This is a genomic window from uncultured Methanobrevibacter sp., from assembly GCF_902771435.1.
Lineage (GTDB): Archaea > Methanobacteriota > Methanobacteria > Methanobacteriales > Methanobacteriaceae > Methanocatella.
This window is the reverse complement of sequence record NZ_CACXXB010000017.1, coordinates 57,672-105,408: the sequence shown is the minus strand read 5'-3', so window position 1 is coordinate 105,408 and position 47,737 is coordinate 57,672. Positions and strand designations below refer to the sequence as shown.

The 47,737-nt window shown below is 35.2% G+C and carries 40 protein-coding genes and 1 pseudogene (1 of these 41 running past the window's edge); 20 read left to right on the top strand and 21 right to left on the bottom strand.

Features of this window, described 5'->3' with window-relative positions:
- Nucleotides 1-588: 588 nt before the first annotated feature.
- Entirely contained in the window at nt 589-1,527 is a 939-nt protein-coding gene (locus QZU83_RS06200; protein ID WP_295610535.1) for a hypothetical protein, read from the bottom strand.
- 148 nt (nt 1,528-1,675) lie between these two features.
- Here QZU83_RS06200 and QZU83_RS06195 point away from each other — a divergent pair, with 148 nt between their 5' ends.
- From QZU83_RS06195 to QZU83_RS10775, 3 genes and pseudogenes are all read left to right on the top strand, one after another.
- Nucleotides 1,676-1,804, top strand: coding sequence for a DUF3800 domain-containing protein (locus QZU83_RS06195; RefSeq protein ID WP_295610533.1), 129 nt, complete (start codon nt 1,676-1,678; stop codon nt 1,802-1,804).
- 18 nt (nt 1,805-1,822) lie between these two features.
- Entirely contained in the window at nt 1,823-2,080 is a 258-nt protein-coding gene (locus tag QZU83_RS06190; RefSeq protein ID WP_295610531.1) for a hypothetical protein, read from the top strand.
- Nucleotides 2,046-2,150, top strand: a pseudogene (locus QZU83_RS10775) (hypothetical protein); the annotation flags it as partial. The gene QZU83_RS06190 and the pseudogene QZU83_RS10775, both read left to right, overlap by 35 nt.
- Nucleotides 2,151-2,443: 293 nt before the next feature.
- On the opposite strand, the gene QZU83_RS06185 reads toward QZU83_RS10775, so the two are convergent.
- From QZU83_RS06185 to QZU83_RS06170, 4 genes are all read right to left on the bottom strand, one after another.
- Nucleotides 2,444-3,409, bottom strand: coding sequence for a hypothetical protein (locus QZU83_RS06185; protein WP_295610529.1), 966 nt, complete (start codon nt 3,407-3,409; stop codon nt 2,444-2,446).
- Nucleotides 3,410-3,740: 331 nt separating this feature from the next.
- Entirely contained in the window at nt 3,741-5,189 is a 1,449-nt protein-coding gene (locus QZU83_RS06180; RefSeq protein ID WP_295610527.1) for a hypothetical protein, read from the bottom strand.
- A gap of 9 nt (nt 5,190-5,198) precedes the next feature.
- Nucleotides 5,199-8,138, bottom strand: coding sequence for a lectin like domain-containing protein (locus QZU83_RS06175; protein ID WP_295610526.1), 2,940 nt, complete (start codon nt 8,136-8,138; stop codon nt 5,199-5,201).
- A 421-nt stretch (nt 8,139-8,559) separates the two neighbouring features.
- On the bottom strand, nt 8,560-9,861 hold the full coding sequence (locus QZU83_RS06170; RefSeq protein WP_295610524.1) for a hypothetical protein: 1,302 nt from the start codon (nt 9,859-9,861) through the stop codon (nt 8,560-8,562).
- Between the two features lie 678 nt (nt 9,862-10,539).
- Here QZU83_RS06170 and QZU83_RS06165 point away from each other — a divergent pair.
- From QZU83_RS06165 to QZU83_RS06150, 4 genes are all read left to right on the top strand, one after another.
- Nucleotides 10,540-11,199: an ABC transporter ATP-binding protein gene (locus QZU83_RS06165; RefSeq protein WP_295610522.1), complete on the top strand. Its 660-nt coding sequence runs from the start codon at nt 10,540-10,542 to the stop codon at nt 11,197-11,199.
- Nucleotides 11,200-11,230: 31 nt separating this feature from the next.
- The gene (locus QZU83_RS06160) at nt 11,231-13,495 is read left to right on the top strand and encodes an ABC transporter permease (RefSeq protein WP_295610520.1); all 2,265 of its coding nucleotides are present in this window, start codon (nt 11,231-11,233) and stop codon (nt 13,493-13,495) included.
- A 263-nt stretch (nt 13,496-13,758) separates the two neighbouring features.
- Nucleotides 13,759-14,634, top strand: a complete 876-nt coding sequence (locus QZU83_RS06155) for a CPBP family intramembrane glutamic endopeptidase (RefSeq protein ID WP_295610519.1) — start codon at nt 13,759-13,761, stop codon at nt 14,632-14,634.
- 107 nt (nt 14,635-14,741) lie between these two features.
- Nucleotides 14,742-15,245 carry a hypothetical protein gene (locus tag QZU83_RS06150; RefSeq protein ID WP_295610517.1) on the top strand — a complete coding sequence of 168 codons (504 nt, stop codon included), beginning with the start codon at nt 14,742-14,744 and terminating at the stop codon, nt 15,243-15,245.
- A gap of 391 nt (nt 15,246-15,636) precedes the next feature.
- Here the strand turns inward: QZU83_RS06150 and QZU83_RS06145 are convergent, their stop codons facing one another.
- On the bottom strand, nt 15,637-16,410 hold the full coding sequence (locus QZU83_RS06145; protein WP_295610516.1) for a DUF389 domain-containing protein: 774 nt from the start codon (nt 16,408-16,410) through the stop codon (nt 15,637-15,639).
- 404 nt (nt 16,411-16,814) lie between these two features.
- On the opposite strand from QZU83_RS06145, the gene QZU83_RS06140 reads away from it, so the two are divergent.
- Entirely contained in the window at nt 16,815-17,312 is a 498-nt protein-coding gene (locus QZU83_RS06140; protein ID WP_295610514.1) for a DUF308 domain-containing protein, read from the top strand.
- A gap of 17 nt (nt 17,313-17,329) precedes the next feature.
- The gene (locus tag QZU83_RS06135) at nt 17,330-18,928 is read left to right on the top strand and encodes an AarF/ABC1/UbiB kinase family protein (protein WP_295610513.1); all 1,599 of its coding nucleotides are present in this window, start codon (nt 17,330-17,332) and stop codon (nt 18,926-18,928) included.
- 62 nt (nt 18,929-18,990) lie between these two features.
- Here QZU83_RS06135 and QZU83_RS06130 read toward each other — a convergent pair whose 3' ends face one another.
- A complete protein-coding gene (locus QZU83_RS06130) occupies nt 18,991-19,386 on the bottom strand; it encodes a nuclear transport factor 2 family protein (protein ID WP_295610511.1) in 396 nt (131 codons plus the stop codon).
- Between the two features lie 64 nt (nt 19,387-19,450).
- Here QZU83_RS06130 and QZU83_RS06125 point away from each other — a divergent pair, with 64 nt between their 5' ends.
- From QZU83_RS06125 to QZU83_RS06110, 4 genes are all read left to right on the top strand, one after another.
- On the top strand, nt 19,451-20,239 hold the full coding sequence (locus QZU83_RS06125) for an NAD+ synthase (RefSeq protein WP_366925380.1): 789 nt from the start codon (nt 19,451-19,453) through the stop codon (nt 20,237-20,239).
- Between the two features lie 10 nt (nt 20,240-20,249).
- A complete protein-coding gene (leuS, locus tag QZU83_RS06120; protein ID WP_295610509.1) occupies nt 20,250-23,105 on the top strand; it encodes a leucine--tRNA ligase in 2,856 nt (951 codons plus the stop codon).
- A gap of 263 nt (nt 23,106-23,368) precedes the next feature.
- Nucleotides 23,369-24,193 (top strand): transporter substrate-binding domain-containing protein, encoded by an 825-nt coding sequence (locus QZU83_RS06115; protein ID WP_295610507.1) that lies wholly within the window; start codon nt 23,369-23,371, stop codon nt 24,191-24,193.
- Nucleotides 24,194-24,197: 4 nt separating this feature from the next.
- Nucleotides 24,198-24,890 (top strand): type II CAAX prenyl endopeptidase Rce1 family protein, encoded by a 693-nt coding sequence (locus QZU83_RS06110; RefSeq protein WP_295610505.1) that lies wholly within the window; start codon nt 24,198-24,200, stop codon nt 24,888-24,890.
- A 43-nt stretch (nt 24,891-24,933) separates the two neighbouring features.
- Here the strand turns inward: QZU83_RS06110 and QZU83_RS06105 are convergent, their stop codons facing one another.
- Both QZU83_RS06105 and QZU83_RS06100 read right to left on the bottom strand, forming a co-directional pair.
- Nucleotides 24,934-25,665 carry a tRNA (adenine-N1)-methyltransferase gene (locus QZU83_RS06105; protein WP_295610504.1) on the bottom strand — a complete coding sequence of 244 codons (732 nt, stop codon included), beginning with the start codon at nt 25,663-25,665 and terminating at the stop codon, nt 24,934-24,936.
- Nucleotides 25,666-25,674: 9 nt separating this feature from the next.
- Nucleotides 25,675-26,634, bottom strand: a complete 960-nt coding sequence (locus tag QZU83_RS06100) for a zinc metalloprotease HtpX (RefSeq protein WP_295610502.1) — start codon at nt 26,632-26,634, stop codon at nt 25,675-25,677.
- Between the two features lie 148 nt (nt 26,635-26,782).
- Here QZU83_RS06100 and QZU83_RS06095 point away from each other — a divergent pair, with 148 nt between their 5' ends.
- Nucleotides 26,783-27,730, top strand: coding sequence for a replication factor C small subunit (locus QZU83_RS06095; protein WP_295610501.1), 948 nt, complete (start codon nt 26,783-26,785; stop codon nt 27,728-27,730).
- A gap of 9 nt (nt 27,731-27,739) precedes the next feature.
- On the top strand, nt 27,740-29,263 hold the full coding sequence (locus QZU83_RS06090; protein ID WP_295610499.1) for a replication factor C large subunit: 1,524 nt from the start codon (nt 27,740-27,742) through the stop codon (nt 29,261-29,263).
- Here QZU83_RS06090 and QZU83_RS06085 read toward each other — a convergent pair.
- The 4 genes from QZU83_RS06085 to rhuM all read right to left on the bottom strand — a co-directional run bounded on the left by QZU83_RS06085 (nt 29,260) and on the right by rhuM (nt 33,262).
- Entirely contained in the window at nt 29,260-29,943 is a 684-nt protein-coding gene (locus tag QZU83_RS06085) for an ATPase (protein WP_295610498.1), read from the bottom strand. The two genes, QZU83_RS06090 and QZU83_RS06085, sit on opposite strands and share 4 nt — an antisense overlap.
- Before the next feature lies 1 nt (nt 29,944).
- Nucleotides 29,945-30,793 (bottom strand): shikimate dehydrogenase, encoded by an 849-nt coding sequence (locus QZU83_RS06080; RefSeq protein ID WP_295610496.1) that lies wholly within the window; start codon nt 30,791-30,793, stop codon nt 29,945-29,947.
- A 110-nt stretch (nt 30,794-30,903) separates the two neighbouring features.
- On the bottom strand, nt 30,904-32,160 hold the full coding sequence (iscB, locus tag QZU83_RS06075) for an RNA-guided endonuclease IscB (RefSeq protein ID WP_295610495.1): 1,257 nt from the start codon (nt 32,158-32,160) through the stop codon (nt 30,904-30,906).
- Nucleotides 32,161-32,401: 241 nt separating this feature from the next.
- Nucleotides 32,402-33,262: a RhuM family protein gene (gene rhuM / locus QZU83_RS06070; RefSeq protein WP_295610494.1), complete on the bottom strand. Its 861-nt coding sequence runs from the start codon at nt 33,260-33,262 to the stop codon at nt 32,402-32,404.
- A 239-nt stretch (nt 33,263-33,501) separates the two neighbouring features.
- Here rhuM and hisS point away from each other — a divergent pair, with 239 nt between their 5' ends.
- From hisS to QZU83_RS06050, 4 genes are read left to right on the top strand one after another with little or no spacing between them, the layout of a single operon-like run.
- Nucleotides 33,502-34,797, top strand: coding sequence for a histidine--tRNA ligase (gene hisS, locus QZU83_RS06065; RefSeq protein ID WP_295610493.1), 1,296 nt, complete (start codon nt 33,502-33,504; stop codon nt 34,795-34,797).
- Between the two features lie 2 nt (nt 34,798-34,799).
- Complete coding sequence (hisI, locus tag QZU83_RS06060) at nt 34,800-35,207, top strand: phosphoribosyl-AMP cyclohydrolase (RefSeq protein WP_295610491.1); 408 nt, start codon at nt 34,800-34,802, stop codon at nt 35,205-35,207.
- A 2-nt stretch (nt 35,208-35,209) separates the two neighbouring features.
- Nucleotides 35,210-37,051 carry a PINc/VapC family ATPase gene (locus QZU83_RS06055; RefSeq protein ID WP_295610490.1) on the top strand — a complete coding sequence of 614 codons (1,842 nt, stop codon included), beginning with the start codon at nt 35,210-35,212 and terminating at the stop codon, nt 37,049-37,051.
- Between the two features lie 7 nt (nt 37,052-37,058).
- Entirely contained in the window at nt 37,059-37,814 is a 756-nt protein-coding gene (locus tag QZU83_RS06050; protein ID WP_295610488.1) for a sugar phosphate isomerase/epimerase, read from the top strand.
- Here QZU83_RS06050 and QZU83_RS06045 read toward each other — a convergent pair whose 3' ends face one another.
- The 7 genes from QZU83_RS06045 to QZU83_RS06015 form a co-directional block, all read right to left on the bottom strand.
- The gene (locus tag QZU83_RS06045) at nt 37,815-40,133 is read right to left on the bottom strand and encodes a DEAD/DEAH box helicase (RefSeq protein WP_295610487.1); all 2,319 of its coding nucleotides are present in this window, start codon (nt 40,131-40,133) and stop codon (nt 37,815-37,817) included.
- Between the two features lie 182 nt (nt 40,134-40,315).
- Nucleotides 40,316-41,824: a Mur ligase family protein gene (locus tag QZU83_RS06040; protein ID WP_295610485.1), complete on the bottom strand. Its 1,509-nt coding sequence runs from the start codon at nt 41,822-41,824 to the stop codon at nt 40,316-40,318.
- A complete protein-coding gene (locus QZU83_RS06035; protein WP_295610483.1) occupies nt 41,817-43,202 on the bottom strand; it encodes a Mur ligase family protein in 1,386 nt (461 codons plus the stop codon). Before QZU83_RS06035 ends, QZU83_RS06040 begins: the two co-directional genes overlap by 8 nt.
- Nucleotides 43,203-43,297: 95 nt before the next feature.
- Nucleotides 43,298-44,485 carry an aconitase X catalytic domain-containing protein gene (locus QZU83_RS06030; protein ID WP_295610482.1) on the bottom strand — a complete coding sequence of 396 codons (1,188 nt, stop codon included), beginning with the start codon at nt 44,483-44,485 and terminating at the stop codon, nt 43,298-43,300.
- Between the two features lies 1 nt (nt 44,486).
- Nucleotides 44,487-45,821 (bottom strand): DHH family phosphoesterase, encoded by a 1,335-nt coding sequence (locus QZU83_RS06025; protein WP_295610538.1) that lies wholly within the window; start codon nt 45,819-45,821, stop codon nt 44,487-44,489.
- Nucleotides 45,811-46,209, bottom strand: a complete 399-nt coding sequence (locus QZU83_RS06020) for a 30S ribosomal protein S15 (protein WP_295610481.1) — start codon at nt 46,207-46,209, stop codon at nt 45,811-45,813. The genes QZU83_RS06025 and QZU83_RS06020 overlap by 11 nt, the downstream gene beginning before the upstream one ends.
- 69 nt (nt 46,210-46,278) lie before the next feature.
- The gene (locus tag QZU83_RS06015; protein WP_295610479.1) at nt 46,279-46,830 is read right to left on the bottom strand and encodes an XTP/dITP diphosphatase; all 552 of its coding nucleotides are present in this window, start codon (nt 46,828-46,830) and stop codon (nt 46,279-46,281) included.
- A 145-nt stretch (nt 46,831-46,975) separates the two neighbouring features.
- Between QZU83_RS06015 and QZU83_RS06010 the strand changes: the two genes are divergently transcribed.
- The gene (locus tag QZU83_RS06010; RefSeq protein WP_295610478.1) at nt 46,976-47,563 is read left to right on the top strand and encodes a stage II sporulation protein M; all 588 of its coding nucleotides are present in this window, start codon (nt 46,976-46,978) and stop codon (nt 47,561-47,563) included.
- Between the two features lie 49 nt (nt 47,564-47,612).
- Here QZU83_RS06010 and QZU83_RS06005 read toward each other — a convergent pair whose 3' ends face one another.
- Nucleotides 47,613-47,737: the end of a bifunctional N(6)-L-threonylcarbamoyladenine synthase/serine/threonine protein kinase gene (locus tag QZU83_RS06005; RefSeq protein ID WP_295610476.1), read on the bottom strand. Its footprint extends 1,474 nt past the window's final position; only the last 125 of its 1,599 coding nucleotides appear in the window; its start codon lies beyond the right edge, outside the window; its stop codon occupies nt 47,613-47,615.

Genomic DNA, 47,737 nt, shown 5'->3' with positions numbered 1-47,737 from the left:
CCTTGCCATACCCATGTTATAAGCGAGCCAATTCGCCCAGGCCGACCCGATGCCGACCGAAGGGAGGCATCTGTGGGAGGCCTGGGTGAATAGAATTGGCGAGCATATACTATAAGGAGGAACCGACCCTTGCCGGTTGGTTCCGTAAGTCATCAATGAAGAAAACTAATTTTATTTAACCAGCGGCACCATTATATGCAGTCCGACCTTCAGGTCGGACTGGATGCCTTGAGCGTAAGCGAAAGGCCAATACTATAGACCTAACAAAAATAGCTTTATCGGTTCCGAGGAATAGGGGCTTGTCCCCTATTCCGAGTTTATGGATTTGAAATTAATGATTTTATCAAATTTAAGAACCGACCATTTATCGGTCGGTTCGGGGTTAAGTTTTGTAAACTTGATTATAATTGCATTGGCTTTCTTGGGTAATTAAATGGGGGCTTGCCCCCATTAATTAGGCATTAAGGGTTTCAATGCAATATTTTAGGGGAAATGAAAACACTTAAAACATTTCCCCACTAAATAAACAACGAGCAAATCAATGAATAATTCTAGCTCCGGTGGAAAAGTAAGAAAACACCATCATAGCTATATTCTAGTTCTATTGAATCCCATGTCCTTTAATATCTTATTATATTCTTCACGAGTTGTAAAAGAAGGTGAATCTTCATCTCCAGTGCTGCCAGTTGATCCTGTTTCACCAGTATCGCCGGAGTTTTCAGGATTTCTTCCTCCAGGAGTGGAACCGTCATTACTAGCTTCAATTTTAATTCTTCTCTCAGCCAGTTTTTCCATTAGCTCCATATCAACATCACCAGATAATAGTTTATCAATTATTTCTTTATCCTGAGCGTTTTCATTATAGTTAAAGTTATATTTGGCTTCGTACTCTTTTATTTTCCTTTCATTTTCAGCTTTTCTAAGCTCAGACAATTCTTTTAGGATTTCTTCTTTATTATCAATATACTCTTTATTTTCTTCAATAGCTTTTTTTATCTCATCATACTTTTTGGATTCTTCTTTTAGATTATTTATTTCATCCTGAAGCTTTCCAATTTCAGCATCCTTTCCCTGCAGCTTCTCCAACAATAAACTTGTTGCTACATTATTGTCTTTTGCAGGTGGCTGTGGTGCTGGTTCAGGATTTCCGGTTTCTCCTGTTATTTCAGAATTCAGAAGTCTTATTTTTCTTGGGTGTTTAGTAACGCCTACGTCTATTAAGCTCATAGTATCAATTCCAAATGAATCTCCTTTATCTTTTAATAAGACATCAACTTTAGGAGACAGTCCTTTTCCTTCCATATCCAGTTCATCGGGCACTTCAATGAATAGCTTACCATCTTCATATTCAATATTATTTCCAATGCCAACATAGATCTTATCATGCTCTGAAGTTAAAGGAATTCCGCCACGATAATTTTCAGCTATTAGCTTTAGATCATCTTCAGTCCATTCAACTGGTTTAGTTAGTCTGTCATCCAAATCGGAGTAGTCATAGGATCCGACTTCAAAAAGTTCATGCCTCATTATTATCACTTTTTATTATATTATTTATTATATATTTTATTACTTATTTTATATAAATATTTATATTGTATCTTAACACAAAAAAATTAATTAATGATGAAAAATAGATTATTAGTGTTATTAAAATAATTATAATCAGGTTTTAAATATGTCTTATATTTATATTGATGAAAGCGGAGATTTGGGAACCAAACAAGGCAGTTCCAAGTATTTTATCATAGCTGCCATTAAAGTTAAGGATTCAAAAAAGCTGGATAAGGCAATTAAGAAATCCTGAAGGTCATTCAAAAAGAAAATGTTAAGCTCTGCTGAAATCAAAGGCGGAAACTTACCTCCTGATTTAAAAATAAAAATCCTTAAAAAATTAGACAACATCGACTATGAGACTTTCATAATCGTTTTTGATAAGATAAACAGATATAAAATAGGTTATGAATATGACAACAAGGAAGTGTATGACATTTTAGCTTCAAAACTGGCTGAATTAATCAATATCGATAAACCCACTTTCATATTCATTGACAAATCAAAAAAACAAACAAAAAGAAATTGACAATTTCAATGAACTCTTTTTAAACAGTTTAACTAATATTCAAAAGCAACCTATCACTATAGAACATGCGGATTCAATGCACTATAAAGGTTTACAGATGGCAGATTTAATTTCATGGTCAGCATTCCAGAATTTTGAAAATGAAAATCATGAATTTCTTGATTTGATAAAAAACAAAGTAATTAAATTTGTATATGAAAATTAAAATTAGTTTAATGAATGATAGAAGAACCCGTATACCACCTAATTCGCCCCTCGTCGAGACAAGGATATACAGGCTGAACTTCAAAAGAAATTTTTACCTCCTATAAAATTCAATTTATATTATGTATCAACTTACATATAAATATTTTGCAAGAAAAATTATACTTCAACACCTGCATCAGATACTATCCTCTCACCGACAGGCTGTTCCTCCTCAAAGTTGCTTAGATAATTCTTATAGATTCCATCACCTTCAGCTGAAAGTTCCATAATGTATTTTATAACGTCATCCCTTGAATAGATGAAATAGATATCCAAACTTTCACTGATACCCATCAGCTCCAGTTGCATGTTCAACAGCTGGTTGCAGTATTTCAAAACCCATTTCTGGTCGTTGGCCACATTAACGATAAACCCTGTAATAGCTGAATCGTTAATGTATTCCGCAACATTCTGGTTTGATTTCTCATTACCTGCCTGAGACTGCGGCGTCACGAAAGTCCTTAGGATATTATTTCTAAAGATTTCAGTTTGTCTGGTATAGTCTGACTGGTAGTTGTTACCACCTAAGATTTTTGATTCAATTCCCAGAGGTACAATAGCCACATTTGAATTTGCAGTGGTTCCATAATCTGCATAAAGGTTTTCCTTGGCGGTTGAAGAAAACTCCATGATTATTGGCTGTCCGTTAGCGTCAAGTGAAGGCTTGACTTCAATGATATTGTCCTTGTTGATTCTTTCAACCTGGTTTCTTTCAAGATTGCATTTGTGATAAATGTCATCAAGGCAGTTTAAGATACTGCTTTGTGCTTCCGAGTAGATTTCATTGTACATGAAGTTAATGACCTCATCAGGTTCGTATTTAACAGTCAATGTTCCCTCCTCAACACTGACGTAGTTATCAAACTCTTCAGGTGATCCGTTGACAATGTCCTTTGGCATTTCATGTAGGTACAGCTGAACTTCATTGTCATCATTGAATTCCTTTTTCAAACCGTAGCCGTGAGCACCGATTTCAAGAGATATCGGTTTGATATATTTTCCTATGGATTTGTCCCATCTCTGCAGAGGTTTGATTAAGCCTTCACCATCGATCATTCCGCCTTGTAATATCTCCTTAGCCACTTGAGGGATGTATATTTTTCTTGCTTAAAGAATTAATGTGAGTTTCTGCTCTTTAGATAGCTTGTTTTCCTTATCAAGCAACATCACATTAATAATTATCCTAATGAGATATTTTAAGATTTACTTTACAATCATCCCCCTAACATTTAGTCTCAAACTCTTTAAATCGAAATTTGCCTCCATTATATGAATTCATCATCAAATATTTTTTTTAAGTGTAAAATCATATCCATCAATTTCAACAACTTCAATTGAAATATTAAATAGAGAATATGTTAAAAGAATATTTGAATATTTTATTCAAAAATCAATTAAACATATCCATATGAACTTATGATTTAACTTTAATTCTATAATTTAATTTATAATTCTTATTCATAGCACTAAATGAAATTGTATCCCATCCTTTTTTAAGTTTTAGAATTATAATTCCTTTTTTATTAGTTTTTATCACATAGTGTTTAGTTGAAATTTTTAAATTAATCTTAAACGATTTTAAAGGTTTTTTAGTGTTATTGTTTAAAAGAGTTATTGTTATTTTTTTGTTTTTTATTTTCTTTTTAACCAGCACTGGAATCTTTTTAATTGTTAATTTTTGTTTATAAAAATTAGATGTTCCGTTTTTAATTGCTTTAATTTTAAAATCATAATTCCCCATATTTATTTTTGGAATTTTAAATTTAGCAATACCGTTACTATTTGAAACAGCATAATATGTCTTACCCCTAAACTCGAATAATAATTTAACATTAGATAAAGGTAACTTAGAATTTGTATTTACAACTTTAACTTGCAAATAATTCTTATTATCATAATAAAAATTATTTTTAATAAGTGAAAGTTTAACAGGGATTGGGGATATTCTAATAGTTGAAATTGAAGTTACTGCATATTTTGCATAACTATATTCAACATAACCTGAAAATACATCATGACATTCTGATTTAACAATATAATTACCATTTGAGATATTATTAGGTAATTTTAAAATACACTCCCCATTTGCATCTGTTTTTAAATTAAATTCCATATTGGAAACTTTAAATACTATATTTTCATTAGCCCAAGGAAACTCTTTAGAAAACAATTTAAATTTAATAACTGGTTCTTCACCATAAAAACAACTTACATTAGATACTTTTAAAGTAGGGAGAAAATTAACTGTAGCCAAACCAATATAATAACCTTTATCATCATAAATAAAAGAGGTTGATAAAAATAATTTATCACAAGAAAATCCAATAAGTTTCCATTTATTAAGATCAACCATCATAAAATATGAATAATCATGTTTAAAAGTTGAATTGATGATTATTCCTTCAGTGCCTGTCCAAATAATCGAATCAGATTCATTATAATATCCAGTATTGTTGTAGAATACTGAATTAATTAAAGTACCATTATTTCCAACCCATTGGATAGCAGCCCCATGGTCTTCCAAATTTCCATTAATGAACTTTAAATTTTTTATTACAACATTAGTTGATTGAATGTTGAAAATTCCAGATAATCCTCTAGCATCCAATGTAGCATTATTAATTCCTTCAATTATTACACTTTTATTAACATTAATCTGACTGCCATTTCCATAATAATTTCCATTAAGGATGATTGTATCATTATCGTCTGCTTCATTAATAAGTGATTGAATGTCCTTAAAAGAATTATTATTCGCAAATGATTCATTGAAATCAGTGACATTTTCATCAGCACAAACAAAAGATAAATTAATATATATAAGAATAATTACTGAAACTATTAACATTTTTCTTATTAACATAATAACTACCTATTTTTTAATGGTTATTGAACTTGTACCAGAAATAGCATAATTTTTATTTCCAGAATTAATTACAACTTTATGTGTTCCAACGCTTAATGAATTAGTCTTAAATGACGCCACACCATTACTCCCCGTTTTAATTGTAAATGATTTATAGGAAGATCCAGTATATATTTTAAGAACGATTTGAACTCCTGATAATAATTTATTAGTGTTTTTATGTTTTAATGTAACTTTAAAATAACTATTCGATTTAAGTTTATTTGAAACTTTTGGAGCAGAAAGTATTGTTGATGCTTTTGAGACTTTAACAGTAGTTTTAACTTTTTTATATGCAACATATTTATCTTGAGAAGCAACATATGCATTATAACTACCAATACCAATTTTAGAAACACTAAATTTAGCAACACCATTTGAATCAGATTTTACATTATATGTTTTAGATTTTTTATTATTATAAACTTTTAAACTAAACATTACATTTTTCATTGCTTTATTGTTCTTTTTGTTAGTTACTTTTACGGTTAGTTGTTTTCCAGAATTAAAAGGTGAGCTATAACTACTTAAAGAAAATTTTGCAGTGGGTTTCATTACTGTGAATTTAAGTGATTTTTTAGTTGATGAATAATTAGCATCACCATTAAATTTAATTTGAAAAGTATATTTCTTATTTGCTAAAAATATTGGTAAGTCAATTTTTCCATTTTTATCAGTTGTTTTAAGATAATCTTTACCATTGATTGTTATTGTTATTTTTTTATTTGAAAGAAGTTTATTTGAATGTTTTAAAGTTAAAATTAATGATTCCGAATAATAACATTTGGAATTCGAAGAAATTGATGTTGTTGCTTTTACAATATTAAAATCAATGGCTTTACTGCAACTATAATAATTATGATCGCCTTTAAAGTTTAGAACTGCACGACAATTAATTGGAAGTATATTACTAGGTAAATATATTCCCCCGTTATTGTCTGTTTGTATATTATAAGATGCTAAAACTTTTGAATTATTATTTCTATCAATTAATATCATTTGAATAGGAACATTTGCAATCGGGTTTCCTTTACTTTTTAAATAACCTGCAAAACATTTATCTCCATATTCTGAATTAATATCCTTACAATCAAAATATGCTACTTTCACATTGGAATTTAAGCAAGTATAAGCTTTAATACAAAAAGTATAATTATATAAACTGCGCTGATTATCTTTATAATAATAAGAATGGTGTTTAGATGGAATTAATCTATCCGCAGCAATTCGGCAATTTGAATCGAATGTGAGTTTAACTTCAAAAGCATCTCCTTGTTTAATATTTACAAGCTCATTTAATCTAATTGTATTGTACCCAAAAATAAGACTAGTAAAATATTTAGCATATTTTATGTTATCATTTACAAATATTTCAACTTTAACATTCAGATTAGTCCCTAAATTATAAAATCCGATTGATTGAATTTCATCATCGGAAGATGCAGTAAAAATATTTGAAACTGAAGAATACTTTTCTTCATCATAATTAAATACAGTATCATATTGATAAATAGATTTATAATTAGTTACATTCTCAACATTAACAAAGGCCATTGATGCAATATGATTATTAACATACAACCTCGCAAAATATAAATCATCATATGAAACATAGTAATAATAATTAAAATTACTATCTTTCACAATGAATGCTCCATTGTGCTGAGCATTAAACATGTTTTTATCACAATTATCATCCCATCCTATAATAGTGACAGAATGCGCTCCTTGAGATAAAAGCGCATTATTTGTAATTCTATCAGAAGCATAATAATAAAATTTAGATATTTTTCCATTTTCAATCAAATACTGGCGAATATATGAGTTGTTAAAATACATATTAGTTGCTACTGCACCATAGTTAATTATTGCTTCTTTTATTTTAGTATTGTCATTATAATATGATCTAGCAGAAATGAATAAAATGTCTTGAACATGTTTTAATGGATTAAAATATTCATAGGAATAATTTGTAACTCCATATTTATCACTATTTTCATCAATTGGTCCACTCCATCTAAGGAAATAAGAAGCGGCTCCAGATAAATAACCTCCTTCAAAAATTTCAGATCCATTGATTCCTCTTGAACTAATGAGATTTTTCAGATGGTTTTCTGAAAAATCAGTTAAATCAACATCAAAATTATATTCTTTATTTTCTGTTTTTAATAAATGTGATTCAAGAGAAGCAATTGATGCAAATGCCCAACAATCCCCATATATCTGTTTTTTAAATGTTGAAACTAAATTATTATCTGCTAAATTATAATAATCTGGCAAATTATTAGTTGACATGTATTTTGCAGGGGCATGTTTGATATTTTTAGAATTATTTATAATTTCTTCAATATTTATGGAATTACATTTAAATTGTTTTTCCCATGCTAACCATCCTAAAAAATCTTCATCCAAATATTTATTACCATTATATAAATAAATAATGTCCGGATAATATATTCCGGAGATATATGTTCCTTCACGCCCATTCATTACTGCTAGATATGAATCACCAGGATTTAAATTATATATTTCTCCTGAATATAGTTTGAAAGAATAATTATAATGAGCGATTAGACAATATCCATCGTTTTCAAAATCACTATTGTTCAAATCAAGTGTAAAGTTACATTCTTTAGTTAAATGTTTTATAAAAGAGCAATACATATCTGAATCATTAGATTGAATTTCTTCATAAAAGTATTTTTCTTCATCTAATTCATAGTCATCATCTTGTAAATCATCAACATCATCCGTAAATTGATCTTCATCACCATCATCACAAATCAAATCATAATCACTAATACTAAGTTCATTAATTGTATCATTTAAACAATCTTGAGCACAAACATTGTTCATAGACAATATCAATACCAATAATATTAAAATTAAATATTTACCATATTTCATTATATCACGTATAAGACAAAAATATTTTACATATTTATTTAAAAATTTAAAACATATAAAGTTATTGATTATTTCCAATTTGTCACAGTACCAGTTCCATCAAATACATGAACTCCATCAAACCTAGCAGAGTTTTCAGCAAAATTACAAAATATGTGCTAACAATTAGTTAGTTCATGAGTTGTCTTTAGAATAGTACGTAATCCACATTACTTTTAAATTTTTTTATATTCTCAATAACAATTTGGGACAAAATTGAAGATTAATTTAAGTATAAATTAATAATAAATTATTAATCAGGTTTATTCATTAAATTTAAATGTTAAAAGAGATTTTTAAGAAAGTAACGAGGGATTAAGATATAAATTAATAACAGGAAAAACATATTAAATAATTACAAATAATTTTGAGTTTTAAATAATTATATTTCAACTCCACTATCATTTATAATTCTCTCACCGACAGGCTGTTCTTCCTCAAAGTTGCTTAGATAGTTTTTATAGATTTCATCGCCTTCAGAAGAAAGTTCCATAATATATCTTAAGACATCATCTCTTGAATAGCTGAAGTAAATATCTAAAGTTTCACTAATTCCCATTAGCTCCAGTTGCATATTCAATAGCTGATTGCAATACTTTAACACCCATTTCTGGTCGTTGGCCACATTAACGATAAACCCTGTAATAGCTGAATCGTTAATGTATTCTGCAACGTTCTGGTTGGATTTTTCATTACCTGCCTGTGACTGCGGTGTCACGAAAGTCCTTAGGATATTATTTCTAAAGATTTCAGTTTGTCTGGTATAGTCTGACTGGTAGTTGTTACCACCAAGTATTTTGGATTCGATTCCCGGAGGTACAATAGCTACATTACTTCCGGCAGTTGTACCATAATCTGCATAAAGATTTTCCTTAGCTGTGCTTGAAAGTTCTGTAATGTAAGGCTGGCCGTTTGCATCCATTGCAGGCTTTACTTCAATAATATTATCCTTATTAATTCTTTCTACCTGGTTTCTCTCCAAATTACATTTGTGATATATATCATCAAGGCAATTCAGGATAATACTTTGAGCTTCACAATAAATCTCATTATAGATGAAGTTAATGACTTCTTCAGGTTCATATTTGACCGTTAATGTTCCCTCTTCAACACTAACATAATTAGCGAACTCTTCTGGAGATCCAGCAACAATATCCTTAGGCATCTCATGAAGGTATAGCTGCACTTCATTATCATCATTAAATTCTTTTTTCAATCCGTAACCGTGTGCGCCGATTTCTAAAAAGATAGGTTTAATATATTTTCCAATACTTTTATCCCAGCGTTGCACAGGTTTAATAAGACCTTCCCCATCAACCATCCCACCTTGCAGAATATTTTTAGCAACCTGGCTGATGTCAATTTTCCTAGCCCATAAAATTAAAGTCAATTTCTGCTCTTGAGATAATTTATTTTCCTTATCTACAAGAACAATATTAACATTAGCTTTATCAATTCTATTTTTCAATATTCCTGAAGTATAACCGTCAAGCTTTACAGCATAACGTGCATTAGCTATTGTCTTATTAATTACAGGTGGAAGTGCATCAGGCAAGTCAAGGCCAGTGTTGATTCCGTCAGTTCTTGGCTGCCTTTCATCTTCACCCCAATAGCTGCGTTTGGTGTTGTACTGCTCTACCCTATTGTTTAGCAATCTTGTTTTGATATAATCAGTAAGTCCCATGATAATCATTTCATATTTTTTATTATATTATTTATTATATTTTTTATATAAACTACATAATAAAGTTTTGATAAATTGAACCGATAAAATAATACCAAAAAGAAGAGATTCATATGTATAAACTCCCCATAATCAACCAAATTTTTCAATAATTAGTTTTTTATGGTTACTATATGATTTTAAGTGGCCTTAGTTTTTTTTGGTTACTATATGAAATTCCAATTTGTTCGGATATGGACGAACATAAAAAGGTTTATTATAGATGAAAAAAATAGTTTATTTTACAAATTGTCCACGGAAAAGTAGTAAGTACACGAAAATCAAACCACCTACTTTTAGTTACTAAATGTAATTTTAATTTTATAGTATATAAACTTAGCCATTATTGCAAGTTCCCACTATAAAGAATATATCTAAAAATTGTTTTAAGTTCGCAATATTGTATTTAAAAGTTAAAATTATCCTCAAATCAAATAAAAATTATTTATATTAATAAAAATTAAAAAAAATTCAATGAAATTAACCTGATTGGTTTAGATTATTTATAGACTCTCCTTTTTCATATATTTAATGCCATAGTTAGTTGATGCACTACAAAAATTTAAATTGAATGTAAAAAATATAATATATTTGAATGTAAAAAATATATTATATCAGATAAATGAACAGGTTTAAAAAATGAAGACATTGATAAAAGTTAATAGTGTTTCAAAAGAATATAAAATGGGACAGGGAGAGCTTGTAGTGATTCTCGGACCGTCAGGAAGTGGTAAATCAACACTGCTTAACCTTTTAGGAGGTCTTGACAAGCCTACAAGCGGTGAAATAATTATTGATGATGAAAACATCACCGCCTTTTCAGATAAGGAACTTACACGCTACCGTGCAAAGGAAATAGGTTTCATCTTCCAATTCTATAACCTGATTCCAAACCTGACCGCATGCGAAAACATTGAGGTTCTCAATGACATTGTCGATGAAAACATAGACGGACAGGAGATTTTAAGTCAGGTGGGGCTGTCACAGCATGTCAACAAGTTTCCGTCAGAACTGTCCGGAGGAGAACAGCAAAGGGTATCCATTGCTCGGGCAATAGCTAAAAAGCCAAAAATGCTCTTATGTGACGAGCCTACAGGTGCACTGGATTCTCATACCGGTAAAATCATTATTGAACTGCTGATAAGCCTATGTGAAAGTGAAAATACAACAGTCATTATAGTAACACACAATAACGAATTTGCAAAAGTCGCAAACAAGGTCATTCACATAAAAAACGGTGAAGTTGAATACATTGAGACAAATGAGAATCCTCAATCTGTAGATGCTATAAACTGGTGATTGGATGCTATTCAAAAAGATGTTACGCGACATGAAGGAACACAAAATGCAATTCGTTGCCATTTTCCTAATGTCATTTATTACATTGCTGGCCTTTGCGGGAATAGGATCCGAAGTCCAGGGCCTTCAGGACAACCTCAACAACTATTATAACGAAACAAACATGGCAGATGCATACGTGATTGGAAATAATTTCAATGAAAGTGTCGTTAATGATTACAAGAATCTGAGTTCGACAACAGGTATTGAAACCCAATTCGTTGTAAAGTCAATCGCCGATTTGGAAGATGAACCGGCAGTAACGCTGCATTTTTTAGAGAAGAACAACATCTCCAGATACTATCCTGTTGAAGGAAAAAACATTAATTTCAGTGATGCGGACGGCATATGGCTGGATGCAAGATTTGCTGAAGCGAAGAACTTGACCGTTGGGGACAATATCTCCGTAAAATTTAATGGAATCACATTAAACAAAACAATCCGTGGACTTGGATATTCTCCTGATTACGTCTATGAGCAACCGGAAAACGGCCTGGTTTCAGATTTCAAATATCAGGGATTCGGATATCTGTCAGATAAGGCATACCCTGGCCAGGACATGCCACACAACAAGCTGCTAATGACCTCCAATGTCAATACTCAAGACTATTACAATCAAACACGTGGAATGCTTGAGGACAAGGGATATGACGACATAATCGACGGCGCATCCTTTATGCCTAGGGAAGACAGCAGCAGCGACAACCAAATACAGGACGAAATCAAGCAGCATATCGTTTTGGCAGTGATGTTTCCAATCATCTTCGTTGTTGTTGCGCTCCTGATTCTGCTGACTACAATGACACGTATCGTTAACCAGCAAAGAACACAGATTGGAACTTTAAAGGCAATAGGATTTGAAGATAGGCCATTAATATTGCATTATTTATCATACGGATTCTATTTGACACTGATCGGTAGCGTGCTGGGAATAATAGTCGGTCACAAAACGATACCATACATTTTTGTCGACACCATGAAGTCATATTACACATTGCCTTGCTGGGATCCCGGATTCAATATCAATTTCATCATTGTAGCCCTTTTAATCGTTTTGGGTTCTGTGTTGTGCTCATACTTTGCGGCTGCAAGCATTATCCGAGAGCCTCCTTCAGCAACTCTGAAGGCAAAGCCCCCTAAAGTGAGCAAAATAGGATTTGTTGAAAATACATGGATATGGGACAAAATGGGATTCAATCTTAGGTGGAACACCAGGGACATTAACAGACATAAGTTAAGATCTATCATTGCACTGATCGGAGTCATTGGCTGCACTGTGCTTCTCATCTCAGCATTCGGTATGCATGATGGGGTCAATGACCTGAAAACCTGGAAATATGATGACATCAACCACTATGAAACACAGCTAGTCCTTCAGGATAACATTTCACAGTCACAGATAGATTCAATAATTGATGAGGTTAACGGAACTCAAGTAATGACAAAAACAATTCAAATCAAAGCCAATGGCATTGAAAAGATGCAAGTGCTGACGGTTCATGATAAATCCTCATTAATCACGCCTACCGATAAGAACAGGCATGAGATTACATTGCCAAAGGACGGAATTTCCATTTCAGAAAAGACTGCCGAGATATATGGACTAAAGGTTGGTGATAAAATAGAATGGCACTTCTATGGTAATGAAACTTGGATAAACTCCACGGTTGAAGACATTTATGGTGATCCTTCAGTTCAGGGAATTACAATCACAAAAGAATGTGCTGAAAAGAACAACATTTCATTCAAGCCGACAGAAATCGTTACAGCAAAAAATGTGACAGGCGGCTTGGATGGTGTCGGAAGCTACAACTCCCATAAAGACCTGACAAACAGTTGGGACAAGCTCTCACAAACAGCAAATCTGCTCATCATAATATTGGTAATATTTGCAGTCATATTGGCTGTTGTTGTTCTGTACAGCTTAGGCCTTTTAGGATTCACCGAAGTGGAACGGGATATGGCAACATTGAAGGTTTTAGGATTCCAATTAAGCGATTTAAGAAAACTTTTCATAACCCAATATCTAGGAATATCAATAGTAGGATTTATAATTGGAGTTCCAACAGGATACTACGTTCTAGAAGCCATCAGAAGCAATACTGACAAGTTCTATTATCCGACAAACTATACTCTGACTACAATAGTAATAAGTTTCGTGATAACAATAATCGTTTCTGCAATCGTTAACCTGTTGCTTGCAAACCAGCTCAAAAATATTGATATGGTTGAAGCCCTTAAAAAAGAAAGGGAATAACCATTAATTTATTTTTTAAGAAAAAATTAGTAATGGAATAAAAGGGAGAAAAATAATCCTCCCCTTCTTTTTTTATAGCTTTCTACTAATTAGATAAGCAAATAATAAACACAATCCAAAAACCTTAGATAAAGTTAGTTATTATTTGCAAAGGTTCTGAAATTTTTTAAAATAGTTTAACCGGAAATTAAACAGTTATAATCATACCAGTTAAATTCTAAAAACTTTAAAACTTAAATATCAATAAATAGCAATTTATATTTATGGCAAACAAAGAAATCCCCGAATACATTACATTTCCAAGAACATTTGAAGAATACAGATGGTACAAACCAATACTCGTTTTTATAATCGGTTTAATAATATTTATAATATTTTCCGCATTATTGGACGCTATTTTCTCTGCAATATATGGAGAAAGCCTTGTAGCATCCATTGTAAATGGAGGATATGAAGTTTTAAATAATAATATTGGAGAAATCTATACAGATTTAGGCGTCATCATCATGATTCCCTCACTGTACCTTGCAACCAAAATTGTTAAAGACAGACCTTTTTCTTCGTATTCATCATCACGGGGAGGATGGAATTACAGACTCTATTTTAAAGCTTTGATTATTCCGCTTTTAGCGATTTTGACATTTAACTTAATAAGTATTGCCATTGGTGGAACGGATGGCACCTATCATTTTTCAGTAGTGTTTTTAATCATAAGTTTAATTCTCGTGCCTCTGCAATGTATTGCGGAGGAGTATATCTACCGTGGATTATTTATGCAAACCTTCGGATCATGGTTTAAAATACCAGTTTTAGCAATTATCCTTCAAACAGTAATATTTGCAGTATCACACGGATATAACGATGCAGGATTGATTTCAGTATTTGTTTCAGGTCTTATTTACGGATTTTTTACCTGGAAAACAAATGGTATAGAAGTGAGTTCAGCATTACATACCGCAAATAATTTAACGGTCAGCATATCCGTCATGTTTGGACTCCAATCAACAAGCTCCACAATAGGATGGACTGATATGGCAATAGCCATTGCTTTGGACATAGCCATATGCCTCATAATGTATTACATAGGTAAGAAAACCGACTGGTTTGGTGAAATCAAAGAAAATTCCAAAATCTCATAATTATTCTAAACAGATTAGATTTAAACTAAATATTTTTCCAATTAACAACAGATATACAAAAAGATTTATAAACAATTATGCTTAAATAACCAAATATAGGTGATATAATGGTTTTAGATGAACAAAAAGAAAAACTTTCTGTTAAAATTGATGAAAAAAAAGTAAAACATGAAGAAAAAAAAGCAGAAGCTAAAGTCAAACATGAAGAAAGAAAAATAGAATTGAAAGCAAAATATACCGACAAAAAAATATCTGCCCATATTGAAAAGGCCCTTAAAATAATTTATAAGGCTGGAGATGATGCGGATAAAGACATTATCAAATTATTGGATGCTATTGATTCAGAAATTGAAGCTGATGAAAAACCTATTGAATTCATTTTATACAAAGCAGAAAACAAATTTGCAGAAATCATTCTGACCGCTGAAGTAAAAATGCAAAAAGCTAAAAACGGATTAATAAAAAATCTTGAAAAAGACATGGAAAAAGTATCCGAACTAGTTTCACTCGAAGAAGATCTTTCAACCTTTAAGGATGAAATGGATGAAGTATCCGCCCTTTTAGATGAAAGAGTTGAGATTGAAAAAGAAACCTTAAACCTAAAAGCTTAAAAAAATTTTTAAGGGAATTAATATTGAAATTTCGTTTCAATTATTTTTTCCTTACTCATTTTTAAAAAAATGCCGTCAAATGCCAAAATCCGTTTCGCCAACGGTTGAACCATTTTTATACTTATTTTTACCATTGAATTTCCAGTAATATGCGGGCCATATAATCAACAGTTTCCTTTTTTTGATTAATTAAATGAATCGGCATTTGCATTAACGGCAACTTTTTGAATATCTGATATTATCTTAAACTGTGATAGTATATATGAAAAGGATTTGAAAAGCAGTTTTTGAATGAATAATGGCGGATGTTAATGTAACATGATACATCCAATATTGAAGAAAAAAGTTATAGAAGCTTCAAAACCATAACTTCAATCTTCTACATTATTGTCTAAATCATATAATAAACCGCAATTATACTTGGAATAGCAATGATGATTGTATTTCTAACCATCCTTAAACGATGCCTTTTCCATTGTTTTTCTGTCAATTCCTTGGTTTTAGGTATTTTCAGAACAGTCAAAATAATGCTTGCAGCCAGGAAAATAAAGTACGCATTGATGATAAACAGATATCCTGCTCCAAGCAGCATATCCCATCTACCGTTTGCAATCGAATAACCGCAGGTACATAATGGAGGCATCAGAGCGGTTGCAATTGCAACACCCGGAATGACTGTGTTTGTTTTGTCTAATCTGGTTTGCCCGATGATTCCTGCAATCCCTCCGAAAAATGCGATGAGCACATCATAAAATGAGGGAGATGTTCTTGCAAGAAGTTCCACTGTTGGCTCTTTAACCGGTGAGAGGAAAAAATAAATTGAAGCTGCAATGACACTGATTGCAATCTGCATTCCGAAGCCGACCATATGGTTGGTAAAGAGAGGATAATCTGCAGATACATTTCCATATGCTGAAGCAAGAATACTTCCCATTATAGGTGAAATCAGCATTGCACCGATAATAACTGCAGTTGAACTCATATTAAGACCCACAGAAGCGATTACCATTGCACATACAAGCACACACATGTTGGTTCCTGTGATTTGTCCGCCATCCAGAAGACGTGTACGGATCTCTTCATGTGATGCTGAATCCTCTGATAATGAAAAGGCCTTCCTGATTTTTTCCTTTATTGTTTCATTTTGATCATTATTAACACTCATATTTTCATTTCCTCATCTCTCTTGAACTGCCTCAACTTTGTTTAAGTCAAGGATTATAAAGTAAAATTAACTTTGCATTATCAATTATTACTTTATATATCAAATAATTTAAATCTAATCAAAAAGCATTGCCAAATATGTTATAGTATACAATTCATCATAGTTTAAAGAATTAAGGCATTATTAGTTGAACAATAAACTTTTTAATAAACTAATTGTCAATCAATGAAAGTTTTTTGTTGAACTGTCTCCATACATACATAGAAGCGCAACAATCTCCATTTTTTATTGAAAATTAATCATTTTTCATGATTTTACATTAATATTTATTAGTAGAATAATATAAAATTATAATTGTATTAACCCTATTTGAATAATTTTTTAAAAACTAACGAGGTGTAATTATGGATTTTAGGAAAGTACTAGGAATTTTATTTATAATATTGGGTTTGATTTTCGCAATCTATCCAATGTATAGCGCAGGAGCAGTCTCCCTGATTGCAGGAATATCTTTGATTGCATTTGGATTTGCTTCTATTATTGACGGATTCAGCCTATGGAGCAGGATAACCCATGTTTCAGCAATAAACATATTTGTTGGAATTTGTGCAATACTACTGGGAATATTATTTATTTATGAAATAGACGCATTATCCTTCATTATTGCATTCAATTTCTATATAATTGCATTCATACTGATAATTGCAGGTATTACAGGCATAATTATTGGACCAGACACATTATCAAGACTTGCATCAGTATTAATTTTAATCTTAGGTTTTGTAGTGGTATACCTTGCTGCCTTTTCAATTGCAAATCCACTATACTGTGCAATCATAGTTGGAATATGTCTAATTATGTACGGCATAACCTTTTTAGCATCCGGTCTTATTGAAAGTTAAAATTATAACGTGATATAATGGATAAAGAGACTAAAGAGCGTTTGAAGGAAATTAGGGCAGTCATAAAAAAATATGGCTTCGATAAAATTTTAGGTCAAACCGCTAAAGACAAAATAATAAAAAAAGACGATAGTGATGATGACCAGAACCTCCTACTGGATGATGAAATTCCTTTAAAGTTAAGATTGATGCTTCAGGAACTGGGAACAACATTCATCAAGTTAGGGCAGCTGTTAAGTACAAGACCTGACGTTGTAGGTGAAAAAATAGCTAATGAATTGGCTAACCTGCAGGATGATAATCCGGCAATAACATATGAACAGGTCAAAGCAATTGTTGAAAGAGAACTCAACGGAAAGATTGAGGACTTATTTGAAGACTTCAATCATGAAGAATTAGCAACTGCATCAATCGGTCAGGTTCACGAAGCTAAATTAATTACCGGTGAAAGAGTTGCAGTTAAAATCCAAAAGGATGGCATTACCGATAAAATTGACCTTGATTTAAGGATAATGAAATATGTTGCCAACCGTGCGGACAAATTGAATTCAGACCTTAGGAAAATTAACTTGCCTGGAATTATGGAAGAGTTTGACCGTTCCATCCACAAGGAAATCGATTACAATAACGAATTTATGAACATGCAACGCATTGAAATGAATTTCATAGATAACCCTGATGTTCATATTCCTGCTACATTCGGCCATTACTGTACCTCAAAAGTCCTGACAATGGAATTTATTGACGGTACAAAATTAAATGACGTCTATGCAAGTACAGGTGATGAATTCGACAAAAAACTTTTAGCAAAAACTGTTCTGGATTCATATCTCCAGCAACTGTTCATTGACGGATTCTTCCATGGAGACCCTCACCCAGGAAACATAATGATTTTAGAGGATAATGTAGTGTGTTACCTTGATTTGGGTATGATGGGATTCTTTGATGAAAAATTCAAACGTGACCTTTCAGAAGTAATGCTGTTATTCGTGGATCAGGACGTTGACGGATTGATAAACCAGTTGATGTACATGGACATATTGGATTATGACATTGACACATCATCTTTAAGAAGAGACCTCAACGATTTGTTCGGAAGGTACTTCGGAGTACAGCTCAATCGTTTCGATGGAGTTTTAGAGGCACTGCTCAATCTTATGCAACAATACGGCGTTATTCTTCCAAACGAAGTCGTTACCATGGCAAGAGGTTTGTCAATGGTTGAAGCCATTGCACACAATCTTGATCCGGAAATCGATGTTTTCGCATCAGTCAAACCTGTTGCTGCACAAATAGCCAAACAAAGGGTCAATCCTAAACAGTTTTTAAAAGGCAAAAAAAGCAACCTAATCCTGTATGAACACATGCTTCAAGCCCTGCCGAAACTTCTCACAAGAACCATACACAAGATTGATAATGAAGAGCTTCAATTCAGATTTGAGGTTGACATTACCGATAAGGTTTCAATAATCGCACTGGTCTCAGCTCTTATAATCGGTTCATCAGTTGTTTCATTCGGACCAATGGTATTCGACATGCCTTTAATTTCTTTAATTGGTTATTTAATAGCCATAGTCTTAAGCATTATTGGCCTTAGAAAATTCGTACTAAAATAAATTAAAAAAAAACAGAGGGGAATTGATTTTCCCCAAATTACTTATTTTTTAAAAAAAAAATATCAGTTTTCCCACTTGCTGATACACCATTTCTCAGAGGATTTTTCGAAACTGACAACGGAATTTGAAATGACCCTGAGCTCCTTGGCGTTGATTTTGATAAAAAGTCTGACATTGGCTATAAGAGATGCCGCATTGTCATCATCAAACAATATTGTGGGATTGAGTATATCAAAATTTAAATAGTTTAAAGTACCGTCACCTATTTGAGATAAAAACTCATCTTTAGACTGGTATTTGCCTGTAACATTAATAAATTCTGAAACATCTAATATCATTTCATTTAACTTATCCAAATCCTTATCTACCAATGCCTGTTGAAACTCCATAAACACATCAACAATTTCCTGGTCCGCCTGAGAAAATGATTTTTCACACATAAGATTAACGTTTGACATAATATAATTTATTAATAAATAACTACATATTAATTTATGTATGAATGATAAAGCTGGTGGAAATTTGAATGAAATTCCAAAAATTGATTTAGAAAAAACAAGGTCAAACATTGTTGAATTCATAAAATCCAAAGTAAATGAAGCCAATTGTGATGGAGTTGCCATTGGACTCAGCGGAGGAATCGATTCAACACTTGTCGCCTATCTGGCCTGCGAGGCTTTAGGCAAAGACAACGTTTTTGGAATTGTCATGCCATCCACAACAACTCCCTCAGAAGATACTGTTCATGGAATTGAAATAGCGCAAAATTTAGGAATTGACTATAAAGAAATAGCTATTGAAAGCATTTTAAATGAATATTTATCTGTTACAAAACTCGACAATGACAATCTTGCCATTGGAAATCTTAAGGCCAGAATCAGAATGTCCCTACTTTATTATTATGCAAATTATAAGAATTACCTGGTCATCGGAACAGGTAACAAAAGTGAAATCCTGATTGGTTACTTTACAAAGCATGGGGATGGCGCATGCGACATGGAACCGATAGGAGATTTATACAAAATTGAAGTTTTCAAATTAAGCGAATACCTAAACGTTTCCGAAGAGATTCTTAATAAACCTCCTCGTGCAGGCCTATGGGAAGGCCAGAGTGATGAGGATGAAATCGGAATGAGCTATGATTTGCTTGATCAAATACTTTATTTTTACACAGAAAAAGATATGAAAAACACTGAAATAGCTGAAAAATTAGATATTTCAGTTGATGACGTTAATATGATTATTACAAAGATAAAAAGGAGCGAACACAAAAGTAAAGTTCCTGAAAGTCCTCAAAAAACAATCTTATAGTGGTGATTTAGTGAGCGAAAATATTGAAAAAAAATGGCAGAAAAAATGGGCTGATGCAAAACTGTTTGAATCAAACCCTGATGAAAGAGAAAAACTATTCATTACAGTAGCTTTTCCATACCCTAGTGGAGCAATGCATATAGGTCACGGACGTACTTACACCGTACCTGATGTTTATGCAAGATTTAAAAGAATGGAAGGCTACAACGTACTATTCCCAATGGCATGGCATGTAACCGGTGCACCCGTTATCGGTATTGCCGACAGGATTAAAAGAAAAGACCCATGGACCCTTGATTTATATGAAAGAGTTCACGGCGTTCCAAAGGAAACCTTGCCAAAATTAGAAGACCCTGAATTTATCGTGAAATACTTTTCAACCGAATATCATGAAGTGATGGAAGAAATGGGTTATTCAATTGACTGGAGAAGAGAATTCAGAACAATCGACCCGACCTATAAAAAATTCATCGAATGGCAAATTACCACACTCCACGATAAGGGATTAGTTGCAAAAGGAGAGCACCCTGTTAAATACTGTCCGAACTGTGACAACCCTGTAGGAGATCACGATTTACTTGAAGGTGAAGGAGTAGGCGTCAATGAACTGACCCTTTTGAAATTCCCAATTGAAGATAAAATCCTTGTAACCGCAACATTAAGGCCTGAAACAATCGTTGGAGCAACCAACATCTGGTTGAACCCTGATGTGGAATACGTGCTCGTTAATGCTGAAGGCGAAAACTGGATAATAACAAAAGAAGCTCACTACAATTTACAGCACCAAATTAAAGATTTAGAAATCATCTCAGAAATTGATCCTAACGATTTTATTGGAAAAATGGCTAAAAATCCATTTACCGGTGCAGAATTGCCAATTTTCCCAGCCAGTTTTGTTAGCGCATCATACGGAAGCGGTGTCGTATTTTCAGAACCTGCTGATGCACCTGCAGACTACATTGCCCTTCAAGATTTAAAAAATAATGAAGAATTAATATCCAAATACAATCTGGAAGGCATTATTGAAAATGTGGTTCCTATTCCAGTATGTACTCTTAAGGGCTACGGAGAAATTCCAGCTGCAGACATCATTGAAAGATTAGGAATTACAGACCAAAATGATGAAAAATTGCATGAAGCTACAAATGAACTGTACAAACAGCAACACAGTAAAGGTACTATCATAGAATCAATACCTGACTTTGGCGGAATGAAAGTTCGCTTCGCCCGTGAAGAGTTAAAGGAAAAACTGATCGCAGACAATATGGCTACAATCATGTATGACTTTGCCGAAAGGCCAGTCGTGTGCAGATGCGGAAACAACTGTGTCATTAAAATAATGGACAACCAATGGTTCATGAAATACGGTAATGAAGAGTGGACCGAAAAAACCTTAAAAGTCCTTGAAGGCGAAACCATTATTCCAAAGGAACTCAAAAGCAACTTTGAATATTACATCAACTGGTTGGATGACTGGGCATGCTCCAGAAAAGTCGGTCTTGGAACCAGACTTCCATGGGACAACCAATGGTTAATCGAACCATTGACAGACTCCACAATCTACATGTCATACTATGCAATCGCAAAATACCTAAAAGACATGAATCCGGATGACCTTACTCCTGCATTCTTTGACAAGGTTCTTCTTAACAAGGACTCCGGAGACATTACCGTTCCTGCAGACAAGGTGACTGAAATCCAAAATGAATTCAACTACTGGTATCCTCTTGACTGGAGACTGTCAGCTAAGGATTTGGTCGGTAACCACTTAAGCTTTTTAATGTTTGCCCACAGTGCAATTTATCCTGAAGAAAAATGGCCTAAAGGAACTGTAGTATTCGGAATGGGTCTTTTGGAAGGAAACAAAATGTCCTCATCAAAAGGAAATGTTATCCTTTTAAAAGATGCAATTAAGGATTACACAGCCGATGTTGTAAGGCTTTTCCTGATGGCATCTGCAGAACCATGGCAAGACTTCGACTGGAGAGAAAAAGAGGTTTTAGGAACTAAAAGAAGACTTGAATGGTTTAGAGAATTTGCAGCCAAGATTGAAGAAATGAAAGGCTCACCATTGGATTTAAGCAATATTGAAAAAGTTGAACTGACCCGTACCATAGACTTATGGATGATCAGCCAGCTCAACCAGCATATCAAAAAATCAACAGAAGCGCTGGAAGTCTTCCAAACAAGACAGGCACTTCAGGAATCATTATTCCTGCTTAAAAAAGATGTGGACCACTACCTCTATAGGGTAAAACATCTGATTGACTCACAGGATCCTGCAATAATCTATGTCTTATCAACTGTTCTTGAAGCATGGATCAGGCTTTTAGCACCATTCACACCACATACTTCAGAAGAGTTATGGACCGCATACGGAGGAGAAGGATTCGTAAGCGAAGCAAGCTGGCCGGAATATGACGAATCAGCAGTCAGTGTTGAAATTGAAAAATCAGAAGAGTTTGTGCAAAATGTCATCAAGGACATTACACAAATCAAAAAGATGGTAAAAGGAGACATTTCCAAAGTCCACATTTACCTTGCTCCTGACTGGAAATGGGAACTTTACAAAATAGCTGATGAAGTTGGAAAACCTGATATCGGCCAGATTATGGGAAGAGCTATCGGAGCAAACATCTATGATGATAAAAAGGAAATAGCTATGGTAGCTAAAAAAATCGGTAAAGAAATGACCAAAACAAGATACATCGGAAAAATCAATGAAGAGGAAATCCTAAACGATGCGCTTGACTACATTACCGAAGAGGTAGGAGAAGAAGTCATTATCCACACCGACGATTCCTACGACCCACAAAATAAGGCCAGAAATGCAATGCCTTACAAACCTGCAATATTTATGGAATAGACTTTTCTATTCCAAAACTTATTTTTTAACAACCCCTTAAATATTAAAAACTCATTCTCATTACCCTACAATCCATTATCCTGAAATTTAATACCAGTAATCGTGCATACTTTAATATCTGCAAGATTCGGAAGTTTGAAACCTCCTTCAATTTAATTCAATTATGGCTATGGCAATTCATTAAACAATACCAACACAAAACTAACAACAGCAAATAAAATATATTAAAGAAATATAAAAAAATAATAGGGGAGGGCAAATTAATGAATAAAAAGATAATATTAATTTCAATTGTGACATTGACAATATTTCTAATGATAGGTGCCGTGAGCGCCACAAGTATGTTCGATTTTTTTAATAGCGATGCTGGTGATTCAACAAATACTAATGATAAATTCGTCGTTGGCTTCAATGATAAATTTCCACCATTCGGATATAACAATAACGGAAATTACACCGGTTTTGATATTGAACTTGCAAAAGAGGTAAGTAAAAGGAATAACTGGACATTCATACCTCTGCCAATTATAGACTGGAATACAAAAGAACTGGAATTAAACAGTGAGGAAATTGACTGCATCTGGAGTGAATTTACCATTAATGGAAGAGAAGATAATTATACCTGGTCAAAACCTTACTTTAACAATACTCCTGTCGTTATTGTAAAATCAAATTCAAGTATAAACAGTTTTAAAGATTTAAAAGACAAACCCGTTGAAATTGAACTGGGAACCTCAGTTTTGAAAAAAATTAATGAAAATGCCAGCCTAAAAGGCAACTTCAATAAAATAACCGAAGTGAACACTTATAATGATGCTATGATTGACTTGAATTCCGGACTTTGTGATGCAGTTATTGCAGATTATGGAATTGCAAACTATATGGTTGTTGAAAAACATTCTGACTGTAAAATACTTAATGAAACACTTCCAGATGAACAGTACGGTGTTGGATTTAAAAAAGGAAACACTGAGTTAAGGGACCAAGTTCAAAAAACTTTAGATGAAATGTTTAAAGATGGAACAGTCGATAAAATAGCTCAAAATTACAGCAAATATAAACTGCCCGAAAGAGTAATTCAAGCATGATATCATGAAAGGATTAACATTCGATGAAACAAGGGATTTTCCCTATTACAACAATAATCCCAGAATTCCAAAGATAGGGTGGGTAATCCTGCTTTTAGCAGTTCCCATTTCATTCCTGCTATATATGATTATAGGATTATCTTCTGAATTTGTTGGAAGTCTCTTCTTTTGTTTTACAATGTTAATTCCTTTACTTTATTTTTCAAACTGGAATTACAGACTAATTTTCCAAAAACCCAACAGAAATGAAATCATACTGGCAGTGCTGATGTTTGCCGGCTATATGATTTATTCAATTGTTATGGGAGATATTTTGGACATGTTCCACCTAGCGGGCACAGGCGTTGCCAGTTCATTGGAGGTCACTCTGGAATCGACCGTCTCATTAATATTTTCAATGATGGGTGAAGAACTGCTTAAATTCATTCCGCTGATGTTCTTCATGAGATTAATTTATAAATTTACAAGCAACCGAAAATTATCCCTAATTATTTCAACAATAATTGTCTTAACCTGCTTTGGATTGCTTCACTATGATCCCCAAACATCAACAATCATTTCTGCTTTGCTCATACAGGGACTTGGATCAATATTTGAAATTTACGGATACATTAAAACCAAAAATTTATTCGTTCCTTATATTTCCCACCTATTAACAGACGGACTCATATTCATAATAATTCTTCTGGGACTATAATTAAAAATAAAAAAAGTAATGAATATAGCTAAAATTAAAATAGCTATAATTTTCTTGCGAACATCAAATATCCACTGTGGCCAACCATACGTGTTTTTGGCCTGACGCCATTTTGGCGCACTTCCAAACCCCTTTCCAGAAGTTCACTTATTTCAATGTCAAAAAAGCCTAATTTTTTAGCAACCCTGTATGAGAGTTTGGCCTGATCGATATATGGTGCATAGACCGCCAGCCATCCGCCAACATTCAAACATTCTAAAACCTCTTCAAATATCTCAAATGGTTTTGGAAGGTCCAGAAAGACCAAATCAATGTTATCCTCATCGATTCCTTCCTTTATGTTCTGATTTTTGACAGTGATGTTTTCAATTCCAAAATTTTCAATGTTTTTCTTTGCGACCTCGGCAAAATCCTCACGAATTTCATATGTATAGACATGACCCTGTGAACCTACGACATTTCCGAAGTTCAGTGCAATGGCTCCTGCACCGGTTCCTGCATCCACCACTCTTGAACCTGCTCCCAGACCAGTGTGAGCCAATACATAACCTATGTCCTTTTTAAGGAGTATTGAACATCTTCTATCCATCACATCAATGAAATCGTTGATGTTAGGCTTTATGATTTTAAATGAGTGGCCATTGTGGCTTTTGATTTCATCACCAACTTCAGCATTGTCCAGGACATCAGCTTTTATAATTCCCAAGTCGCTTTGAAATTCCTCTCCCTGCTTTAAAACATGTTTTTTACCACGTTCATCTAAAATCATCTTCATAATTTACACCTAATTTTCTAATTCTGCCAATCTTTTTACTCTTTTTAAGGAATCCGGGTGAGTGGAGAACAATTCCATAGCCCCGCTTTTCTTTGAAATTTTAACGTCTGCGTTTGCAAGTCTTCTTAACTCTTCATCGGTGATTTTTCCGTCACCGTCAAAGTCTATTTGCCTGAAATCTGTAACGTCATGTTTTGCATTGTTAATGTCATTGACGAAAAATGCGCGGTTTGTATTTAAATCATTGATAACCTGCTCATTGCATCTTGCAGCACCATATGACAGTTTATAAAGTGCAGACACCAAAGCTGCCGGACGATTGCCATATTCCACACTGGCTTCATCCGCATAATATTCTCTGGTTCTTGAGATGAACAATACCAGCAGCTGTCCAATTAAGTAAAATACATATCCTAAAATTCCTATTATGATTCCTGCGCCGTTATCGTTGTCACCTGAAAACATGAATGACAGTGCAAGGTAATAGCAAATCATAGGAACCACACTGACGGCAGCAGTTACAGCCATGTCATTATGTTTGATATGGCCCATTTCATGACCCAATACCGCCCTTAACTCATCATAGTCCAACAGACCTAAAATCGGACGAGTAATTGCAATATGGCCGCTTCTGCTTGTTCTTCCATATGCAAATGCATTTGGAATATTGACTTCTGACAGGCCGACTTCCGGTTTTGGAACTCCAGCTTCCTGTGCAAGCTCCTCAACCATCTTGTGAATATGAGGCGCTTCAGCTTCTGACAGTGGCCTTACATTCATGGAACGTTTTACTAAAGATGGACCAAACCAATACTGTAAAAATACAATTCCCAAACTCAACCACATATAAAAAGACCAGCTGCTTATTCCCAAATATCTCGCTACAAGAGAAACCATAATGTATACGGTCGTAAACAGCAGTACAGATGTCAGTACCATTCTTAATCTAAGTCTCCATGTGCCTCTCATTTTTAACACCTTGAATTTATGTAAACATTACTCATCAAATGCTCTCTTTAATTATATATCTATTGGATTTCATATATTAAAAAAGTTAATCCAAAAAATAATTTAACTACATGATACATAAATGTTACTATAAAAAAATGGTGATTAAATGAGCGGACCATGGGTAGAAAAATATAGACCACAGAAATTAGAAGACATTGTAGGACAAAAGCAAATCATTACCAGACTTGAAAAGTATGTAGGCGAAGGAAGCATGCCTAACTTAATGTTTACAGGCCCAGCAGGTGTCGGTAAAACAACCACTGCCTTAGCACTGGCAAAATCCATTCTTGGAGAATATTGGAGAAATAACTTTTTAGAGCTGAATGCATCAGATGCAAGAGGAATTGATACCGTAAGAAATGACATCAAAAGCTTCTGCAGATTAAAACCGGTCGGCGCTCCATTCAGAATAATCTTTCTTGATGAAGTGGACAACATGACCAAAGATGCGCAGCATGCACTCAGACGTGAAATGGAAATGTATACAAAAACCGCTTCATTTATACTGTCCTGTAATTATTCATCAAAAATAATCGACCCAATCCAATCAAGATGTGCAATATTCAGATTCGCTCCAATAAAAGGTGAAGAAATCAAGGAACGTTTGAAATTCATTTGTGAATCAGAAGGTTTTGAAGCTGACGATAAAGGTCTGGAAACCATAGTCTACTTTGCTGAAGGAGATATGAGAAAAGCCCTTAATGTCCTTCAGGCAGCCGCTTCAGAAGGAGAAGCGATAACTGAAGAATCAGTTTATGAAGTAGTTTCCAAAGCAAAACCTCAGGATATTGCAAACATGATAAATAAAGCACTTATGGGAGACTTTTTAGGTGCGAGAACACTTCTCAGAGAAACAATGGTTTTACAGGGAACCAGCGGAGAGGATATGGTTACACAAATTTATCAGGAAGTTTCAAAAAGAGTTGTTGAAGGTAAAATGGAACCTGACTTTTATATTGATCTTATAAACTCAATAGCGGATTGCGATTTTAGAATAAGAGAAGGAGCAAACCCAAGAATCCAACTTGAAGCGCTTCTAACCAAATTCATTTAAGGTATAGAAATGTTATGGACTGACAAATACCGACCGCAAACTCTCGATGAGGTGGTCGGCAACAACAAAGAGAAAAAAATAATCCTGGATTGGGTTGACAATTGGAAAAAAGGAAATCCACAGCAGCCCCTGCTATTGGTCGGACCTCCCGGAATTGGAAAAACAACACTTGCACTGGTAATAGCTAAAGAGTTTTCTGAATACATTGAGCTTAACGCAAGTGATAAACGTTCCCAGGACGTCATTAAAAATACAATTGGAGAATCATCATCCACAAGGTCCCTTTTTGGAGATGAATATAAACTGATTATAATGGACGAAGTGGACGGAATTCATGGAACCAACGACCGTGGAGGAGTAAGGGCCATTGGAGAGATAATTAAAAATTCCAAACATCCAATGATTTTAATTGCTAACGACTTTTATTCAAAACGCCTGCAGTCAATAAAGCCAAAGTGTACTGTAATCAAAATGGCTAAAGTAAGAAGCCCAAGTATCAGAAAGGCCTTGAAGGAAATTGCTGCAAAAGAAGAAATTAAAGCTAATCCGAAAGCTCTTGATTTAATCTCCAAAAAATCAAATGGAGATATGAGATCTGCAATAAATACACTGCAGGCCTTGGCGGACAAGGATGAAGTGTTGGAGCCGAGAGATGTTGAAAATTTAAGGACAAAGGATGACCGTTCTGATATTTTCAATGCAATAACCGGTGTTTTGAAAAGCAAAAATCCTCAGCATGTAAGGGATGCGCTAAGAGTCGATGAGGATCCGACTTTAGTAATGGAATACATCGCAGAAAACATTCCAAGGGAATACACCAATAAAAACGAAATCAAAAAGGCTTATGAAAACATAGCCAAAGCTGATTTGTACTTCGGAAGAGCTCAAAGCAGCAGGAATTACGGTTACTGGAGATATGCAAGCGATTTTATGGGAATCGGTGTAAGTTCATCCAAAAAGGAAACATACAAGAAATTCACAAAAATACAAACTCCTTCAATATTCACACTGATGGGCAGAAATAGGGGAAAAAGAAATTTGAGAGATGGAATAGCTGAAAAAATGTCTAAAAAAATGCACATTTCACATTCCGTAGCTATTTCAATGTTTCCATACCTGGAGATAATGTTTCAAAATGATGAGCTTGCCTGGGAAATATCTGACTTTTTAGGTTTGGAAGATAACGAAATCAAAAGGTTCAGATCCAAAAAGATTCCTAAAAAGGTCATAACCAAAATGGAAAAACAAATGGCTCAAATGAGAGTTGAAGAGCGGGACAGAAGATTTGAAGAACTTCAAAATCAGATGATGGCTGAAGCTCAAGAGGTCGTTGAAGAAGAAGTTATAGAAGAAGAACTTCCTTTCGAAATCCCAGGAATTACAGATGTAGCTCCTAAAGAAGAAACGGTTGAAGAAACTGCTGAAGAAGAACCAGTTCCAGAAGAAATCGTGGAAGAGGAAGTTAAAGAAGAAGAAAAAGAAGAAAAGCCTAAAAAGAAAACTGATAAGCAGGTATCTCTTTTCAGTTTTTAATTTTTATTTTTCTCATTGATGAATTCTGATGCGCTAATAACATTTTCTCTAAACTGTGGGGCAACATCCTCTAAAAATTCAGAAAAGGAATTGGCCAAATCATCCTTATTTTCGCCCTCAATCAGATTCTGACCGTCCATCTTCAAAAATGAGTTAATCCAGTCAAGTGAAACATTGGCCAACGGATAGATTTCATTTTCAGTGTCGATTAAATTTAAACCTTCACCGGCAAAAATGCCTTCAAATATGGTATTCACCTTATCATCCAATATTAAAGGGTTGACTTTTAAATCATAATCCCCCTCATAAACCAGTTTAACACCGTATTTACGGGTATAAGGCTCCATCAATAATTCACAGATGAAATTGTCCTCAGGCATCAATACTGTTGAGTTAGGTTTGATTTCCAATGTCAAATTCCTGGCTGATTTTGAGCAAATCTTTTGAAACAATTTATTTCTTACAACTTCTATTTCAGGATATTGCTTATTGAATGTTTTTTGGCGGGTTCTTGAAAACTTTGAAAATCTCAGGGAGTTAATGTAGATTTTTTGGGGAGTATATGAAATGAAACGGGTATCCACCCCAATTATCTTTAGGAATTTCAGTACATCCTTTTTTGAATTTGAAAATTCATCCTCATCAGATGCCAAACCTGATATGTCAAACATTAAATCCATATTATCTTCCCAAATATTCATTAAGCGCTTTTTCCATCACATCAATCGGCGCATCACGGCCAGTCCATATTTTAAAGCTTTCAGCACCCTGATAAAGCAGCATCTTAATTCCATAAACGGGCTTTGCTTTTGCTTTGATGGCTTCTTTTAAAAGTACTGTTTCGTTTGGATTATAAACAGCATCAAAGACAACCAAATCCTCATGCATATTGTCTGCTGTTGCAATAGGCTCATCATCAATGTGAGGATCCATTCCCAAAGGAGTGGTATCCACCAAAATATCCGCATCGCCCAGCAGATTGTCAATTTCTGAAATTGAATCTGCATTAACGTCACCTATCAAATCAGATGCCAAAACATCATCTGCAAGGCTTTGGGCCCTTTCGACATTTCTGTTAAGTATTGTTATTGAACTGGCACCGAATCTGGCAAGGTAAAATGATATTGCCCTTGAAGCGCCTCCTGCTCCTGCAACAATAACATCCCTATCCTTGACTTTTGTTACCTCTTCAATAGCCTTAATTGCACCGATTCCATCGGTATTGTATCCCTTCAGGTTTTTAAAGTCTATTGTGTTTACGGCACCTATCAGCTCTGCAACCTCATCAAGCTCATTTAAATACTGCATCACTTCAATTTTATGAGGAATGGTGACATTGAAACCTTTTATGTTTAATGACCTTGCCCCTTCGATTGCAGAGGATAAATCATTAGGATTTACATCAAATGCGACATATGCATAATCCATTCCCAGACTTTGAAATGCGGCATTGTGCATCGGCGGCGAAAAACTGTGTTCAACCGGATGGCCTATCAGACCCACGATATTTGTACTACCTTTAATATTCATATAATAATAGTTGACTGCCATTATACTAAAAACTTTTTAGTCTCCTCATCAAATTTATTATAATCTGATTTGAATAATTTGTCCTGAACAGATCTGAACTTTTCATCTTATTATGGCAAGGATACCCCGACCTCTTTAGGTCGGGGAGGAATTGCCAACCTCCAATCTATTAACCAACCTTTAATAGGTTCTAATAATTTCAACCGCTTACTACTTACTCCTTGGCTAATTACAGTTCCGTCAAATGTTTTTAACTGAAAATAACCGTTGCTTCGTTTACCTGTTATAAAACATTCCTTATCGTTGTACAGTACTTTATCATATCTTCTAAAACCATTTACAATATATGGTGACTGATTGCATTTACGTTTTCCCCCTTTGCTTGGTTTGAATTTATGTATTTGGCGATTATGTCGTCTAACTTTCTTATATGAATATTCAACATTCGATTGTTCGGCATCCAAATTGTGACTAATTACAAAAGCATCATTGCAATGAGACTTAACAAGGCCCAATTTTTCACGAGTATACTTGGTTAAATAACCGAAAGTCTCAAAAACATTGCTGAATTCATTTTTTAAAGATTGTACTAATCTTTTTCCTATGATATTCATATGAGTGGAATGTTTGAATGATTTGACTTTTTTTGTATATTTCAATTCGCCTGTATGTACTTTATCATGGCATTCTTTGCATAATGTTACTAGATTGTCCATGCGATTGGAACCGCCATCACTTCTGAATCTGATATGATGAACTTGCAGTTTGGTATTTTTTGCTCCGCATATTTGGCAGGTGTAATTGTCACGGCTTAAAACAGCTGATTTAACATTATAAAAACCTTTTGCATCGCCATGCTGATAATCCACACCAGATACACTTGGGTTCTTTAGTTTATGCACATCAAATTCAGCAGTTTCAACAATGATGTTTTCTATGGGAATTATATTGCAAATACGTTTAATTATTGTTAAATGGGTGTCAATTTTATGCTGAATACTGGGTGCCAGTTTTCCTTTTTTACCACGATTATTAAACCGTGCCGGACGATAACGTAATTTGCTCCTACGATTCCTGCGCTGAATTTTTCTACTTTCTAACAATTTAGGTATGTCCTGTCTTAATTCAACTGTTGCTTTAAATAATTCTTTTTTATTTGTGGTTGCTGATAATCCAATATATTTGCTTCCGGCATCAACACCCAAATTAACCGGTTGCTTATAACCAGAAGATCTATACAACAATTGTATGGTAAATGGTGTACGATTCACCACTTTTGCTTTCTTTTCTTTTAATAATACTCTTGCTTTTCTTGGTTTACATGGCATTAACGATTCACCATGCATGTTTAGTACGTAAACGAACATTTTAACGTTTACCTCCTATTCCTGAGTAAGTTATCCCTCGACAATGTTATTTCAAGGTTTTATTGTAAGCAACACTGTTCCTACCATCTCAGAACTTGTTTAATCACTTACCGTAGAGCGTGGAACTGGGATTAAACATTCCACGGTACCTAATATTCTTGAGTAACGTAGACCATTTAATTAGGTCGCTGTCTATTAAACTAGTGGATTCCTAGAAAACAATCTAGAAAATCCACGGCTTCTACAAGCCGTGGTAGTTTAAGCTCATTGGAATCTGTCGTTCGGCCCTGTCCTCAGCATAATCCAAATACATGCTTACAACACGATTTAGGGTTTTTAACTCTTTTTCTGTCAAATAGTTCTTAGCCACTTTAGCATCCCTCAACAATATTTTGCCGTCAGGAGCTCTTGACCAGGTAGTCAAACCCATATGTTCCTTTTTGCTGTCTGCCCTTTCATGAATAATTTCAGGAGCTGTAAGACCAACAACTGCATAATGCAGCTTGTTTTGAACTTTAGCATAGAAATCCTTAGTAATTTGAGCGTTTTTGTTATAATCATAAGCGGTTGTAAAAAGGTCAGTTACCTTCTCATATACTTTACGTTCGGATGACCTTATTTCGCGGATTACATCAACAAGCTCTTCAAAGTATTCTTCAGTGAACTTTCCACCATTGATTAAAAGTTCCTTATTGATGACAAATCCTTTTCGCATGTATTGCTTTAGAATTTCTCTAGACCATTTACGAAAGTTTGTTGCTTCCTTTGAATTGATTCTATAACCGATTGAGATGATTGCATCAAGATTATACCATATTTGAGGCCTACCTCGATTATTAGATTTTTTTAAGGATTTCTTAATAAATTCAGAATCATCAGCAAAAAGCTCTTTAGAAGTTACTGATACTTCTTTTTCATCTAACTCCCCTTCACTCACGATATTTGAAAAATGCATTGAAATATTTGAGTTTGTAGTTGCAAAAATCTCAGCTACCACTTTTTGACTAGCCCATAGGGTTTCATCTCCAACTATGAATTTTCCTTCAACAGCTCCTTCTTCACTTTGATACAATAGCGTATCCACTAATTTATATTTAACCAATATTAATCCTCCTTTGAGTTGATTAATTAGATAATGTACTTACAGACAGTTAAAACCTTCTTAACTGTGAGAATGTGCAAAAACACAAAAGCACACTCCATAAACTTATATAAAAATAATACTCCCATGTTAAAAATTAACTGTCCGAGAGCATTTGATGAGTAATATTCAACAAAAGACTATATAACATCTAAAAAACATAGTTATATTATAATAAATTTATTGATAGGAGAGCAAAAATGGAATTTACAAGACCAAGAGGTACAAGAGATTTCTTATTTGACGAAATGAGACAAAGAAAAAAAGCAGAGCGTACCTTAAGAAACATATTCGAAAATTACGGTTATCAAGAAATTAAAACACCTTTATTTGAGGAATTGAAGTTATTTACAACAAAATCAGGGGAAGAAATTGTAAACCAGTTATATAACTTTAAAGACAAGTCAGACAGGGAATTGACCTTAAGACCTGAAATTACTGCCCCAGTTGCAAGATTATACCTTAATGAACTTGAAAAGACTTCCGCAAAACCTATAAAACTTTATTACTATGGAAGCTGTTTCAGATATGAAAGACCTCAAAAAGGAAGGTTCAGACAATTCTGGCAATTCGGTTGCGAACTGATTGGAGCCAAATCCCCTCAGGGCGAAGCTGAAGTCATTGCCCTTTGTACCGATGCAATCAACGGACTCGGAATTACAACCGCAGACGTCAATCTCAACCACCTTGGAATCATAAGGGGACTGTTCAAACACTTTGAAATCACCCAGGAAACCCAAAGGGAAATAATGGTCGTTATCGATAAGGGAGACAAGGACCTGTTAATCGAATCCCTTAGTGGAGACGAACCTGTAATTGACAATGACGAGTTAAATCAAATCCTATTAAAATTAATCGATATGGTCGGAGATAAAACCATTTTAAGTGAAGTTGAAGATTTGCTTGAACCTTATGATGAGCCAAAAGAAGCTTTAAATGAATTTAAACAATTAATTGAACTATTGGAAGCTTTTGACGTTACCAACTACACCTTAAATTTAGGCGTTGCAAGAGGACTTGACTACTACACAGGAATCGTATTTGAAATTTATGTTCCAGAACTTGGCGCCCAAAAACAGATTTGTGGCGGAGGGTCATACAACCTCGTCAAACTCTTTGGAGGCCAGGAAGTTGAATCAACAGGTTTTGCACTTGGTTTTGACAGACTTATGAATGCAATTGAAGAGTTGACCGACTCAGAAGAGTTGCCTTCACACCTTGACGTTTATGTCGCTCCAATTTCAGATGGCGTAAGGACCAAAGCCTATGAAATAACACAGAAATTAAGAAAAAACGACATTAAAGTGGATGTTGACCTTAACGGCAAAAAATTCAAAAAGCTAATGAACCATGCAGATAAGATCAAAGTCCCGAAAATGATTATTATCGGCGAAAAGGATTTGGATGAAGGAAAAGTCACAATAAAGGATATGGTCAGCGGCGAACAGGAACTGGTTGATGTTGATGATATTGTAAACTACTTGAAAGAGGAATGAAAATGGAAATTAACTTCAGACATGAAATAAATGGCGTTAAAGTAATCACAGCAGTTGCACAGGATGCAGATACAAACCAAATACTGATGCTTGCAAACATGAACAAGGAAGCATTGATTAAAACAATACAGACCGGAAAAGCACATTACTGGAGTACTTCAAGAAACCAGCTATGGCTTAAGGGAGAATCATCAGGACATTTCCAGGAAGTTAAAGAGATTCTTGTTGACTGCGACATGGATGCGGTTGTTTTAAAAATCAAACAGACCGGTGCAGCATGTCATGAAGGTTACTTATCATGCTTTTTTAGAAAAATCAACACTGACAACGCAGTGGATATTGAAGACTTGAAAGATGATGACTTAGAAATAATCTTGGAAAGATTAGTAAATCCAGAAGACGTGTATTGAAAATGAAATGCATAATACCAGATACAAGCGCAGTGATAATAGGCGCTGTAAGCGAATTAATAGAAAACGGAGATTTTGACTATCCCGAAGTTGTTGTTCCGGAAGCGGTGGTTTGTGAACTTGAACATCAGGCAAATGCCAAAAGATCTGAAGGGACAAAAGGGCTAGCAGAACTTCAAAAACTACAGCAAATGCAGGACGATGGCGAACTGGCCATTACATTCAAAGGCAAACGTCCTACCAATTATGATATCAAATATGCCAAAAGCGGAGAAATCGACAGCATCATACGTGACCTGGCAAGATCCGAATTTGGAACCCTTTTAACAAACGATAAGGTTCAGGCAGAAGTGGCAAAGGCTCAAGGAATTCCTGTTTATTATTTTGAACAAAAATATATCCATAAAGCTCTCTCAATAGAAAAATTCTTTGACGACACCACAATGTCCATACATTTAAAAGAAAATGTAGTGCCTATGGCTAAAAAGGGAACACCAGGTCATATCGATTTTGTTCAGCTTTCAGATAAACCTTATTCATACTCCGAACTTAAAGAGATTGTAGACGAGATACTTGACAAAGCAAAGTCCGATTCAAAAACCTATTTGGAATCAGACATGGAAGGCTCATTCGTAGTCCAGTCAAGGGAATACAGAATATCCATAGCATACCCTCCATTTGCGGAAGGTTTGGAAATTACTGCAGTAAAGCCTGTTGCCAAAATTAGTTTAGACGAATACAACCTGACAGACAAGCTGCTTGACAGAATCAGAACAAGCGCTGAAGGAATATTGATTTCAGGTTCACCGGGAGCGGGTAAATCCACCTTTGTACAGGCCATTGCAAACTATTATTCATCAAAATTGAATAAGGTCGTAAAGACCATGGAATCACCAAGAGACCTGCAGCTTCCAGACGAAATCACACAATATGCTCCTCTGGAAGGAAGCATGGAAAATACAGCTGACGTATTGCTCCTGGTAAGGCCCGACTACACAATCTATGATGAGCTCAGGAAAAATACCGACTTTAACATTTTCGCAGACATGAGGCTTGCAGGTGTGGGAATGATCGGGGTTGTTCACGCAACACGCCCGATTGATGCAATACAAAGAATAGCTTCAAGAGTGGAATTGGGAGTCATTCCTTCAATTGTCGATACAAGCATCTACATTGAAAACGGTAAAGTAACAAGTGTCTATGAAACAAAAATGACCGTTAAAGTTCCGACAGGAATGAAAGAAGCCGATCTTGCAAGACCGGTCATTGAAGTCAGGGACTTTGAAACCGGAGAGCTCAAAAACGAAATCTACACCTACGGTGAGCAGACAATCGTTATGGACATGGATTTGGTAAACGGAGGAGGAAGTTCCGAAACCCAAAAATCCTCTGTCGACGTCATTGCCGAAAATGAAATCCTAAGGAAAATAAAAAGGATTCTTCCCAAAAAGGCAAAAGTCGATGTTGAAGTCATCTCCCCTGACAGGGCCAACATTTACATTCCCGACGAGTACGTTCCAAAAATCATCGGCAAGAACGGTAAAAGAATTGCTGAAATCGAACGTGACATTGGAATCAGCTTGTGCGTGGAAGTCATTGACGAAAAACCTGTTAATAAAACCCCAATTGAGGTTGACATTACACACACTCGAAAACAAATGATTTTAGAGCTTGGAAAAGAAAATGGAAGGCAGAACTTTGACATTCTCATTGAAGGAGAATACCTGCTTACCGCAACAACCTCCAAAAAAGGAGAAATAAAAATCAAAAATGGAATTGAACTGTCCGATTTCATCCTGGAAGCGATTGAGATGGGATTGACAATTACAGCAGTTAGAAAATAGTGATATCATGAAAATCGGTGCATCAACACTAGCAGGAATAGAATATCCATTGGAAAAGACATTGGAATTCATTGAAGAATTGGGACTTGAATATGCTGAATTGGTCCATCAGTTCCCATCAGAAAACATTGACGTCAATGTATTGGAAAGCTATGACCTGAAATACTCAATTCATGCCCCATTTATGGATGTAAACATTGCCGCATTGCAGGATAAAAGCAGATTAAACTCAATAAAACAGATTAAGGAATCAATAGATTTGGCTGGAAAAATCAATGCCGAAGCAGTTGTTGTGCATCCGGGACTTGCACCATTTTTGGCCAACAAATATTTCCTTGACAAGGTTTACCAATATTCAAACGAATCCATTAAGGAAATTGGTGAATACGGCAGCAATCTTGGTGTTTTGACCACAATTGAAAACATGCCAACATTTGACGGAATGATTTACCAGAATCTGGGGGATTTAAATGATCTTCTGGTTTCACTTGACATGTCAATGACACTGGACATCGGCCATGCAAACCATGCAAGCTATCCTCCGGAGGCAATGTATTTTGATTCAATTAAACACATACATGCCCATGATAATTTTGGTGATGATGATGCTCACCTTGCATTAGGTGAAGGCTCCATTGAATTAAACACTATCATCAATAATTTTGAGAAAAATAAATTTGATGGCATCTATATCATTGAGGTAAATGATTACGATTCCATTAAAAAAAGTTATGAATACATGAAAGACAACTTCAAAATCTAATTAAAGAAGTTTCTTTTCTTTTATTTCATTTTCAAAGTATAAATATTTGGATTCAACCACTTTTCTTATATTTTTAGCTGTTTTTTTACCTATACCTTCAACTTCCTGAAGTTCACCTTCAGTAGCTTTGATTACATTTTCCACAGTACCGAAGTGCTTAAGCAAGTTTTTGGCATTGACGGGACCTATATTAGGCAATGATTCAATTATAAACAACTGCTGTTCCCACAGACTTGTAGGTTTCTTATCCGTCCTGATTTGTATATTGACCTTATCACCGCTCTGTTCACGAACAGCGATTCTTTTAATCATAGCGGCAGTATCCTCAGAGTTTCTGGTTGGAATGATGCTGATGCCGAAATCGATTGCAATAGCTGCAATGGTTCCCCTTACTGCATTTGGATGCAACATGCCGTTGTAGATGTCATCACCTTCCAAAATAAGAAGCGGACGTTTGAACTCTTCGGACAGTTCACGTGCCTGTTTGAACAGCCTCTTATCGATTATTGAATCAACAAAATCCTTTGCGGTTTTCCTTTCGATAACCACTTCATCGCTTACCTGATAATCTCCGACAGCCATTGACCTGATTTGAACGTCAATCTCCATTTCAGACAGATGCCTGATGACCTTAGAATTGCCTTCCCTTGAATCTGCAAAAACAACAGGGTTGGATTTTTCAACCTTCGGCCTGTCGATGACTTTAATTCTCTTCTGATTCTCCATTCTCTCAATGGCAGAGGCATTTAACTCTTCCAAAACTTTAGGATCAATCAGCTGGTATTTCATGTGCTCCTCTTTTCTAACACTTGCCCAGTAATAAGCCTCATCCCTTGTTCCGTTTGTAATCAATACCTTTACACGACCTGTTCTTTTACGGCCGGTTCTGCCTCTCCTTTGAATCATACGAACTTCTGATGGAACAGGCTCATATAAAATAACCAAATCAACTGCAGGAATATCAATACCCTCTTCAGCAACACTTGTTGATAACAGAACATCATACTCCCCCATTCTAAATGATTTGATAATGGCTTTCTGTTCCTTTTGAGTAAGACCCTTTTCACCATCCTTTGCAGCCTGACCGAAGAACTTGGCTGATTTGATGCCTTCCTTCTCAAGCTTTTGGTGAATCATCTCCAAAGTGTCCCTGTATTGTGTAAATACAATGACTTTTGAAGACTTTTCATCTTTTTCCTTAAACCTTGTGGATTGGAGTTTTGTCTGGCCATCGTCAGCACCCAGTTCCTTTTTCAAGATATTGGTTACTTCACGAAGTTTAGGATGTTCCCAACCGTGTTTTTCAGCCTCACGTGCCATCTTGACTGCCCTTCCAAAATTGTCATCCCACATTAAGGATTTTGCCGCTTTTGTCCTTTTCTTTCGCAAACGGGCAATATACTTATTGAAAGTTTGGATCCCCTGAGTTTCTATCAGCTCCTGTGAATGCTGAATATTGATTACCGCACTTAAAATTGAAATGGCCTGGAAAAGATCCTTGTCCGGATTGACGGACCTTGCAATTTCACCCTGAATCCTTCCTCTTGCCTTTAGAATATCCACCTTACCGACGGAAACTGTTCTGATTACTCCCATATTCTTTAAAGCTTTAAGTCTTACTTTCAGGGCCTTGTCAATGTATTTTTTTATTTTCTCAAGTTCACTGCTCATTTTAACTCTGACCCAGTCAATTTCAACCGGATTGAAGTATGGCCTTACATCGGAATCCTGTTCTGTTTTAACTACGATATTCTGAATGTATAGATTTTCACACACTTCCTTGATTTTTGACTTGTCAGAGCCGGGAGAAGCTGTAAGACCCAAAATCAGATTATAATTTGATTCCTGAACATAACGGGAAGCCAGATAAACATAGGAGTACGCCCCAACACCATGGTGGCATTCATCAAAAACAATAAGTGAAACATTGCTTAAATCATAACGTCCGTTCAACAAATCGGATTCGACAGTCTGCGGAGTTGCACAGATTACCCTGGATTCCTCCCATCTTTTAACCCTCTCATCTGTCTTGATTGCTCCTGTTATTGATGAGCAGGGCAGGGTTAAAAATTCCTTAAAGCTGTCTTCATGCTGAATAGCTAGCGGTTTTGATGGCGCCAATATAAGCACTTTTGAATTTTTCACCTTCTGCAGCCTGTCTGCAGCCACCAAGATTGCGACAATAGTTTTACCCAGTGCAGTAGGTGCGACAACCATCGTATTTCCCTTTTTTAAAACATCCCCAGCTAAAACCTGCTGATATAATCTGGATTCAATAGAATCTTTTTTAATTAAAGGATGTGAAATATAACTAGCCATAAGAAAACCTTCTGAATTAAAAAATGAGTTTATACCAATAACCCTTATTATGATATTATTTTTCAATGCTTATAAAGGATTAGTGAGAGCATTTGATGAGTAATATTGCCACTGAAAAGATTAAATTATATGGCGAATTTAGAAAAAGTGATGAATAATATTATTTTTAGACAAAAATAACATTATAAGTCAAAAATAATGGATTTGTACTTGGTGGCGGCTTCTCCAATAGCTATAACCATTTCACAATCCAAGTTTAGAGCTTTTCTTAAACCGTCACGCACTTCTTCTTCAGATGCACCCAATGTTCCCCTTTTTTCAAAGTCATCGACATGGTTTAAAAATATCCTGTCATTCAATTTAGGGTTGGCCCTCAATTTTTCAAGAGCTATCTTTTGAGATGCAACTGAAGCAGGAACAATGAATTTGGAGAACTTCAAAACACTGTTGAATATGTCAAGATCACCAACATAACCTGATTCTGATGAAACTGTTATGACGGTTGTAAAGTCGCCGAATAGCTTTTTAAACTCTTTAAGTACAGTTTCCACACCTGCAGGATTGTGGGCATAATCAACGAAAATGTCTTTTCCATTAACCTCACACACTTCCTCCATTCTTCCGCTGACCCCAGTGAAGCTGGCAATGGAAGGCAATATCTTATCATACGGCAGGTCAAGGAATTCATGGGCCGCAATAATAACTCCTGTTAAGTTATAGACATTATGCAGTCCGTCTACACCCATTTTAACAGTTAGTTTTTCTGTTGGAGTGTGCAAATCGAAAGTTCTGTTGGCAAGGTCCACATTTGTAGCTATGTAGTCAACCTGAGGAGTAGTTATGCCGCATTTGCAGAAGTAATATCCGCAACCGGAAATTATTTCCTTAACTGCAATTTCTTCACCGCAGACACATTCCTTCATACCGATGGAATCCGGAAGCTCATCGACACCGAATGTGATGACCTCCCCTTTAAAGTCAAGTTCGCGTAAAAGTCCCATGATGGTCGGATCATGGCCGTTGACAATCAGCTGGCCCAAACCCAGCTCGGAGATGAATTCCCCTTTAACGTTGGCATAATCCATAAAGCTTCCAAGGTCATTCAAATGGTCGGGAGTGATGTTTGTAATCAAACCGGATGCCATGTCTGTATTTTTGACAATCCTTCCAACAGTTCCCGGAACGCCGAAGGTTCCGACTTCAAGAATCCCGACATCCCCATCCAGCCTTGACTGCAGTATAGGAATGAATTCTGCATTGCCCTGCATGCCTTCAAGGTCATGTTCACATGGCTTGATTCCATTATCATAAGCAATTCTTTTAAGAAGTGTTGTTGTGGTTGTTTTGCCGTTTGTGCCTGTAATTCCGAATACAGGCTTTTCTGGCTTGATCATATCAATAATGTCGCATAATTCCAAAATTGGCTTTCCGCAATTCTTTAAAATTTCAGCATCTTTTGACATGCTTGCAGGAGGAATTATGTAATCCGCCTTCTTGAAAAATGATTCCGGAGTCTGTCCGTAATAAACATCAATGTCATAACCTTCCAGAGCCTTTGCGAATCTGCAATCCTTTTTAAATGTTATGTCTGTACCTATAACATTATATCCTCTTTGCTTAAGAATTCTGGCAATTAGATTACCATTTGCTCCGCAAACTCCAATGACTCCAAAGGTCTTATTTTTATTCATACTTTTTGCTCCCTTCCTCTAATCCTTTCATAATCTTGTCCACTGTAGTAAGCCTGTCGTATGCTATGAGGGGACCCATATGTAAAATGATATCACCAGGTCTTGAATATTTGAATGTCTCACATGCGGCTATCTCTATATTTTCAACAGCTATCTTTTCAATGTCAGGATTGGAAATTGCATCCAGAATTTCCTGGGCCGCTTCCATTTCAACCTCTTGAGTCACTTCATTAAATCCGCTTGCTATTACTGCCTTGATATCATAGTTGCTTACTAATTCGCCAACTTCAGCCTTATCCCTTACAGATAATGTATCAAAATGATCCAGGAACAGGACTACACTTTCATCCTTAAAATAGTCCAATGTAATTTTCATTCCGTCATATAAAAATGCGGAATCCAGAATTACCCTTCTTCCGTTGTAATCTCCGACATCCTCCATGTGTGCAGGCAATCCCTTAAATACAGTCAGTGCATCAGTAATGTCTTTTTCACTGACGCCGTATGTCAATGCAGCTGCTGATGCAGCAACGGAGTTTTCAAAGAAATAGCTCATCATATAAAATGGGGTTGTAAATTCCACATCCTTTGACTTTATTGTCAATGATTTTTCCCCAACAGTTCCCTTGAAGTCCACATCCTCATCCAATGCATAATAGATTGCATCATCACGGACGCTTTCGATAATGTCACGGCAGGAATTGTTTGCAATGAAAGTTTCGCTCATTGCCTGCAGGACAAGTTTGCGCTGCTGGTATTTTTCAAGTGAACCTCCGAATTCTGACAGATGGTCCTCTGCAATATTTGTCAAAAGACCTATTTTAACATTCAATCTATTTAGAAGACCTATAGTGCCGTGAGGAAGTTCAAAAATAGCTATATCACAATCATCTGCTTTTCCTTTTACTATACCGTCGATGATGGCTTCTGAAACCAGGTTGTTTACAAGTGATGAACAGGACCACACTTTAAATCCTGCCTGTTTGAAAAGACTTGTAGTAATGAAGGTTGTTGTAGTCTTACCCATGGTTCCGGTGATACCGATGATGTCGACAGGAATCAGGTCGTTGACGATTCGGGAAAATTCTTCATTGGTTAAGACTTTTAGATTTGAATTTTTAACTTTTTGAGCTATCGGAGCGGAATCAGGTAATGTCGGAGGCATATAAACTGCATCGAACCCGTCTGTTGATGGATCTTTATTAGGCAGGTCCAGAATAACACCTTCCTTTTCCATTTCAATTAAACTTCTTTGAAATTCAATTTTAAATTCTGAAATATCTTTTAAATCAGTTATTACAACTTTATGGCCCAAATAATTTAGCAATCTTGCAACAGGCCTACTAGCATTTCCGGCACCAACAACTAAGTAATTCATAAAAAAGTCTTCCTCATAATTTCTATTAGTATAATTTATAGAGTTTATGTAATTTAAAGTTTAATAAGTTTTAAAAAAAAAGAGTTTGAGAAAACTTATTCGAATTGAATAAGGTTTTCTACATCATTATAAACAACATCAAGTCCACACATTGATGGAACATAGTTTGCTGCCTTTGCTGAATTTACACCAATCACTTCAAAGCCCATATCTTCAATAGGAGCCACAACCATACAGGTGTCACATACAACATTTCCACCCGCATTTTCAATAATTTCTGTGTAGCCCATCCTGTCGGCTGTTGCCTTTACGCTGACTGATGTGCAAATCCATAGTTTGTTCTTAATAGTTTTTCCCTGTACGATACTTGCTACCTGCTTAATTTCTTCAAGTGATGCGTGAGGACAGCCTAAACAGATTAAATCAGGATCCTTATCAGTGGTTGATAATTTCTGACGGGTTTCATTGATTTCATTTTCTGATATGAACATTATATCCTCAACTTCAGCCTCACCGGCCTTGTCGAATTCAGGAGTTACATTATCAATGTGATAAAGTGCAACGGAACCTGATGATGCCAAAGCGGCACCAAGGGTTTTCAAATCGTTATTGTTAGGAGTGTTTTGAAGCTTGAAGTAAGGCACTCCACCGCCAACAACTTTACCGATGATGTAACCCAATGCGCCAAAATCAGCGCCGCTTAATTCGCAGCTAACATTAACAACAAGGTTGGCTTTTCTGTTTTGCTCCAAATGAAAACCATACAATGGAGTTTTTCCAACGATTGCTGCTGCAAGTGCTGCAGGACCTCCTTCACGATTGGTTCTGGCACCGATTACAGAGTTTACGTAAGCAACAGCAGATGATTCGGACCATGAAACGTGGTCTCTGAACCTTGGAACATTACCTACAAGATATGGAGTGCAGGTACATGTTTTGGAAATTCCCAGTTTGGCATATGCATCTACAATCTGATTTTGCTTTATTGCAAAGTCCTTTGGAAAACCCAATGCTTCCCAGTTATCCAAATCGGTTCCAGGAGGATTCAGTGATGCATTTACACTAGCTTTTCCGGAACCGTCCAAAGCCAAATCCTCAAGATATTCCAAACCGGCATCTCCGATTGTTTTGTAAGAAACACCGGATACCTGTGCGGAGGTAATGTCAACCAATTTGGAAGCTCCATAGATATCGCCTAAGGCTACAAGTATATCCATACTTTTTCTGATGGTTTCTCCAAATTCCCCATCGCACATTTGTTGTTCTTCTTTTGTTAAAAACATATTAATCACTGTTTAATTGATATTCAACCATTTCATCAACTAAGTGTAAGAAATTATCTTTACTGTCATAAGGTATCATTGCACCAGCCGCTATATCGTGGCCTCCTCCGGTTCCACCGAAATTGTTGGATGAATCCTGAAGGGCTTTTCCTAAATTAACGCCTTTTGCAACCATGTCTCTGGTTGTTCTTCCTGAAATCTTAATATCCTTGTGAAGTCTTGAAAGACCAAGTACTGGTTTGGAATCATCCAATAGCTCAACGGACAAACCAATGCTTGCAATGGTTCCCATTATGGATTTCAACATTTTATCTTCACTGTAAAGGTATTGGATTGAATTTAATTGTTGAGCTCCTTCCTTTTTAATCCATTCAAGACCTTTGACAATCTGGTCACGGTACTGGCGTTGCAATCTTAAAGCGGCATCCAAAGCCTGATCCTTTTCGCCTAAAGCAATGCTTAAACCCAATCCCTGTTTTTTGTTTTTGCCGCATGCATCAAGAATATATGAATACTCCTCCAAATCACGCAACATCGGAGATTCCTTTACAACTGTATAACAATCCCCAAAAATATCAGGATTGATGCTGATTAAAGCATCCTTCAGCAAGTCCTTTTCTTCATCTTCAAGGTCTGTGAATTTGATTCCATAAGACAGGTTCATGCGCTCCAGAAACTCGCGGGCTCCATCCAAATCTCCACTGATTCCCGGAAGGGGTGGTGAAAATGTGTAGGCCAGAGATTTGAAAATCGGTTCTGATGATTTTGAAACAATCTTTAAACCTTCATGAATCTCCAGATTTCCACTTTCAAGAGCATCGTCAAGAATCAATTTGTTTACACCTGTAAAACCTTCCTGACCTTGCATATCACCAAATGCTCCAACCAACGCATAATAAGCCAGATGTTTTTTGTCCAAATCCCTGATAGTCAAATAAGCAGAACCTGCACCGCATAAGTCCTTACTTCCATCAACACCGAAAAGGTGCGGATTCACATGGACGACATTGCTTTCAGCTTCGGTATCATTAACCTGATGGTGGTCGGCAACAATAACATCATGCTTGTAGGTGTTGAATTCCTTAATGAACGGACTGCCCATATCTGAAAATATGAATAAATCATGCTTTTCACTTCTAAGCTGATTAACCATATCTTCCTTAAGACGTGGGACGAGAGTTGCATGGAATTGAACATCCTCTTCGGCCAAAGCATTCGCTATGACTGCCGCTGCTGAGATTCCATCAGCGTCGTTATGAGAAATTAATCTGATAACAGTATCATTTTCCATATGCTCTTTGAGCATATTGCAAGCTTCACTAGCTCTATTTAACAAGGAGTGCTGCTTCTCTTGGATTATATCTCCATCCTTCTGGTAATTTACCTTCATTTACATAGTAAGAAGCTAATCTTCTGATTCTGGATTCAATGATAGTTAAACCTCTTCTGGAGTGTAAATCTTTAGGGTTTTCTTCTAAGTGATCTCTGATGTTAACAGCTCTTCTGATTAAGTTCATTAAGTCTTCCGGATAGTCTCCAGCTTGACCGTTTCTTCTTAAAATTTCGGTAATTCTTTCGCCGGTTACATCTTTAACTGATGGAATTCCGTATTGGTCTCTTAATACAATACCGATTTCGGAAGTACTTTTACCTTCTCTGTTAAATTTTAAAATCATTTCTTCAATTTCTTCATCACTATAAGTTACCCATTCTGGTCTTGCCATAATATAAACCTCTTTAAATTTTTTAAATCTTAAATAAGCCCAATTAAGTATATTATTAGAAAAACAATGTTAATCTTGACTAGAATACCATTTGATAAATTTTTCTAAAGAATTTTTTCTATGTGAAAATTGGTTTTTTTCATCAGTTGTAAGTTCTCCGAAAGTCTTACCTAAACTAGGTACATAAAACAACGGATCAAAAGCGAAACCTAAATCTCCCCTTTCTTCAACTGCGATTTCTCCTGACACTTTGCCTAAAAAGATCTTGGGCTCAGAATTGGGGGCACAGTACCCAATAACTGACCTGAATTCGGCATAACGGTCATCAGAATCTGCTAATAACTTTAAAATTCCCTGATTTCCAATAGTATCTTGAACATAATGTGAATATGTTCCTGGAAATCCATTCAAAGCTTTAATGAATAAACCAGCATCTTCCACAATCACAGGACAGTCAAGTTCATGACAAGCATATTTTGCGCCTGATATGGCCACTTCCTCAAGAGTTCCCTGAGGCTCTTCGTAACCTAAATCAATATGCTTCAAGTTAATGTCATAATCCTTGAAAATATTCTCTGCTTCTTTTACTTTATGTTCGTTACCAGTTATAAATGTTATCATATTTTTAAATATGAAGGTGGTTTTTATTATATATGTTGGTTTTTGAAAATGTTTTCCAGAACTTAAAAAACCAATGACTGGACATGTAAAAGATACGCCTCATTGAAATTCAAATTTAAATAATTATTTCGACATAGTTATAATTATGAAACTATTTGAAGAAGGATTCATAGAACGCAACAAAAAAGTCATAATAACTGCAATACTGATAATGTTTATTTCGGCCATTATCGGTGCAGGTATGGGATACATATACAATGGCGATAAATTAAATTTCATATCAAATGCACTATCTTCAAACCCGGTCAATAATAATGTAAGCACCGCTTCAAGCTCAATCAGCTTATTCATTCACAATTTCATCGTTGATTTTTTAACAATTATTGGCGGATTGATTTTTTCCATTTTTTCCTTTGCAGTAACTGTTTTCAATGGAATTTCAATCGGATATGTTTTCGGTTTTGATTTGAAATTCGCATGCTCAACAATCCTGCCACATGCCATATTAGAATACACCGCAGGAGCATTATCCCTGGCAATCGCCTTTAAGTTGACAAAAATCGAAATTGATATAATCAAAAAAAGGAATTTTAAAAACACGATCAAAGAGCATAATATTGATTTTAAAGATATTCTGTCAATATTTGTAGTTATGGTAATCCTACTGGCTGTTGCAGCCGTTATTGAAGGCCACATTACACCTTTGATTGCCATGTGGGCTTACGGACTCTAGTTTTTGCAGTTAAAAATTGAAAAATAAGGTTGCCCCATTGGAAGTGAAATCAGTGAGTGTATCTTCCTCGAGATTCAATATCTGAAATATGTTCGGCAACTTTTTCATTATCATATCCTTTTAAAACCAAATCAAAGTATTTTACGGCTAAATTATAGTCAATACTTTGCAGGG

Coding starts and splice junctions, on each gene's coding strand:
- QZU83_RS06055 (WP_295610490.1), top strand. CDS start 35,210: ATGAAATGCATAATACCAGATACAAGCGCAGTGATAATAGGCGCTGTA.
- QZU83_RS06035 (WP_295610483.1), bottom strand. CDS start 43,202: ATGAATTACTTAGTTGTTGGTGCCGGAAATGCTAGTAGGCCTGTTGCA.
- QZU83_RS06080 (WP_295610496.1), bottom strand. CDS start 30,793: ATGAATATTAAAGGTAGTACAAATATCGTGGGTCTGATAGGCCATCCG.
- QZU83_RS06140 (WP_295610514.1), top strand. CDS start 16,815: ATGGATTTTAGGAAAGTACTAGGAATTTTATTTATAATATTGGGTTTG.
- QZU83_RS06190 (WP_295610531.1), top strand. CDS start 1,823: ATGTTAAGCTCTGCTGAAATCAAAGGCGGAAACTTACCTCCTGATTTA.
- hisI (WP_295610491.1), top strand. CDS start 34,800: ATGGAAATTAACTTCAGACATGAAATAAATGGCGTTAAAGTAATCACA.
- QZU83_RS06030 (WP_295610482.1), bottom strand. CDS start 44,485: ATGTTTTTAACAAAAGAAGAACAACAAATGTGCGATGGGGAATTTGGA.
- QZU83_RS06045 (WP_295610487.1), bottom strand. CDS start 40,133: ATGGCTAGTTATATTTCACATCCTTTAATTAAAAAAGATTCTATTGAA.
- QZU83_RS06150 (WP_295610517.1), top strand. CDS start 14,742: ATGGTTTTAGATGAACAAAAAGAAAAACTTTCTGTTAAAATTGATGAA.
- QZU83_RS06050 (WP_295610488.1), top strand. CDS start 37,059: ATGAAAATCGGTGCATCAACACTAGCAGGAATAGAATATCCATTGGAA.
- QZU83_RS06200 (WP_295610535.1), bottom strand. CDS start 1,527: ATGAGGCATGAACTTTTTGAAGTCGGATCCTATGACTACTCCGATTTG.
- QZU83_RS06010 (WP_295610478.1), top strand. CDS start 46,976: ATGAAACTATTTGAAGAAGGATTCATAGAACGCAACAAAAAAGTCATA.
- QZU83_RS06175 (WP_295610526.1), bottom strand. CDS start 8,138: ATGAAATATGGTAAATATTTAATTTTAATATTATTGGTATTGATATTG.
- QZU83_RS06085 (WP_295610498.1), bottom strand. CDS start 29,943: ATGGATTTAATGTTTGACATATCAGGTTTGGCATCTGATGAGGATGAA.
- QZU83_RS06110 (WP_295610505.1), top strand. CDS start 24,198: ATGAAAGGATTAACATTCGATGAAACAAGGGATTTTCCCTATTACAAC.
- QZU83_RS06105 (WP_295610504.1), bottom strand. CDS start 25,665: ATGAAGATGATTTTAGATGAACGTGGTAAAAAACATGTTTTAAAGCAG.
- QZU83_RS06135 (WP_295610513.1), top strand. CDS start 17,330: ATGGATAAAGAGACTAAAGAGCGTTTGAAGGAAATTAGGGCAGTCATA.
- QZU83_RS06020 (WP_295610481.1), bottom strand. CDS start 46,209: ATGGCAAGACCAGAATGGGTAACTTATAGTGATGAAGAAATTGAAGAA.
- QZU83_RS06195 (WP_295610533.1), top strand. CDS start 1,676: ATGTCTTATATTTATATTGATGAAAGCGGAGATTTGGGAACCAAACAA.
- QZU83_RS06015 (WP_295610479.1), bottom strand. CDS start 46,830: ATGATAACATTTATAACTGGTAACGAACATAAAGTAAAAGAAGCAGAG.
- QZU83_RS06160 (WP_295610520.1), top strand. CDS start 11,231: ATGAAGGAACACAAAATGCAATTCGTTGCCATTTTCCTAATGTCATTT.
- QZU83_RS06100 (WP_295610502.1), bottom strand. CDS start 26,634: ATGAGAGGCACATGGAGACTTAGATTAAGAATGGTACTGACATCTGTA.
- hisS (WP_295610493.1), top strand. CDS start 33,502: ATGGAATTTACAAGACCAAGAGGTACAAGAGATTTCTTATTTGACGAA.
- QZU83_RS06115 (WP_295610507.1), top strand. CDS start 23,369: ATGAATAAAAAGATAATATTAATTTCAATTGTGACATTGACAATATTT.
- QZU83_RS06040 (WP_295610485.1), bottom strand. CDS start 41,824: ATGAATAAAAATAAGACCTTTGGAGTCATTGGAGTTTGCGGAGCAAAT.
- QZU83_RS06090 (WP_295610499.1), top strand. CDS start 27,740: ATGTTATGGACTGACAAATACCGACCGCAAACTCTCGATGAGGTGGTC.
- QZU83_RS06130 (WP_295610511.1), bottom strand. CDS start 19,386: ATGTCAAACGTTAATCTTATGTGTGAAAAATCATTTTCTCAGGCGGAC.
- QZU83_RS06145 (WP_295610516.1), bottom strand. CDS start 16,410: ATGAGTGTTAATAATGATCAAAATGAAACAATAAAGGAAAAAATCAGG.
- QZU83_RS06095 (WP_295610501.1), top strand. CDS start 26,783: ATGAGCGGACCATGGGTAGAAAAATATAGACCACAGAAATTAGAAGAC.
- QZU83_RS06170 (WP_295610524.1), bottom strand. CDS start 9,861: ATGGGACTTACTGATTATATCAAAACAAGATTGCTAAACAATAGGGTA.
- QZU83_RS06180 (WP_295610527.1), bottom strand. CDS start 5,189: ATGTTAATAAGAAAAATGTTAATAGTTTCAGTAATTATTCTTATATAT.
- QZU83_RS06165 (WP_295610522.1), top strand. CDS start 10,540: ATGAAGACATTGATAAAAGTTAATAGTGTTTCAAAAGAATATAAAATG.
- iscB (WP_295610495.1), bottom strand. CDS start 32,160: ATGTTCGTTTACGTACTAAACATGCATGGTGAATCGTTAATGCCATGT.
- QZU83_RS06155 (WP_295610519.1), top strand. CDS start 13,759: ATGGCAAACAAAGAAATCCCCGAATACATTACATTTCCAAGAACATTT.